Raw genomic sequence first — 57,671 nt, 5'->3', positions numbered from 1 at the left:
ATTTGATTAATTTAGCAGCTGTATTTTTTATCATTAAATCTTGGAACTACTTTGCAACAAACAAGGTAAATATCAAAGAGGAGATAAAGAAAGGGCGATTTGGATTAGCACTGGTATTGCTAATTATCCCCATCCTTTTATCAGGATTTTATTGTTATTGGTTGGCAAATGATCTGATCCTCTTTATTGGTGTTGCAGCTTTATTCTATATCTCGATACTTGGACGTCGGTTAAGCACAACTAATGAACGTAATAAAATTTATTCATTTGTATTTTTAACCGGAAGCTCAATTGTATTTTGGATGCTTTATTTTGTAGGCCCTATGGGTGTTACTCAGTTTTTGAAGTATAACGTTCAGGTCTATCTCGGGTCTTATTACATTCCACCTCAATGGCTAATGAATTTAAATTCACTTTTTGTAATAACTGGCTCACCTTTAGCCGTTTTGTTATTTGAAAAACTAAGAAAGAATCAGATCCCTATTTCTATATCAAAACAATTTATGTGTGCTTTGCTGTTTATAGCTTTTTCATTTTTGGTCTTAGTTGCTGGTATAGTTAATAGTAATTCGTCGGGAGTAACTCATGTTGGGTGGGTTATCGTACACTATCTTTTCCAAGGAGCAGGAGAGCTTCTTATTGCTCCTGTTGGTTATGCAATGATAGGTAGTCTTGCGCCAGAGAAACTACAAGGAGTTATGATGGGGATATGGATGATGGCGTCAGGAATCGCAGTGACACTGTCCAATTATTTTTCTAATGTAATGACAGAATCGGAATCCATAAACCCCCTGATTAGTAACGAGCACTATATGAGTGCATTTACCCAGTTAGGTCTTTATGCTACTGTCGGCGCATTTGTCATCTGGTTTTTCTCTAAAACAATTGAGAATAGTTTACCAAAAGATGCAATCAAGTTAAGCGAAGCAGTAGCATAGATTATCTTTGCAATGATTCGGCTTGTAATCTGGATAACTTGGTTTCTTCTTGCCTTAATATGTTCAAGAAACTCTCTAGTACATGAGGGCTTTTTATGGTTTTAATGTCTCTTTTAATCCCGTTTATTAGGCTCTGTTGAACTTGAAGTGAGTTTTGTAACTCAATGTTGACACGGGATGGTTTAGGTAACTCATAGGCATATTGTAGTCGTATATTTGACGCGGCTTCATTTAACCCAGAATAAGCACACTCCTCTTTTTTTAGTTCCAGTCGAGCGGCTCTTGCCTCCTCCATCCTTTCTTTGTGGCGCTTTCCTTCTGTAGAGTATTTATTAAATCCTTTTGGAGTTCTCCATTTGTTAGTGCGAAGAAGTTGGGAGATGACATTAATTTTGTGCTGAAAAGAGCTGATATTTTGGAATTGCTCTGGATTACTTAATGAAAATACAATCTCGTCTAATACGGCTTGAGGTGATGAAAGTTTTACTCCGTGTTGTTTTTGGACATTCAAAAGCATCCCTTTAGCAATATTGAATTCGGCAAGCTGTAATTTTTTTTCTGTTTCAGAAGAAGAAATAATATTATTAATTACTCTATTTTTTTCTTTATTAATAGTTTCTGTTGAAACGGGAGAATCCATTCTCTCGTTTATATCAAGCTTATTGCAAGGAGCATTTTCTTTTATTTCTATACTATCAATAGGTAGCTTGGTGACTAACTGAAGTTGAGCTTCAAGCGACTCTGTTAGTGCGATAAATGATCGCGGAACACCATAATATTTAAACCTTTTGCGGATAATGAGGCCTTGTTCTTCTAAATTCTTTAGATAAATGTATATTCTGCTTTCACTAAACCCGAGTTCTGCAGCTAGTTCAGGGATCTTTTTTGTAAACCACAGCTTGTTCTCACGTCTTAAAAGGGTGCCTTGATGATGGAAAATTATTTTATCTAAAAGAAGGGCCTCTTTCGGACATTTCGTTAAAGAGAGCAGCTTGTTGAATCCATAATAATAAATCGAATTATTCATCATACATCCATGTGTAAAAATTACTTAATTAAACCTGATGTCGTTAACATGTAGACCAGCTGAGGGGTAGTTTTGCAATTGAAGCTGGTCTTTAGATCGCTGAGTCGGTAGAGAATATAGCGTTTTGACTTTTTTGTATCTTCTGCAATCTCATTAACATGATTGCCATTGATTATCATTTTAATAATTTGGTTATCTACGTTATCAAATGTCATTTCCATTATCCCTAAATATTTGCATTTCCAGGGACTAAATTTATCTGCAGAAAAGCATTTTTGCAATATATATTTTCATTTGCAAGATAAAAAAAATTTTTTAACTGCTATGGCTAATTGAATATCTGAGCGATTTTAATTAGAATTTAGTGCAATAATAATAACTAAGAAGCAAAATGAGTGAGTTGTCCTGGGAGAGGGTGCAGACTGATATAGCACGGGTTAATAAACCACTGTTTGAATTACTTAAACAGGTAGAAGGCATTGAAAATATGTATTTCAATGTTTTTGAGTATCCTTACGGGAAAATAATTGCTGATGAGCATTATTTTTATCTCCCAGAGGATGGAGGGCAAACCCCTATGGTTCCCTTCTCTATGGTTTTGGAAAAAAACCTTGAGATGTTTATTGAGTTTAAGGGAAAATCAAGCACTTATAAGGTTTATGGTGAAGGTGAGTTATTAGGCGTAAGTGTTTCATCAAGTCATCTGACTCAACATCAACCTGCAGATATTTTGCAAATATCATCAGGAGCACGAAACGCTTTTTTACTTTGTCCTATAGCGGATGCAAGGCCTCACCACAGTATTGAAAAATATTTCAACAGGCAGATTCCTAAACCAGAGGATCTTGGTGAGCATTATAATACTTTTAAAGAACTGTGTAATGCTTCTGGCTGTAAATGGAGATCCAAGTTATTGGTTTTTCCTATGGAGCTTGCGAGACAAATCAAAGAAAACAAGCTGCCCAAAATATCCAATTTGATAAAAGAATATGATTCGAAGCAAATAGAGTATTATGCTAATACGCCATTTTACAATTATTTGATGACCTATATAAAAGCCAATAATGATCAGATTTCTCAGAATATTTTTGTGAACGACGTACTAAAGCAACTAATCGATATTGGAGTAGGTCAGCTTCCTGGTTATGGCCTAGCGGTTGATAATAACCTCATTCCTGTGGATTTTATTTCAGAGGTCTACCGAGATATCTATAAATCAAAATACACTCCTTTGATTATGGTGCCCACTCATTTCGATAAAGGGAGAAATAACCCAATATTTTATTCAATTCTTAAGGAAGAAATGGCTTTTAGACCAAGCTCGTTTTCTAATAAACCCCAGAGATGTGAGTTAATTTATAATACTTATCATCAGTATGCAGAGGAAATTAAAAAACTTGGAATTTCTAAAAATACGCACTTCTATGAAGCAGCAACAAATTTAGATTTAACTTTGTTTAATGAGAAAAAGGTGCAAGTTCCTCCCAATCTATTCAAAATACCTAAAGACTGTATTTTTGATTATGACCCCAGATTCTTAGCTATATCTGAAAGGTTGGGTTATGCGAGGAGTTTGTTTCCATCTAAAACCACATTTTTAATCGGATGTTTTGGGATAAAAATCAATGAACACTAAATTACTGTGTATCGATTCTTTGGAAGATTACGATCTAATAGATTGTGATTTATTAAGAGTGAATGGCGTAGAAGTGATCTTTACTTCTAAGAAAGAACCCGCAGATAATCAGCGGAGCTACGTTCAAGTCAGCTCTTTTGATTATGACTCATTGTATGACTTGTGCAAAAAAACAAAGCCTGATTATATTGCCTGTTTCTCAGAGGATCTTTTTGTTGATGTTGCATCAATTAGAAGTGCGCTCAATATAAAAGGGATGAGTGTTGAGGTAGCTAAATTATTAAGCTATAAAAATTTAATGTACGAAAAAATAGATGGGAAATTTTCATATCCCAAAACGACAAAGATTGATGAGCAAAGTGATTTTTGTCATCTACAAAAAACTTTAAATTCGAAAGAAGTATTTATTAAGCCCATCAATATGGGTGGCTCATATGAGACTTATCATGTCAAGGATGAGGCGGGATTTAACTACTTTTTAGAGAATAGAAAGGAAGATTTAAATACCTATATCGCTCAGACTTACATCAATGCCGATCTTTATCATTCAGAGTTGGTTATTTCTAATGGAGAGGTTGTTTTTTGTACAGCAAGAAAATATTCTTTCCCTAACCATTTAATGGTAAGTAAAAATATACCTATATTTAGTTTAAATATAGGTGATCAGAGTCGGTATAAAAAAATTGTTGATGCTTCGATTCAGATCGTACGTTTGTTCGGTATTAATAACGGCATTTTCCATACAGAATTCTTTTTGGATAAAGAAGGGTCGATAAATTTTATAGAAACTAATGCTCGAGCACCTGGTATTGGTTTGAATAGGTTGTATTGGAATAAATTATCATTGAGCCTCGAAACATTGCTGTGTTTTATAGTGTGTGGAAAGAAAACACCAAAGTTTAATGAGCTTGATAATGTATATGTTTGTGGGTATTACCCATTAAAGCCAGGGACTGTTAAGACGGTTGTAAAACCTGAGTTGAATGTGGAGAGTCAATGGACAATTTATGTTAAGCCCAATGAGACAACTCCAGCAGCAAAACACATGAGCAAAGCAGCCATGTTTATTTGCTGGGATAAGTCATCGGAGAAGATAGACGAAGCAACGCGTCTACTGTCTAATCATAATGTGATTGAGGTTTATTAGTTACATTCTCATACGAAAATTTGATGAGGTTTTAACAAGATCATTAAAAAGCTTGTCGTTCATTATTTGAACTCCGATTTTGTATGAATTATGTTTAAATGTTACATTTAATTCTCTAAAAATGGAAGAGAGGTCTTTGGGATATGTACAGCTATCAATTTACGGAATTCACTTCCTCCAAGAAATCTGAACAAATTAAAACAAATAAAACAAATCTGTATGAAGTGCTAGCACACATATATGGAAGTAAAATGAGCAATATGTTTGATAATAATGGCTGGTCTAAGGGGTATTTTTCAGTATTTGTTAATTCGGAGCAAATATCATCAATTAAAGACATTGTCCTCAACCATAATGATGAGGTGTGTATTGTAACCTCGATCACTGGAGGGTAGGTGTGTGAGTTGTGATAGGTACAAGCGCCAGACTGCGGTGATTGGTAGTGAGGGTCAAAAAAAAATCAACGATGCTGCTATTCTGATTGTTGGGCTTGGAGGGATTGGTAGTCCGGTGGCTCAGTACCTTGCAGCATCAGGTGTGGGGAGATTGGTCTTAGTTGATGATGATAAGGTTGAGCTTACTAATTTACATCGACAAATTTTATTTAATGAGTCTGATATAGGGTGTTATAAGACTGAGACAGCACTCAATGTATTAAGTAAAATTAATAACAAGATGGGTATAGAGATACACACTAAAAAATTTGATAGAGATTTTGACTTTTCTTTAATTAGTGATGTTGATTTAGTAATTGATGGAACAGACAACTTTGAAACAAGGTATTTGATTAACGACGTCTGTGTGTTAAGAAACAAGGTGTTTATCAGTTGTAGTATTTTAGTACACATCATTCAGCTCATTTTATTTAATCCAAATGAGTGTTGTTATCGTTGTTTATATCCTAATCCACCTCCAGTCGGTGTTGTTCCTAATTGTTCTGAAGCAGGTGTATTAGGCACAGTTACAGGCATGGCTGGGACGATGGCTGCTAATCTTGCTATAAACTTTATACTCAAGACAGAGGATACACATTCATCGCAGGTGCGAATAATCGATGCAAAAAACCTAAGTCTTTCTACCTTCTCTATCAAGAAAAATAAAGAATGTGTTTCCTGCCAACAGCGAAAAATCAATCTAGAAGAATTAAAAGGCCAAGCTAAAGACTATGGGCTTTCGTTCAAACAGCTGGATAGGAATAAGCATTTTTTGGTTGATATAAGGCAAAAGGAAGAGCGAGAACTTGTGAAGTTGGATGATGATTTATTTTTTCCTATTAAAGACAATCTTGATTATGATTTTTTCTTATCCTATAAACAGAAGCAATTAGTCTTTTATTGTGCCTCAGGATATCGAAGCAAGCTCTTTGCATCAGAACTTAGAGATTTGGGTGTGGATGCGTACTATCTTAATGAAAGGCTTTCTAAATGATTTATGAGTGTTTTGATACATCATTAAGGGTTCGCGATTATCATGAAACATTAAGAGTGTTAACCCGATTTAAGAGTCTGGCGGGTATTACACGATTAGCTGATCTAACCCATTTGGATAATACAGGCCTACCTGTCTATACGGCAATAAGACCTAGGGCAAGCTCATTGTCTACGAGTCAAGGCAAAGGATTAACCAAAGAAGCTGCGCAATGCTCAGCATTGATGGAGTCCATAGAGGTGTATTTTGCTGAACAATTAACTCCCAAAATAACCAATAAATCAGAACTTGATTTAATTCAAAACGGTACTCTTTTTATACCAATAAACTATCTTTCGAAGTCAGTACGGTTTAAAGATCGAGCACAGGCTATGAGTTGGGTGCAGGCTGAATTAGTATTTGCAAAACAAACGATTATGGTTCCCTTTGCTGAATACTCGTTAAATTCCTATTTGCCCGAAGTATTGACGTATTCCCCAGATACCACGGGGCTTGCTGGAGGAAATACCTATAAAGAAGCTTTGCTGCATGGACTTTTAGAGGTCATTGAGCGATGTGAGCCACAACAAATATCGGAGGTCATCTCTTATAAGAGCGGACTGGTTGAACAAATTTCAAAAACATTAGACTGTTTTATTACTCACCACCAGAATGTTTATGGAGTTCCTTCGTTTGATGTCTTGATTCGAGCAAAAAACCCTTTTGAAAACCAAATCCTCTTCAAAGGCTGTGGTTGTCATCTTGATAAGAAAATAGCCTTAAATCGTGCTCTGACTGAAGCAGTTCAATCACGAGTAACGACTATAGCGGGTTCTCGTGACGATCTGACTCATACCAAATACGATTTTGAACATCAAGAGTTTCCCCGTGTTGTGAATAAAATCAATTTTGATACGGTGCAAGATTATCCAAGCAAAACGATAGATGAGGCTCTTTCAATTCTTTTTGACCGAATTAGAGAAAATAATCAGGACATATTAGTGCATCGATATTATGAAGATGAACTGTGTATTTTGAAGGTAAAGCTCGTTTCTATGGATGTAATCAACCATGCATAAAACCATAGTTTTTTTAGAAACATCGTTAACTCATGATTCGGCATTGCAACTACTCCAGGATGCCACTTATGTACGCTCAATCAAAATGGGTGATGTGCTCAAAGCAATACAAGAGGGCTATAGACGCGTGGTTATTATTGATGGAAATTTTTCTTGGGTTCCATCAGTCTGGCATAAGGAAATACTCATTGCCTTGGATTATGGATTGGAGGTATGGGGTGCTGCATCAATGGGAGCTTTGAGAGCAGCAGAGTTAGATGCGTTTGGGATGAAAGGGTATGGACGAATTTATGAGCGGTACAAAAATGAGGAAATCGATGGCGATGATGAGGTCGCTCTTGTCTATTCTAAATATAACCAAGAACAAACAATTCCCTTGGTTAACATTCGTTTTACGTTAGAACAAATTGATATTCCTAATAAAGGTCTGGTTTTAGAAGCCATACGAGCTATTTATTTTGCGGAGAGAACGTGGGGAAAGATTGCTCAAACAGTGTCCTATGAAATTTGCGATCAGATTAAGACTCATTATATAGATGCTAAAAAAGAGGATGCAGCGTCGTTACTGCTTTACTTAAACCAACAACATCTGAGTAATGAAATTTTTGATCTGGCTAAGAAAAGCCGAAAGTTTACCTTTTTTGAAAAGAAATTAATCGAATCCACCTTAACACCTATTGAGTCAATCTTTACTGAGCGCGATTCGGGAGAGGGTATAGTGCATCAAGTGCGAGCGATGAATATAATTAAATTGCTCACTATTTCTGAAACCAAGAAGAATAAGCAGCATTATCAATCCATACTGATGGAGCTCGATCAAGAGGCTTACGACATCACTGAATACGAACTTATGTATCAAGTAGAACAATTTAGAGAGGAACGTCATTTACTAAAGGGTGACGATTTTTTTCATTGGTTACAGAGAAGAGACCTTCATGAATCAAACTTGGAGCAACTTTTTACCGATTATGTGAAACTCGCTAAATATAAACTTCTTACCTACGATTACAATCAATATTTTAGCTAAAAACGGCCCGAATAAAATTTTTTTCACTTTTTTTCCATCCTTGCACTTAGGTGAATGCACCTGTTCCTAAATGATGATTCAATACCTATATCGTTCATTTAAACAATTTTCATTATGAATGCAGAACAAGAGGTATTTGAGGTTTTAGAGGGTTGTATTTCATGTTTGCAGAAAGCAGCTATTGCAATAGATGGTTTTGATTTCGACAAGCATGCTCAAGCAACTATGTTTGCTTATGCATTATTAAGACGGCAGCAGCTATTTTTGATTTACTCCTCTGAAAACGAAACTGTTCATTAGACAAAGTAATCATTAATAGATGTGTAATAAGACAAGGAGGAGTATGTGTTAATTCTTACACGAAGGATAGGGGAGACAGTAATTATAGGGAACGAAATTTTTTGTACTCTGCTAGGACAGCAACGCAATGGCCAAATGATTCTAGCGTTCGATGCTCCTAAGCCCGTTCCGATTCATCGATTGGAGGTGCAAAGAAGAATTCTGCAAAAAATTAATGATGGATCTTTCGAGCGAGAAATAAATTGGAACGAGACTGTTATTGAGCAATTGACGCGGCAAGCCATAAGAACGATCCAATAACTTGTAAATTATCCAGGAGAAAAAATGAAAGGAATTAACAACCAAATCACTCAAATACTTTTAGTCGGTGCTGTTACGGTACTCACAGGCTGTGCTGCCACCCAAACAGCGATTGAGCACGGCTCACTAGAGGTGAGCACCAAACAAAGCGAAACCGTCTTTTTAGATCCCGTTTCACAAGACAAAAAAACCGTATTTGTTTCAGTAAAGAACACTTCTGATGAAGAGTTGAATATTGTGCCTCAGTTAAAAACAGCTTTAAATTCCCACGGATACAAGGTAGTTAATAATCCAAGCTCAGCACACTATATGCTGCAAGCTAATATACTGAAGGTCGGTAAAATGAGCCTTGCTGCAAGCCAAACGGCCTTAGGCGGAGGCTATGGTTCAGCCATTGCAGGCGCTGTTGCAGGAACAGCTGCTGGAAGCTTCACCAATTCAAGTACGGGAATGATTGCAGGAGGTCTTGCAGGTGGTGTTATTGGCTTGGCCGCAGACTCATTAGTCAAGGATGTAAATTACACCATGATTACCGATATCCAAATCTCGGAGCGGGCAGGGAAGGGCGTTAAAGTCAATGAACAATTCCAATCCAATCTAAAAAACGGAAGCCACTCCGTGACTTCCCAAATTTCATCGCGCGATAGCCAATATCAACGCTATAGAACTCGTGTGGTGTCCAATGCAGATAAAGTAAATTTAAAGTTTCCAGACGCACGTCCAGCGTTAGAACAGGGATTAGTTAAAGTCATTTCGGGGATATTCTAATGATATATCTCACTTAAACAGACGATTAAACTCGTTAAATAAAAACACACAGACCTTGTGATTAAAAATTAAGCGATTTAAAGCTTAAGGGATTTGTACAACCTAAAAACGGAGAAAACCATGAAAATAGGAAAAAAGACGGTCAGTTTAATACAACAAGGAGTCTCAGTACTCTTATTCACATTGCTCTCCAGTAGTGTGTTGGCAAGTGATTTATTAGCAAAAGCATTAGAAGGGGATGTTAAGGATTCATTAGGAGGCGGCTCCATGTTTTGGAAAGTATTTATTCTCGTGGACATCATTCTAGCAACCGCCATGGCTGTAAAAAGCAAAAACCCTATGGTGTTTGTTGGCGTGACTGCTGTGGCTTTTATTCCAGCGTTCTTACTGAAAACTTTTGTTTTTTGAAGGAGGGTAGGCGATGAGCGCTATGAATTATCAATTCCTAAATCATATTGATGCCCCAAAAAGGATTTTAACGTTAACCATGGATGAGTTAGTGGTGGCAGGACTTGGTTTTATGTTGCTCGTCCTCTCCAACCAAAAAATTTTGGTATCCCTGTTGGGATTAGGTTTGTTAAGTGGGTTGCGGTATTTGAAGAAAGGGGAGGGTCCAAAAGCACTTTTAGTGCTGGCGTATTGGTATTTGCCCAGTTTCATCACCCAATTTTTTCTGCCCAAATTACCTTGTTCACACCATCGTGTGTACGTGGCTTAAGGAGAGAACATGGATTTTAAAAGTTATCAAGGTCGCCTAAGCCAATTGTCCGCACGGTTTAATCTGATGGTGGTTTTAGTGTTTGGCCTTTTGGTGTCAAACGTTACGTTGTCTTGCTTTTTGTTTAAAGCATGGAATCACCATACGATTGAAGTGACTCCTTTTAGTGGGGCGCCATCCTATTTGAAATCGGCATCCAGTGTTGATGGACACTATTTAAGCCTCATGGCAGAAAACTTTGTTAATGAGCGTTTAAATGTGACACCTGAAACAGTGGATGCCAATCATCATCGCTTGTTGTCTTATGTTGATCATAAAAACTACACAGAGATGCTTCGGCTATTAACTAATGAGGCCAAAGTGATTAAAGCTAAAAAAATGTCCTCTGTTTTTTATGTTGACAAGAATAAACCCAATCCACATGAACTGTCTGTCGTTGTTTCAGGTGTTCTGAGGCGCTTTGTAGGACTTCAAGCATTAAATGACGAGCGTAAGACTTATGTCTTGCAGTTCCAATACAAAGACAGCCGTCTGTCTATAGTCCAGTTTTCGCTTTTAAAGGAGAAACAAGATGCGTAAACCATTAAGTATTGCGCTGGCGTTATTATCCACGGTTGCAGTAGGTGCTAACAGCATTACTGTGAAAGACAATAGCGATATTGCGCTCACTCTAAGTCAGGGGAATTACAATCGCCTGGTGGTCAAAAACGACAAAATCATGGAAGCGGTATTTCCTCCAAATGCTATGGCCATTAAGCGCGATGAGCAGGATGGTTCGGTTTATGTGATGCTCTCAGCCGCTAATCCCTTTACCTTGTTTCTGACTACAGAAAATGGTCGTCATTTTTCAGTAACCTTAAATGGTGAAGAATCATTAGGAAAGACCATTGAGCTGGTTCCATCATCCCCTGTAGTCACAGCAAATAAGACGAACCCCATCAAGACAAATCCTAAAACCATCACACAAGAAGCAGTTCCTGAAGCCATTCTTGCCATGCTAACACACATGGAGCAACAAAAACCTTTTGCTGATGTGAGCGTCAAACGCCAATTTGGTAAAGTGGAACGCTGGTCAAAAGGATTAACCCTTTTACCCAAAGAATCCTGGGACGGCAAGTTGTTAAAGGGCGAAACCATCGAACTGTACAATGGGGGTAAGGAGTCTTTGGATTTGGCGCAAGAGTGGTTTGCAAAAGAAGGAACGCTGGCCATTAAATTTTCTCAACCCTCCATAAAACCTGGAGAAAAAGCCATGCTCTACCGTGTGGAAGCGAGTCGTCATGGCTAACTGGCAATGGAATAAAAAGGTTAAAGGGCGTCAAATGCGCACCTTAATGATTGCAGGATGTGGTCTGTTTGTGCTCGTTGCATTGATGATTGTGTTGCTTGCTGATGGCGCTCCTAAAAAGAGTCGTCCAGCTCAAAAATCAGTGGATTTAACGGGCATTGTTGAAGAATCATTTACTGATGCGGTGGCTGATAATGCGCTTACAGCACAGCAAACCGAGCTGGAATCATTAAAAAAGCAAATCAGTGAATTGACCCTTAACATCAAATCAATGGGTGAGGCGCATCAAAAAGAATTACAAGCGCAAAAGGAAGAATTAACATCTCAAGTACAGGAGTTGGTTTTGGCTCATCAAGAAAAGCAAATAAGTCAAGAGCCTCAAAATAATCCTCAAGAATTAAACCAGGTACAAAATCCACAATTGTGGCATAACCCCAACACCTATGCCATGAATAACGTAATGAATGGCGGTACGGTGTTATCCGATGCCAGTCCTCGTATTCACACAGTATCGTTTCGTCCTAAACGGCGCATCACCAAAACGCACCCAAATTTTTATCTAAATCCTGCTCATTACGTACCGTCTAATACCTCAGTACGAGCCGTTATTTTGGGTGGAGCTGATGCGGATGCCTCCGTGAATGGTCAATCAAAAAACAATGGGGTGATGCTGTTTAAATTCTTAGAAGACGGGACATTGCCTAACGGGCAGCGCTCACGCTTAAGAGGCTGTCGCGTCAGTGCTAATTCCTATGGGGATATTTCCAGTGAACGTGCTTACGGAACGCTGTATCGCCTATCATGCGCCCATCCAGGTCAACCAATTATTGATAAAGAAGTAACTGGATGGGTGTTTTTCAATGGTAAGGTGGGTATTAAAGGTAAGCCCTTGATGCGTGATAACAAAGTGATGACTTGGGCGGGAGTCAGTGGCGCGTTATCGGGTATTGCCAATGCAGCACAATACGCGCAAAGCGTGCAAGCAATTGGCCCATATGGCGCGACTTCTGTGGTTCCAAGCAGTCAAATCGCACCCTTTGCTGCCTATGGCGGCGCTTCCAAAGCGGCTGACACCTTATCTCAGTACTACGTCAAACGAGCAGAACAATACCATCCCGTGATTCAAGTGGGTTCTGGTAATGTGGTGACCATTGTCTTTAAAGACGGCTTTTATTTAGAGCCGGACGAAGACAAAAGCCAACATGCCATGAATCAGGTAAAAGCAGAGCTTGAAGAACAAGAATTAATTGCAGCTCATGAGGATAACCAAAACCCTGAGATGAATTTTACCGTACCTCCAGAAGTTTTAGGGAAAATTGACCAGGTAAATACCTTAAGTCGTAATGAAACAGGAGGTTTACGATGAACCATGCACGTGTTGTTTTAATGTCCATTATCTCCGTGCTTGTGACGGGTTGTGGCACGATGAATTCCAATTTTAGTTGTAATGCCACCGCTGGTGACAGTTGTTTGACCATCGAGCAGGTCGATGCAATGACCCGTTTTGCGGATGATGTGAAGCCGGCGACCCCAAGCCGCGGAATGATGAAAGCAGAAAACAATCTCCAGGATTTCGAGGGAACGATCCTCAAGCAAAACAACGGTCAGTCTGTATGGGTTGCAAAAAAAGTGGAGGGGCGATCATGGGTTTAAATGCAAGCGTTTGGCGTGATAAAGCAAGAAAAGTGTTGCATCGGTTGAGTCATCAGTTGGGAGAAACATTAAGTCAGGAGCCACAGTCACTCGCAGACCATCAAAAGGGTAAAGAATCGTTGCACGTAGATTTACCCTCGTTTCGTAGTTTACTGCCTTATGAAGCGATGGATGATGACCTTTTATTTGTTAATCAGAACTCCGTTGGCTTTGGTTTTTCTGTGTTACCCAGTTGTGGTGCGGATGAATCATTGATGCATTCGTTGGCTGAGCTGTTTAAAAACAAATTGCCCGCAGGGGTTGATTGTACGGTGATGTTGTATAAGCACCGTTATTTATCTCATCGGCTTTCAGAGAGTTTTTCTCCTATTTTAGAGCGGGGAGGAATTTATGCAGAACTGGCTCGAATGAGCGTTGACTTTCATCTTAAGGCCATCAAACAGGGGTATAAAAATGGGCGTAATATTCCGGCACAACTTGCGGAACATTCGGCCTATCTCTTTATCTCAACCCGCAGGAATTTGGATGGCCGTTCACGCTTAATTCGTTTACGTGAAGATTGGGAGTCTGAATTAAAAGCGGCAGGTTTTGGCTTTTACCGAATGGAGGATCTTGAGTTTAAATCCTTAATGCGCACACTGGTGTCACCGTCCTTAGACGATATTGCCTGGCCATTGATTGAAAAAAGCGCAAAGGGATTGGTTCGAGATTCCATTCCCAATCTGACGAGTGTGTATGAAGTTCATGATAAAAGCATCGATATCTCAAGTCATAATTCCGAACATGAAGAACACAAGGTTCGGGTCGTTAATTGCCAAATCAGTAAATGGCCAGATCCCAAGGACAATCAATCGCAATTTGGTTTATGGCAAACACCGGATTTGTTTGCCAATCTGCTACGTCCTGAGCATGGCATTCAATGCCCCTTTTTAATCAGTTTTACTATTCGTGGTGTGAATCGCGAAAAAACAAAAAAAATGGCCAAGAGTCGCGCCAAAGATACGAATAGTAATAACAATAACGTACAAAACTTCTTAGCACCAGGTACAGCAGAACAAGCGCAACAATGGAGTCTCGTTCATCAAGAAGTATCACGAGATAACATGGATTTATTGCCTACGTTTTATAACCTGATGCTGTTTACAGACAGCTCCCACGAGCGTGAACACGTTGCCAAGGTGGTGAGTAGTTATCGTCAGCACGGTTTTACGCTCACGCAAAGCCACGGAACTCAATGGCTGCGCTTTTTAGGTTCGTTGCCTTTTGTATTAACGGAAGGGCTGTTTTCACGCCTGGAACTCATGGGGCTGACGAAGCGATTGAGCAATTATAACGTGGCGAATCTTCTGCCGGTAGTGTCTGATTTTAAAGGATGTAAAGAAGGGTTGTTAATGCCAACCTACAGGCATCAATTATTCTTTTACGATCCCTTTGATGATCGCAATTTATCCATTTCCAATTACAACCGATTGACAGTTGCAGCTCCAGGGGCGGGAAAATCCTACTTACAACAAGCGCTTCTTTTAGATGGACTCTCTCGCGGTCATCAAATTTTTGTTATTGATTTAGGGGAGTCGTACAAACATTTATGCCAGATGGTGGGCGGCACTTATGTGGATGCAACCACGATTAGCTTAAATCCGTTTACTTTGTTTGATTTTGAAGGCACTACGGAAATTGAGGGCAAACAGGTCAACAATTACATTCAGATTAGGGATTTGTTGGCCATTATGGCAAGCCCTGAACAAGGATTAGATGAAGTTCAAAAAGATTGGTTGCTTGATGCCTTGCTTACGTCTTGGAAAAACAAGAAAAATCAGCTCTGTATCGATGATGTACTGGATGCGTTAAGGGATATTTTGCAAACACCCGTGGGCAGAAATGACCGCCGACTCAAAGATTTATTGGTGCTGTTAGGCAAATACGGAAAAGATGGGTTGTACGGAACACTCTGTAATGGCCAAACACCAAAATTCAACCAATCCATGTTCACCGTGTTCGAGTTGGGAGGGTTTGAATCCAATCCCCAATTACTGATTATTGTCATGTTTGTGATGATCGTGATTATCCAAGGCCAGTTTTATCATTCGGACAGACGAGTGAAAAAACAATGTAATTTTGATGAAATCTGGCGTGCTTTGATGAAAAGTTCCAACCCGCTTATGGCGAACTTTATTGAACAAGGGTGGCGAACGGCGAGGAAATATCTGGCAGGTTTTTCAGGGGTGACACAACAATTATCCGATACGGAAAACACGGCTCAAGGACGTGCGATTGCCGCGTGCTCTGACACCAAATTTATTATGAAGCAAGGGTCGTTCAAAGAATATGTTGCCGAGCATCCCACGTTGTTTACCCCATTACAACAACGAGTTATTGAGTCTTTTGGTGAGGCGAAATTACAGGGTTTTTCTGATCTCATGCTCCAATGCGGTGGTGTGACTACCTTTCATCGCTATTTTTCCGATCCGTTCTCCAGGATTTTGTTTTCAACGAGTGGGGATGAGTTTGGGGAAATTGAAGCTTTAATACAGTCTGGTGTTTCCTTGCCAGATGCCATAAAGCAGGTTGCACATAAATATTATGGAGCGTGTTGATGAAATCGATTCCTCTATTAAAGAGCTTAAGTGCGGCATTGTTGGTTGTTGCAGGACTATTTTATTGGATGACGCCAAAAACACAGATTGCTTTTTTTGATAAAGAGGCAGTGCAGGGACAATTCATTCGTCAACTGGCTGAAATAAAAGCGACCGAATCCCAAGTAGAACAATCGACCAGACGGTTTAATGAAGTGCTTAATAAGGTACTTGTTGCTACAGCGAAGCAAAAAAAGGCAGTCATTTTAAATAAAAAAGATGTTTTAGTCGGTGGGATTGATATCACTGATGAGATTCGATTGAACTTGAGTCAAGCCATGAGGAATAAATCGTGAGCGCTTTTTGGCCCTTAATTCTTCTCATGAGCTTAATAGGTCATGCTCATGCCAAATCCTTTGGTGTGGTGGGTGAGGTGTTTCCTGTTGCTGAAAAGAGTTTTTTACAATTAATTGAAGAACGACTGGCTTTTTTAAAAGAACAAGGTGCACTCGATACGATGAACCAGCGTTGGGTCAAAACGGTAGCCAATCATGTCAATAGGCCAACAGCATTAAATTTATCGCGAACAGAACGAGCACTGAATCATACCTACCTCCCTGAACTCACTCTAAGTCAGGATATCACTAATGAAAAAGGGCAAGTTCTGTACTCAAAAGGAACGCATGTGAATGCGTTGCAACACATGCCTTCTTATACACCGTGTTGGTTATTCTTTAATGCCGATGATGAAGCGCAATTGAATTGGGCTGCACAGCAAAAAACGAAATGCCCCAACCCTAAATTGATTCTGACCGGTGGGGCAATCAATGCCGCCGAAAAAAAACTAAATGCGGTGATTTATTTCGATCAGGCAGGGAACATTACCCGTAAACTTCATATTGCGCACGTTCCTGCAAAAGTCACACGTTTCCAAAACAGCTTGCTCATTCAAGAACATGCAATTAAGGAGAATGGCGATGCGCTTTAGAATACTGTGTTTCACGCTTCTGATTCTTGGTTTTACGCCCCTTAACGCCAAACAATGTACGGGGCATTTTGTAAATCCCATTACCGATGTGTGTTGGCGCTGTTTGTTTCCCTTATCCATTGGCAATGCAAAGGTGGTGAGTTCTTCACTTCCTGATACCGAAAACGCATCAAGCCCTGTAGGTGTGTGTCCTGCAAGTACTGGTGTACGAATCGGTTTGAATATCGGGTTTTGGGAGCCGATGGCGCTTACTGATGTGACGGATAATCCGTATTGCCTGGTCAATCTTGGTGGCACTAAATTGAATTTAGGCTTAAAGCAAGGCAGGGGTGGCCGTCATGTGGTGGGCAACGGCCAACAACGCGCCTTTTTCCATGTGCACTGGTACAAATACCCATTAATTAACTGGTTGAATCTCATTACCTCGGTGGGGTGTCTGCAAAAAGGAGATTTTGACATTGCTTATCTGACAGAACTTGATCCGACCTGGCAGGATTCCGAGATGAGTTTTGTATTAAGTCCTGAGTCGGTATTGTTTGGAAACCCTGTGGCGGCATCCGCGTGTGCTGCTGATGCATTGTCTTCTACGTTGACTAATAAACCATTAGACAGTCTTTTTTGGTGTGCGGGCAGCCAGGGAACACATTACCCGATGACAGGGCACGTCAATGCTTCTGTTTCTCCGGTACAAACCGCACTGTTGTTAACCGAGCGTATGAATTACAAAATGCATCGTGAGTTTTTAGTATCTGACTCTAGCCCTAAATCGGGTGCCATTTGTAAAGAGCATTACTTTACCGCGACCCCTAAGTCACGATATCGCTATGAGATGGTGAATCAAGTAGCCGATGGGAAGCATTGTTATCCAGCAGGTCACAGCACGTTGACCTGGGAAGCTGGAAAAATCAAACCTCATACCCCTGACCAATATGGATTTTTGGTGTGGCGAAAAAGAAATTGCACCTTTTTATAACATGGAGATAAATATGAACATTAAATTGACGTACAAGGTATTAAGGAACTCCGTATTAACCGTGTTATTTGGATGTTATTTCACATTAATAGGCATACAGGCATGCAGTATTAGCTCATTGATTACATCAAGTGACATGACGTTTTATGCGAATAATAAAGCCGTTCTACTTTTTCTATGTATGTGCTGGTTTTCAGGGCTTTTGTTGCTTTTTTCTTCACTTATTCGAACTTTGTATGCGTTTAGGTATTACTGGGAATGGCGATGTTATCGTGATTTATTGGGTGTGGTTCGTTATTTCATTGTGAACTGTTTTTTGTTTCTTTTTCCATTCTTGATTTTAAGTTACGGAAAATATGTCAATGGTGTGTTATTGGATAGTCGATTTTATTTAGGCATTGCGTTCATTAGTGTTCTGTTGGCTTGGAATCGATGCCTAGGACTTGATTATGAGGAACACACACTATGCGCCTAATCTTTTGTTTATTGATGCAGTTGCTTTTGTCTATCACGAGTTTTGCGCACACAGTTTCAGTGTATGTGAGCTTCTCAATGCCCAAGCAATTATTAATTGAAACATTAAAAGAAAGCGCTCAATTACAAATTCCTGCGTATATCAATGGGCTTTATCGTGATTCAATGAATGAGACGGCACTTAAAGTAATGGAATTAAGCAAGCGTATTCCTAATTTAAATTTAAACATTGATCCAACCAAGTTTGAGCGTTTTGGTATCCATCAAGTCCCAGCACTTGTAGTCGATGATGGAAAAGCCTTTGATGTGACTTATGGTCACTTGACGATTCAAGAAGGTTTAGCTCGTATGGCAGGTCGTGGTGAAGTCGATTTTACCCATAAAGAGATTAGGAGAATGGAATCGTGAGTAAATTTGGACTCATCCTATTAGTTTTCCTATGTACGGTTTGTGCTAGAGCGCAAAATCAGACTGATGCACTGCACGCACGTGATGAAGCTTTAAGGGCATTAAAAGGATTTAACCCTTCAACCGTATTAAAAGGGTATACGGCAAATCCCCAAGAATCAGCGCTTCAACCCTCCGAAGGGAGTAATGCGTTAGGTGCTGCGGGGTTGAATGCGTTAAAAAATAATGGAGCGGCTAGCGATGTTTATAGCCAGGCAGGTAGTCGTATCCGAGTGAAATCGAACCCTAAAAGCGCCGAAATGCAGTATGCGGAACGACTTCTTGATAATCCTGATGGTGTTTTAGACGGCGCATGCTATAAGGAACCTGGCGTTTGTAGTAATCAATCCGTCATTAAAACATGTGATGAGTCCGTTAACTACAGCATAACTTCCTGCAAAGACACATTAAATGTAAAGATTCAATCCATCACACAAAGTTTTTCCAGAACGGTGACCCCCGATTGGTTTCAATCAACGGCCACCTTTGATGTGACAGCATGTCCAGCACGCGATTGGCGTTGCACGCTTGCCAACACTGTTCTTTTAGCGCCTCATTGTGAACAGATTGTAGTGAGTGTAGCGCGTGCGAATCAGCCGATGCGAGTCACCAAACAACCTACGTGTGCCGATCCTACTGTGACGGTTCAATTTTCAGGCTGGGGATATTTTGCACCGTTGCAAGTCACTGTAACCGAACATGTAAGCGAAGAACAATGGAACATCAGTGAATGCGAGCGTATTAAAACGGGACACTCTAACAGTCAGTGCATTTTGGACGCCAATCAAACCTGCCTGGAACCTAATAAAGCTAAGATGATTGGTGGAATTTCGATAAAAAGGCCGTGCTGGGGAAGGGGATATAACTATCAATGCGCAACCGTTAATTCAAGTACCTGCACTCCTTTAATCAACCAAGGATGCTCGCAAACGGGTTCTAGCTGTATAGAGGCTAAGGCCAATCGGTGCGCACGTTATTCTCAAACCTTTTCCTGTAATAATCAGTTTTGTATGCCAGAAAAAACCGTGTGCCCAGGAAAAATAGGGTGTGCAGATGGGCAATGCGACGCTTCAAAAAACGAATCCAGTGATGATATGGCAGAAGGATTATCACGTCTTGGCGCGTTAGCCGGTGTTGCGGCAGATGTGTCGGCTAATCAGGTTCGCAGTGGAAGCCCCTCAATTTTTACAGGAAAAAACTCCACATGCCGCAAAGTCATTGCTAATGCACGTAATTGTTGTCGTGGTAGTCATCAGATGACCCATTGCAGCCAAGATGAGAAACGTCTTGCACAGGCAAAAGAAGAGGGGCGAGCGGCATATGTTGGAACTTATTGTGCCAGGAAAATTTTGAAATGTGTTGAAGAAAAAGAGTCATGGTGTGTCTTTCCAACCAAGTTATCTTCAATCATTCAGATTCAAGGGCGCTTGCGCCAATTAGGAATTAATTTTGGATGGGCAGGGGGTAAGGAAAATGTACCCAATTGTCGCGGCATTACCCCAGAAGAATTAGAGCGCATCAACTTTTCAGCGCTTGATTTATCTCCGATTCAACAAGAGTTGATTGCGCGTATGGCTTTACCCAATAACGGTTCGATTAATCGCAATAACCAATCTCATATTGAACGATTAAAGCAAAAGGAGCGTGCTCATGATTAGAATTATTTTGATGGCACTTTTGTTTCTTAATGGGGTTGTGTTTGCCGATAAGCCCGTTGGATTTCTTTGGTATACCAAAGAAAAAGAAACAAAAAAAGTTGAAAAAAAGGCACCGTCTGGGACTTCTTTTAAGAGCTTAAGCTATACCGAGCGCGATGCGGTTTTGCGCTTTTACACTATGGAAGCGCTTCATAAAGCACGGCACACCAAAAAAGTAGAGGATATGCGCGTATTTTTAAGCCTCCAGGATTACTGGCTTCAAGAATCATCAAAGTTTAAATCGTTATTTCAACAAACGATGTTGGCGCATCCTGAATATGACTATACAGTAACTCATCCAACCTCTAATCTGGGTGCCAAAATCACTGATGAGGTACGTGAATCACAAGCCGTAGAGGTTATAAACCGCTTATCACAATCTCATGGTCTGTTGTTTTTCTATCGAGGAAAGAGTCCTTATGATTTAAAACAAATTCCTATTATTGTTGATTTTTGCAAGCGATTTCACATTCAACTGATGCCCGTTAGTGTGGATGGTGCAACTGTGCCCGAGTTGCTTAATTCTCGAATGGATCAAGGGCAAGCTAATCGATTGGGGGTTCGTTATTTTCCTGCGCTGCTTTTGGCGAATCCCGCGAATCAGCGTGTTCTACCTGTGGCTTATGGCTTAACCACCCAGGATGTCTTGATGGAACGTATGAAACAAGTATACAGCCAATTTAAAGGAGAGGCATGATGAGGGTGCGTTTATTTTTGAGTGTATTGTTCGCTTTTATTGTCTTGGAAGCTAAGGCCTCCGGGTCGCAATGGCTAACTCATATGATTGCGAAGCAGGAGGGAGTAGTAACACATCAACGTGAAAAGCCACTCAATACAAATACACAACGTAAAGGATTTTTTAGTACCCATGGATTGATTCTGTTTTATGGCAGTCAATGCCCACACTGCAAGCAGTTTGCGCCGATTTTAAAGCAATGGGTGACTCGAACCAATGCAGAACTACTGCCTCTATCGTTGGATAATCAACCCTTACCTGAATTTCCCAAATTTCTACCGGCAACTACAGAATGGATTAATGCTGCATTTGGAGGGAATGCCATTAATTATCCGGCACTTTATGTGGTTAACCCTAAAACAAAAGCCTTATATCCAGTTGGTTTTGGCTCCATGACAGAAGCAGAGCTAAATGATCGTATGAATGCACTCATACCGAAAATTAATGCGTATGAACTCAAGGGGACGCTGTCATGAAAAAAATCGCGCTTACTCTTTGTTTACTGGGGTTTTTACCTACAGCTCACGCTAATGTGAGTCAAGATCTCGATAGTTTCTTTAATGGGATGGGCTATGCGTCCAATGTGACCTCACCTGCTGCCTTTGAATCCCAGGCCGCAGGATTTTTTGGTGGTGGTTCACTCTATGCCCGAAATCAGGTACGCCAATATCAGTTGGTGCAATTGGATTTGCCTAGTTATCGTGCCGGATGTGGTGGAATCGATTTATTCATGGGGAGTATGAGTTTTTTGAGCGAGCAAAAGCTCGTTGATTTAGGAAAATCAGTGATGACCAATGCCGGTGCTTATGCAGTGGATGTGATGCTCGCCTCTACGGTTCCTGAACTCAAACAGGTTAGGGATTATTTACAGCAACTAGAACAAATGGCCAATCAAGCAAGCATTAACTCCTGTCAGCTCTCACAAAACATGGTTGGTGGCATTTGGCCAAAAACCGCAGAAAGCCAGCAAAAAATTTGTAAAGACCAGGCTGCCATGGGTAAAGATGGATTGGTCAGTGATTACGTCAAAGCGCGCATGGCTTGTTCTGGTACTGGATTTGATAATGTGATGAACAAGGCATCTCAAGATCCTGAACGTAAAAAGCAGGTGGTTTTAAATAAAAATCTTGTATGGTCATTGTTGCAAGCCAAATCGTTTTTAAATAGTGACAGAGAGTTGGCTGAGATGGTAATGAGTCTTACCGGAACGCTAATTATTGATAAAGAGGGCAAAGTGACTAACGTACCCTCGCTTGCAGGAAATGCCGATTTAGTGAATGCGCTCATTGGTACTGGAAGTGGTTCGAGAACTGCAAAAATATGGCGCTGTAAAGACGCAGGAAGCAACAGCCAGTGCATGCAGGTAAGTTTGCAGGATATTACCATTCCAGAAGGATCAACGCTCACCTACAAGGTTCGTGAGATCATTCGCACCATTAATACCAAGTTAATTAATGACGAAAAACCAGCTGATCGCGAGCTTAATTTTTTAAGCATGACCTCACTTCCTGTTATGAAGTTTTTATCCGTATTAAACAGCATGCACTACGGCAGTAGTGCGGTAGATATTGAAGAGTATTCGATGCTTATCGCCCAGGACTTGCTAACCAATTACCTCACTGAATTATTGACCGAGGTGAATGTGGCTACGGCGGGATCTGAATTAAATACTGATCTCGTCAAAGAAATTCAAAAGCGAATTAATGAGGCAACTACGCGCGTGGCATCTATTGATCCCAAGGTAGGTCGAAAACTGCAAGAAAAGCTTACTTTGATTGAGCGCATGGCGCAAATTGAAAAGCAAGTGGCTTCTCAAATGAACAGCACTGCGGGTTAAGGAGAACAAGTGATGATAACGATTCATGTCTTGGCTGGTGGCGAATTATTCCAACATGTATTAAATGCAATTAGTGCCTTTATGAAACAGGATAGTTTTTTAGGGCTTTTGCGAATTACCGCGTTAATCGGAGTCGTCATGGCGACCATTGGTTTTATTAAAACCCGTGATCCGATGGCTTTTGCTCGATGGTTTATAGGTTATGTGCTGTTTGTGAATGTGGTGTTATTACCTAAAACTTCCGTATTAATTGACGACATTTCTTCGCAAACGCCGAAACTTGTGGATAACGTACCGGTGGTATTTGCCTTAAGTAGCAGCCTTGTGACTACGATTGGTTATGGTTTAGCACAATCCTATGATGCACTACTTACCATGCCTGATGATTTGCAATACACCAAAACAGGAGCTCTATTTGGGTCACGTTTGGTTTCTGCATCCACCTCATTTCGCATTAAAGATCCGGTGCTTAAGGAAGAAATGAATGAGTACTTCCGTGTCTGTGTTGTAGGCGATATTCGGTTAAACCGAAAATACAGTGTCGGTGATTTAGCGCACTCTACTGATATTTGGAACCTCATTTCTGGACGTGCATCGCCGCTTCGTATGACTTCTGTGAATGGCAAATTGGTTACTTGTCAGGAGGCATCAAAACCCGATGGCCAATACAGTTTGCGTAAAAAGCTGGATGCTGAAATTAAAAAAGCCTATACCTTTTTTGGAGTGAATTTGTTTGGAAAGCCTAAGCATACTACTTATGAAGCGCTATTTAGTACTCATCTTAAATCAGCCTTTGATTATTATCAGGGGCTTACCGACTCTTCCAGCAATATTTTTTTACAAAGCATGATGATTAATGCCATGGGCGATGGTGTGGCGCATTACCAGGCGTTTACCGATGCAACCGCAGGAATTGTGAACCAACAATTCACCAAATCCCAAGTGCAACACCGTTGGAGCTGGGAAGTATTAGGGCAAAAAGCCTTATGGATATTACCGATTACCCATACCTGCTTAACCCTTTTATTGTTTGGTGTATTTCCTTTGATTATTGCCCTAACCACGTTACCTGGTGGAGTGAAGATTCTTTACGGCTATATGCAGTTTTTTATGTCATTGCAATTTTGGCCGGTGCTTTTTGCAATACTCAATGCTGGAATGACCATTTATGGGGCTTCATCATCAGCGGAATACGGCCAATTTACGATGGTTAATCTGGATAAAATTGATGAATTGCACGCGGATATTTCAGGGGCTTGTGGTTATTTGATGATGCTTATTCCCTTTCTGTCGCACGGTTTGGTTTCTAATTTAGGTGGTGCATTCAGTAATCTTGCAACCAGCATGATGAGTCATATGCAAGGTTCCAGTATGTCTGTAGCGGGAGAGGCTGCCAGTGGCTCCTTTGGTCTTGGTCAAACCAGTTTTTACAATACGACCGCCAATAATTTTTCAGCCAATAAACACGATTCCAATTGGACTCACATGCATGGCATGCATACCGAGCAATTAGGCAGCGGTGTTTTAAAAACATTGACTGGTGGTGGGGATACCATCTTTGATGTGAGTCCTGGTATGACAAGAGGTGCCATATCAATTAATGCGCAGGAAGGACTCAGTGCATCACTGAATCAAGCGTATGAACATTCGACACAGGCCGCAAAAAACGAATCAGCACATTATCAAAAATCACTATCTAATTTTGCCCATCGTGCTTTGCAATTATCGCAATTGGCAGGACATGACATGCGTTTGGGTGATGGCGTATCAGAAAGTGAGACAGGGCAATACTCTAAAGCCCTATCTACGATTAGCCATATTGCCGAGGATGTATCGAATAGAACGGGTATGAGCAAAGAGGATGCGCTGGCGCATCTAACCAGTGGCGGGTTGGGTGCTCAGGCAGGATTTAAGAGCGATAAGAGTTTTGCTGGTAAGATTATCGGATGGGGAACAGGTCTTCATGCTGGTGGCGATGTGCATGCTAAATTTGAGCGTTCATCAACCAGCAGTGATCGATTTAATACAGGGGCAGATAGCTCGATTTCAGCGCGAGAGTCAAAAGATTTTAACGATGCGCTGAATTACGTGAACCATTTTGCGCAAAACCATCATTTTGATGACAGTCATTCGAAAGCGGCCAGTTTAAGTAATCAATTAGGTGCGGATTTACGTGAAGCTGCAACGGCAAGCCATAATGTGGATGCCAGCCTAAACCGTGCAGAGCGGATTAGCAATGCGAAAAGCTATGTGGAATCTCATTCGGCACAAATTTCCAAAAATCTGGATCAGGCATTCCCCGCTTTCGTTGAAAGCGCTATCGGAAAACAAGCTCGTGATGAGTTGTACAGTCATCCAGGCGATACTCAATCACTCAATAAATTACAAGCATTAGGTCAGGATTTTATTGCTCATAAACGCGATGAGCTTATCTCTGAATTTGGAAACCAGGGAAAATCAGCCCAGGTTGAATCGTTTTATCAAAAAGAAAACAAACATATAGAGAACAAAGAACACCAATTGGCCTCTGCCTTCCATCAAACGAGTAGTCAATTGAGTGAGGCAGGCAAGAAATTGGATGTCGGTTTTGATAGTCATCAGGCCACCCAATTTCAACAGAAGGTTAAAGGGGCAATTCATAAAACTGATATACAAAGTGAACAAGGGAAGGATTCACTTCACTATCAAAAAGAAGCAATAGCAACCCATACGAATCGTCTTATAGCCGAAGGAGCCGTTGATGCGAAGAAAAATTTAGCGTTACCTGAGAGTTTGACGAAAGCAAGCTTGCTACCCTCACGTGAACAACAAAAGGAGAACTAATCATGGATTCCCACGCATTACAACAAGCGATTAATGAAGATATAAAGCAATTAAAGCATCTTAAAATTGAAATAATACCTGCAAAAATCTATTACAGAGGACTGTTGCGTTTGAGCTTCTGTGCCTTTTGGAAAATCGGATTCGTTTTTTTATTAGCCACGGCATACGTCTACCTAACGTATACCAATCCCCATGCGGTAATGAATTCAATGTATTCGGGAGCTGTTCGTGGCGCAACTTTTTATGGAGCACAGATTAAAGATGTTCTTTTGATAACAAGCGGGATAATGGGTGTGGTCACGCTCGTTTTAACGCCTTCACTCAATTCGTATTTTCTCATTCAATATCATCTGAAAAATCAGCTGCAAACAGGTGATTATCTGGTCAAAAAATTACAAGGCGCAGGTTGGTTGTTTTGGGCATCGTTTAGTATTTTATCAATTCTTTTTGCCATCGGTTCAGAGCCTGGGGTGATTGTTATCTGCGAAGTGCTTTCGCTTGTCCTAAGTGCACTAGTGACCTTTTTTGTGATGAGTTTGGAGTTCAATCGTTTAGGTTTAAGTGTCTTGTATCAAGTCATAGGAACGTGGTTGAACAAGGATACCATGCATTCTTAATTTAATTACTTAAAAACCATACAGATCTATTTTTTGCCATCGAACAGGCATGGCTAGCTGCTGCTTTGCCTAAATAAAGTTGAAGGAGAATCCGTACATGCGCAATGAGCCTAATTTCAAACACTATACCCGTGGGGGACAAATCAGTTTCCATAATCTTCGGATGTGGGATCAAATCACCAAAACCTTAACCTTTATCTGTTTGTTTCTTTGGCTTGTCTTCACAGGAGTCATCGCCTTTTGGGTGACTTCCTATGAGCAGCTACACCAGGCAATTGCCTATTATTATGCCTTGTTTTTAAATCTGGTGGGGCAAAAGCATACCTTTACTGTACCTTTTCATGGAAAAGAGTACCGGCAAAGCGTGGAGTCGATACTTCATTATTCTTATTTTAAAAGTAATGCCGATCATACGGTCACGCTTCTTGGGCGTTCCGCTTTAGCTGGTTTTTTTATCGCTTTCTTCTTGGGCATTGCTCTAGCCATCTATTTTATTAAACGAGGAAAAGCGCAACGCGCTAACCAGTTTATACGTGGTAGCCGTCTTGAAGACTTAGACAAAGTGAAAGATCAAATCATCGAGGAACAGGCTCACTCGGATATTAGGATTGACGGATTTCCACTCCTTACAGGCAGTGAAGTGCAGCACCTTTTAGTGCATGGAACGGTAGGTACAGGTAAAAGCCAATTGATTATGAAAATCCTGGATAGCCTACGTCAAAGAGGGGATCGGGTTATTATTTATGATAAGGGCGCTGCATTCATTCCGCATTACTTTGATTCCAATAAAGATGTCCTTTTAAATCCTTTTGATGCGCGATGCCCCAATTGGGATATGTGGGCAGAGGCACCACGTGATTCTGATTTTGAAAACATGGCAGAAAGCCTTATTCCTATGCATGGGGAAAACGATCCCTTTTGGGTTAATGCCGCTCGTACCGTTTTTGCGAGCTGTGCCAGTCAAATGCGTCATGATCCGAATCGCTCGATTGAGCAATTACTCAAATTATTATTAACCGGTGAATTTTCACATTTAGAGCAATACCTCAAGGGGACCGCCGCGGCCACACTCGTTTCAGGAAAAATAGAAAAGACGGCCATATCTATACGCTCGGTGATTACCAGCTACTTAAAATCGCTTGCGACCTTATCGGGACTCGATTCAGAGGGAGTACCTTCTTTTTCCATTCGTGAATTCATTTTAAATGAAGACCATGACGGATGGCTTTTTATCTCATCCAATGGGGAACAACATACGTCATTAAAGCCCCTGATTTCCATGTGGTTAGCACAAGCCTCTTTAACCCTGCTCAGTCTAACGCCCAATCCAGAGCGCCGTGTCTGGTTTATTTGTGATGAATTACCCAGCCTGCACAAACTACCTCTTTTAGGTGAAACCATTGCGGAGGTTAGAAAGTTTGGCGGTTGTTTTTTATTAGGGATGCAAAGTTTCGCGCAGCTTACTAAAGTATATGGCCAAGCAGGAGGGGCTAAGGAACTCTTTGATTTACTCAATACCCGCTTTTTCTTTAGAAGTCCGAGTAGTGATATGGCACGCCTTGTGGCCAGTGAGCTTGGAGAAGAAGAAATTGAAGAATCACGTGAGAACTATTCCTATGGTGCCAACTCCATTCGTGATGGGATTTCATTAGGTTCTCAGCGTGTAACTCGCCCCATTGTTTCGTATCCGCAAATACTGGAATTAAAAGACTTAACTTGTTTTGTTCGCCTTCCAGGACAGTATCCCGTCACAAAGCTTGAACTGATTCATCAAAAACGTCCTGTGCATTTACAAGGGTTTGTTGCGCGAGACATGCCTGTTATTGAACACAGTATTCACAGTGATGAGGTAGATGACTTGCCAGAAGACGAATCAAGCGTAGGTAGTGAGGTTACGCCTGCATCCACCAAAGACAAAAAACCTGATCCAAAGCCCAATCAACGTAAACGTAAGAAACCAGCCGAAGCATTAATGCATGAGGAAGCACAGTTTTTATAAATCATCAGGAGGATTGCCATGCTCAGTATTCAACCCCTTAAAAGTGCGTCAGGTTCTGCCAATTATTACCTGAATGTGGTGAACTACTATTCTAATGATTCTAAAAGCATTCGTTGGCTTGGAGAGGGTACCAAGGCGCTATCACTTCATAATCAACCCGTTGAAAAAGAGCAGATGCTGGCACTGCTCGAAGGCAGGCTTCCTGATGGCACTCAATTAGGACGAATCGATAAAGAAGGCATACATCATCGACCTGGATTTGATATGACGGTATCTGCACCCAAATCGTTTTCAATCCTTTTAGAAAGTGGTGCCGATCCAAGACTCGCTGAGGCTTTGGATAAAGCCGTGGAATGGTTTGTGGCTGAAATGGAGCAGGAGTTTGCTCAAGCCAGGCTCATGGTCAATGGTGAAATTGAGTACGTGGACACGAAAAACTTTGTAGTAGCCGCCTTTCGACAGCCTAATTCAAGAGCCAATGAGCCTCAATCCCACGTTCATTTGGTAGCCATGAACATGACCCAATGTAAAGACGGAAAATGGCGATCACTTGCTTCAGATATGAGCGCTGAACGGGGCGTTGTCGAACAAATCATGAAAAACCATATTTATGGCGGCTTAAAATTCAGGAATAAGCTGGGCAATTTAACCAAGGAGCTGGGTTATACCCTGGAAACAACGGGTGATGGTCTTTGGGAGATTAAGGGCGTACCCCAAGAAGTACGTGCATTTTTTTCCACCAGAAGGGAAGACATAGAGCAGTACATGGAAGAGCATGGACTTCAAGGCGCACGAGCTGCAAGCAAGGCTGCACAGCGAACAAAAATGGACAAAGAAATTGTTGATTTTGATTCATGGAAAGCCGATATTTTACGCTCCTGTAAATCATTGGGGTTTGATGCGAATCAGTTTGTGTCTCAGGTTAAGGAGCCTAAAAGCATTTTTGCACGTATCAAAGAGACCGTTGTACACCAGTTTTTTGATAAAGAAAAATTTCAAACAATTAAGGGCAATGAAGCTGTGACGGTTGCTATTGAGTCCGTCAGTCAGCACCATGCGGTGTTTTCGCCTCAGAAGATTAAAGAATATGCGTTAAAACACCTCATTGCCTCGGATTGGGTCGTTGATGAGCGTTATATCAATCAAGCGATTGAGCACCAAATTCGCAGCCAAAAACTCTATTGTGCAGAGCATCCTGTGACACAAAAACCCATGTTAACCACGCCCTGGCAATTGCAGCTCGAAAGCGACACCCTTACGCGGATGGAGCAAGGAAAAAATGCCATTCACCCCATCGCTTCTGAATTTCAAGTGACTTCTTTTATCAAAAAGAAAGAAGCCGAGCTGAATTTTTCGTTATCACCGTCACAAAAGAAGGCCGTGCATGGTTTTTTAACCTCTCATGATCGGTTCATGGCCATCCAGGGTTATGCTGGTACTGGAAAAACCACCATGTTGAAATTGACCCGTGAATTGGCAGAATCGAAAGGGTATCAATTAAGAGGGATTACCGCAGGAAGCTCTGCTGCTAGCGAGCTGCAATTAAAAGGAGGTCTTAATGCGGCAACCTTTGCGCGTGAACTGATTCGTTTAAAAAAGAACAAAGAAGATTTAACACGCATCATTTTTGTAGTGGATGAAGCCTCAATGTTGTCTAATCCCCAAGGCCATAAAATCATGCAATTGATTGATGAAGCAAACAGCCAGTTAAAAATCATTGGGGACAGGGCGCAGTTGCCCAGTCCATCTTCTGGCCGCTGGTTTAGTCTAATTCAGGATTATGGCATCTCAACCGTTGAGATGACGGATAATCTTCGCCAGGAAGAAGGATTACTAAAAGAATCGGCCATTCATGCTTCTCGTGGTGAAATTTATGACGCCGTTGAAAAACTAACGGTGGTCAAAGAACATGAGTCCTATCAGCAACGCATTGAAGAAGTAGCGAATACCTGGCTAAACCTCTCATCCATTGAGCGAAAGGAAACCCTGTGCTTTGCACCAACGCATAAAAATAGAAAAGACATTACGGAAATTATTCGAAACCGCTTAAAAGAGGAAGGCGTGTTAACTGGTGTTACCCATCATCAAAAGATTTTAATCGCACGCCCCATAACCAGTATAGAGCTTAGGAACAGCATTTATTACGCATCGGGCGAGGTAGTACGTTTTAATATCACGCTACCAAGATACAACATCAAGTCTGGTGATTACTTAACCGTTCAAGACATTACATCCAAAAATAAAAAAGCAAACACCTTAAGTCTATTACGTGATAATGGCAGAAGCATCACGGTTCCTTTAAGTGCATTGCCACAATTCAATCCATCTGAAAAGGATTTAGAGCGCCCAATCGAAGTGTATCGTGAGGGAAGGATTGAGATTCAGACCGGAGATATCATTCAATGGAAACGTAATGACGAATCAAAAAAAATCCACAACTCAGATACTGCAACTATTAAAGCCATTTCTAAAGATGAAGTACTGATTATTAATAAAAACAATCAAGAAGTTGTCTTAAAGCACACAGACTCCGTTTTAAAACATGTAGATCATGGTTATGTCCTAACAACCTATGGGGCGCAGGGCAAAGACAGCAAACGAGGCATTGGCTTAATCGAGAGTTTAAATCGATTTGCCGCAACCATTGAACACTTTTATGTGGAAGTTACTCGCGCCGTGAAAGAAATGATCGTGGTGACCGATGATAAACATCACTTGGTCAAAGCCATTACTACCCGTGATTCAGAAAAAGGTTCATCCATTGAAGCAATTGACAGTGCAACGCTTAAGAGCCACATGGGCAAAGAGAATACTAATGAACGCTCTTTACAACAGGTTATTGCGAAAAAACAAATTCGTGAAGAACACTGGATGCAACTGGAACAAACTATTGTCGCCTACAATGAAGCGAAACAAAGCGCCAACTCAAAAGCATCATCACTTCTTGCGTATAAAATCGTAACGGATAAAGACTGCTACCGATTAGCACAAGCACGGTTGTCTCATGGATACAAAAGCTATCGCCGTGATGCACTAACGCTTCAAACAGCGCGTCTTTCTGCCCATTTAACCGAAGCTTCGCGAACCCATTTTAATACGGTCAAACAGTATGTGCTCTTATCTGAGCGAGTTGCTAAAGAGACGCAACGTTTAAGTCAACTTACTGAGGTTAAAAATGACAAAAGTGCGAATCAAAACCTGTTGCAAAAGAAGTACCAGACACTCAATAAGTTAGCACATACGATTGCAACCGATCTTAACAGCCACAAAGAATGGCTTACTCATTTTTCCATAGGTGTTGCGAACCGTTTAGGTCTTCCCCAGCATCATATTGAAGCAGAAAACCAGAAAGCCTATGCTCGTCTTGAACGTTTATCCAGGCAAGCAAGCCATCATCAAATGCACCAAAAGGTTCAGGACTACATTCATAGTGACGCAGAGCTTAAACCCTTGCTTGCCCAGCAAATAAAAAGAGAATCCAAATTAGCTCATCGATTCATTATGGACTTGGCAAAAACGCACAGGCAATCACCCGATACATTATGGAAAGCCATTCATACCGATGCAAGAGCACAAAGCGACAGGCTTTTTCGTCAGGGTTTAAATGGCGAAGGGAAAAGAGCTTTTGATTTGGTGAAAGAGCTTAAAATCCTGCAAGTGGAACTAAGAACATCCTGGAAGAGTTCTTTAAACGATGCAGAAAAAAAAGACCATCCCAAAATCGATCTGCAAACTCAGCAGTTGCTCGCACTTAAAAACAAAATATCCGCAGAGCTTATTACAACACCAGCCCTAAAGGAGGTTGCTTCTTATTTTAAACTCGATCTCGATGCGTTAAAAAAGCACAGTACGCAACACCATTATCGTGAAACAGTACAGCAATTTATGGCATCAACCAGTCATTTTAAAGAGCGTTTACAGTGCGCGCACCTCATTAAAGAGAACATCCAGGGACATTACCCTTATCTGGTTGAGGCGAATATGGATAATCGACTCTTAGCCAAGTATTTGCGCGTAGTGGAGCGTTCAGAGCGTATTAGCGAGCTGGAAGGCTTGGAGCAAGAAGCGTATAAAAAAATACTTCATTATAAAAAGGCCAATTATGAAGCGAACACCCATTGGAAAGCACATTACGCACTCACACCCGCTGCACGCAAAACCAATATCCAGTTCGCGCAACGTGCTAGCCTTCAAACAGGATTGAGAGATGCTCTGGCATATTCGTTACGGGATTCACCCTGGCTTGACATTCATTTACATTTAGAACGTATTGATAGGGAAAAAATAAACCAGCAGGCACAAGTCCATGAAACAAAGCGCCATCAAATTCAGGAAATCAACGGACTGGCTTCAAAACTCATGAAGCAATACACAACGCTTGAGCATCAAAACAATGCACTTAGCATTAAAGCATGGAAGACGAATTGGGCGCAGCTCACCCAGGAGCTAAACCGTATTCAAAATAATGCTTCATTTCAAGAAGCACTCAAAGGACATGACGTATTACTAAACCAGGTGAGTCAATTCGATGCCCATTATAAAGAGCACTATCAGATAGAAACTAAACCTAGGTCAACAGTACAACAACCTAATAATCCAACCCTTAAAACAATAAAGAACCAGACACCGTTTCTTGATGCACACACCATTAATGAAGCGTTAATGGTTAACCCAATAGAAACTTACACCACCATTTTCGGAGAGCCTAAATCATTAAGCTCAAAAGAAATGCGCTATAGCGGAGGATTACTTGTAGCACTTAAAGGAAGCAAGCAAGGTCTTTGGTATGATTTTGGCCATGGGCAAGGAGGAACACCCATTGATGCAATTATGTCTTCAAGAGGGCTGAACTTTAAAGACGCTCTTCGTGTCGCCGCAGATTTAGCAGGGATAACCCCAAACAAAGAAGCCGTGACGTTTATAACGCCAAGAATAAATGAGCGTATACAAACAGATGAGCGACAACTGATTGAAAACAAGAAGGCTTCTGCCAAAAGTATTTGGGAGGGTAGCGTACCCATTCAAGGGACGTTGGCAGAAACCTATCTTAAAAAGCATCGAGGCATTGAACAATGCAACGAACTCAATGTGCGCTTTTGGCCACCTGGCGCCAAATGGATTAATTGCGATGACGAGGGAAAGTTGGTTTCTAAAACCAATCAAATTCCTGCACTTATCGTTCCTGCCCATAATGCAAATCATCAACTGACAGGGGTGCAAAGGATTTATCTTGATGCAACGACTTGCGGTAAAAATCAGTTCATGGACAACCCGAAACTCTCTAAAGGAATCATTGAAGGAAGTGCTGCCGTGCTACAAAAAGGCATGAAGGGTGCGAGTGTGTACCTGTGTGAAGGCCCAGAGACAGCCGCCTCTTTGGCTTACGCCTTTCCTACGGCCACAGTTATTGCAGCGCTTGGGATCAGTAATATAAAAAATATGGCTCCATTGCTTCAACAAATACACGGCAAAGAAGTGATTATTGCAGCCGATTATGATGGGAAGCAATCACGAACATCTTTAATTATTAAGGAAGCTATTGATGCCTTAAAACGACAAAGTATTGATGTAAAAATTGTATCGCCTGAACCCATTAAAACCTTAACTAAAACGGATTGGAATGATGTACTAATCCATCAGGGGAAAGAATCAATCCAAATACAATGTACTGGAATTAAAACGGTAAATAAATCCGTTTTATTCGATATAAACAGCACCATAAACGCGGATAAAACAGTTGCTCATGGAAAACATAATAAGTCGGAATCACTTACTGAAAATGATCGGATGATTAAGAAAACAAATGATAGTTCTTTGCCACGATTAAAAGAAATGGAGATGGAATTATAGACAATAACCATCAATTAAAGATGAGTTCAAACTAATTATATTGCACCTAAAAAACAATAATTTATTCATTAAAAGGAAGTATCATGCGCTACACATTACCGATATTATTAGCATTTATTCTGGCATTATTAGGAACTTTTTTTATGCTCAACATGCCAATTTATGACATTGAACTATTTTTTATAATAAATAGGATGCCTATCTTCATTTTGTTACTAATAATTGGTTTATTGACATATAAAGGATGGATAAATGGTTTTAAAAAAATAAACAGGTACTCATGGGGAATTATTGTATTCTATCTATCAGGAACCTTAATTATGGAGTACCAGACACATCAATACAGCGTTCCATTTGAGGGAATTTTTATTACCACACCATTAATACTGGCTTTTATTTTTTGGTCACAAAAATCCAGTGATTATTTGCTATCAATAGACAATGCGTATTCCTCGAGTGATGGATTTAAAGTGGATTTATTTTTAATAACAACTGCATTTTTAGTAACCGGTTGTATCTCATTAATTACAGAAATTAACAATGTTGACCTAAGAGGGTTTTGGCCTTTTTATTTGTTTTTTATCAGTGTATATGGGTTCATTTTTTCGCTAACCTATTCGGAAATAAGCCTACAATTTAAAGTAAAACACAAAAATTACACCTTGTGTTTTTCTGCAATAATCGTGTTGTTATATAGTTTGCTTTTTTTATTTCCAAAACATAATTTTTTGTTTGATTTAGTTGGCATCGAGCCATTTTACGGGTTATTACTTATTATGATTGGCATTCATTTTTTAATCTGTTTCATGTCCAATATGAAAAGAAAAACAGCTGAAAATTAAAATCGTGTTTACTATAAAATGTCGAGAAATTTCGCCTTAAATTTCTCCATTAAAATCAATTTTTCCTAATTATTTTGCAATCAATTCATTATATTTATCCAAAGTTTCCTGAGTTATTTTTGCGATTTTATCAGGGCTTAATTTAAAATTTTCTGTAGCAATCTCTTTAATAATTCCATTCATTTGAATAATTAATTTATTACAGTGTTCTTCAATTTTTGATGGCTGCTCGTCCTTATTTTCATTTTTATTATTGGCGACAAGCAAGCCTAACTCCACTAATTTTGAAACGGTATAAGAAACACTGGATTGCTCTTTTTTGGAAAATTTGAGTACTTGTGTATGCAAGGAGTCCGGCATAGTAATCGTAATTCGAGCCATATTTTATCCTGTAACGGGTGAAATTATTCGATATGCATTAGTGCATACTTTTAATTATATAATATTATGCCACATAATAGAATATACTAAAAATAATCCTTTAATTTTAATGGTTAAAATAAAAAGGTATGCGTATTTGCATACTATAATTAATCTGTTATATAATACAAATATGCAAATGTGCATACATGAAATTACCTACATATAGAGCATTTTTATATGGTTTTTGTGAAATGGTTGGTTTAATCAAAAAAATATTATAAATTTCAATGAGTTATGCAAATCAACACGTTGCGAAAGGTGTGCTTGTTTTTAGAAGTTACTATTCTATGTTTTTATTTACCATGATTTTCTTATGGTTTTTATTTGATTTTTTGTTAAGCGCAAGTCAATTGCGCGTGTGTGATTGACTCGATTGGTGATGTTCTCTACCATCTGACTTAATACTTTAAAAAGGAGTTTTAAATGATCATGCTTCCAATCTTAATAGTTGTTTTGTTTTTAGCTATCATTATTACCAATGCAAAAAACGCAAAAAACAATAAACAAAATTTCGAAATTGAATCAAATCAAACACAATATAATCCTGCAACGGGGCTGCCAATGATTGGTGCTTTAGATAGCATGGGAAATTCTATTGGAACAAGTGCATCTGATAGAGACAATTATTGGAATAATGATTATCATCGTAATTCAACATACAATAGCAGCAGTTATGATCCATTCAATAATCGCTATTAACACTATTTTATAAATTTTAATTGAGGACTTACTATGGCTTTAATCAGTGCAAAAATAACACCTGAAAAAGAAAAAATTAAAATCGAAATAACCAAAGATATCTACTCGGAAATAAAGGCGTACTGCTCATGGGCTGGGATCGATGATATTAGTCATTTCTTTGAAGAATCATCTGTTATGATTTTCGCAAAAGACAAAGAGTGGAAACAACACAGAAGAGAGAAAAAACTTACTACTGAGTCAGCGTAGAATTTATCTTTAGGATTTACATATGAAAAAAATTATTATCGCGTTATTATTTTCAATTCCTTTTGTTTCATTCGCCCATAATGGTACTTCCAATGAAAGCATTCAGCAATTAAAAAAGATGTGCGATCAAAAGGAATCAGATGAATTAAGAAAGCAATGTTATTCGCATTATGAAAGCCGACAAAATAAAGCGGATAGAATGGCTGAATTGATTAGGGAAAAAGCCCATTCATAAGTGGGCTTTTTTATTCGCTATAAATTTCTTACATTTGGCTTAATTCCCAATCCCCAAAATACCCCTCATTGGTTTTAATTAAATCCTCATAAACGCGCATTTCTAAAGCGTCCGCAACCTCATCCCATCCCGTTAAATCCTTGGCTGTCTTTAAAGCGGTATCATTAACAAAAAAGGCTCTTGGTACTCCATAAGTCCATATAATTCCATCAACTCCGTTAAGTATTGCGCCTTCAAAACCCCAATCATTCATTTCTTGTTCTGGATTATTACGTCCGTGGTATAATCTTAATTTCATCATTTTCCTTTTATCAAATATTAATCTTGATTTTTTCCCACTATTAGAGGCCGCAATTTAAGTTTACGACCTCTATTTCATGTGATTAATCAATCGCTGAGTAAATGTCTACTGCTTCCTTGTGGTGTTCGATGTAATCTCGCAGTAAATAGTACTGATGGATTGTTTTATCCGATTTAGTCATCCAACAAAATTGATTAAGGACACATAGGGTTGTAATAATTCCAGCAGCATCTGAGCTCACTTGCCCATCATAGCCATTACCTTCCACATAAATGGGAAGTTGCTCATCTATGTCAGGAGCCAAGTAGAAGCCACGATTACTCAATTCGTAAAAATGCCAGTAGCCTCCGTCATAAGAGGAGCACATCGTTCTTAATGTGTTATAGATGGCTTGTTCGGCTCTTATCATCAGTGAGCCAAAATGCTTAGGCAAGAAGGAAAGGCGTTGATTGTCGCTAACTAATTGTGCAGTAATTATTGTAGTCATGTTAGATCCTTATTTTGATTTCTGATGTTCTTAATGAACATGATTATTATTACAAAAATCCGATATTAAGTCAATATAAAACAACTATTTAAAAGTTGTTTTATATTGACTTTTATTGGGATGCTATTCCATAATCAGACAATCAATCACTTGGAAATTAATCTGATGAAAAAAGTACTCCGCTTTGAAATGAAGCAAAACTTACGAAGACCAACACGGATTTATGTGAAATCACCCGATCTGAAAACCAGCTATGGCTATTTTCATGCGGACAATCCTTCTTCATTTGATGGATGGAGCCTGCTCACCGAAGAGCAGACCACTGAACTGGCTTTGTTTATTCAAAACATTGAAGCAATAAATGCCCTGTTAGGGAGTGAGGCCAGTAATAAATTGATGGATTTTAGATTTCGCTTACCCATCGATTTTGTAACAACCTTGCATGAACTTACCTCCATTTTTAATCACCAAAACATTAAATATAATTTTTTTGAGGCAGCCCTTACTGGCATCATTCAACAAATGAAGATGGCCACAGTGCAACTGGATGATGAAAAAAAACAAGAGGCATTAACCTTATTGGATAAAATCGGACTGGCCACCTATAAAAAACTCGATCTTACCTCACCTGTTCAGGCTGTATTTTCTGAGCTTTTGGCCGTTCATAATAAATCTGAAAAACTACACAAGAAAGCCCTAGCCCTATTTGATAAAGATAAAAGTTACTCACCCAAAGCCATCGAAGGAATGGCCAGTGGTGAATCACAACCTGCAAAGTGGTTGGTGGCGTGTGCTATTGATATATTAATTGAGGAACGCTTACCGATTTTAGAAAGGTGTTTAAACGATAATGAGTTATTTTTATTGTGGGCAAAACCGCTTTTAGACAACGAGTTCAATCGAGAGCTATTGCTTAACAGAATACGCGCCCTTAGCTGGCATAACATGGAACAAATCTTAGTCTCTTATCACCCCAAAGCGCATTCATCATGATTGTTACTCAGCTTTTGGTTTTATATCATGGCATAACCTAGTAGCCTCAGTGACGTTAATTTGCTTCATTCTTGTTTTAAATTCAGCCTCGCTGAGCCTTTCGCATTGATCTAAATCAAATCGGCTTACAGAAGCAATTGGACGGGGATTGCTCTCTTTTTCCCACGTTACTCTCAAAAGATATTTGTCCTGTATCTTTGTATAGATAATATGCGCATACAGATTATCGTCATGAAAAATTTTTTTATAATCCATCCAATCTTGAGAATTTTTATCAATAGACCAGCAGAGTGATTTTATCTGACACTCATTATAACGACTTTTCCCCTTGAACAAGTCATTTAAAAAGTTTTTAAGCCCCTGATTACCAAAATAAGTATGCCCCTCGTCACCATAATGTTTAAAAAGCAGTTCTGACAAGCGTTCTGTTGGGCTTTTTTCGGTCACAAAAAAATAAGGCCACAAAATGGGCTTGAGAATCAAATAGCGTTTAACATCAGGTCTTTTGAGCAGTAAATCACGGTTATAATAGGCTTTTAAGCGTTGAAAATTGAGAAGACTCTTGATGGAGTAACTTAAGGTAATTAATCCACCAACCACATACAACACCAGCAAAAATTCTTCTACACTTACATCCATTGCTTATCACCCTGATTCCCAATTAAAAAATAATCCTTACATGAGGATTTAAAACGATAGGCTATTATAACATTCTTGTGGTGCAATTGGCGTACACTGCGGTTCAGTTACGCGGTGTATTCTGTTAAAATTACATTAATGACGAACACAAACAATTCTTCGTATTGGATTTTGAGCACAGTCGGGTTATAATATAATTAACCATACCCGCCACGCCTCTTCACAATGCGGACCAGGGCGGGTTATTTATTTTATGCATTCAAAAATGGTTTTTAATAAACCACCTCTTTCCATACCAGAACAAATTCATCATTTACGACAGAAAGGGCTATCGCTGGATAATGAACAAGAAGCCAGCCATTATCTGACAATGATTGGTTATTACCGCTTGATGATTTATTTTAAACCTTTCCTCATAAACTCTGAGGCAGGGATCCGCCAATTTAAACCCAACACGCGGTTTTCCGATCTTTTAAATTTATATGTCTTTGACAGAGAGTTGCGCTTATTGGTTACCGATGCATTAGAGCGAATAGAAGTCTCTTTTCGTACCGCCATATCCAATGCAATGAGCCTGAAATACGGCGCGCACTGGTATCTATGCGCTGATTTATTTTCAGCCATCGAGCAGCACCACATGTTTCTTGAAGAAGTCAAATCACATCTGAGACGCTCACACGAAGACTTTATTAAAACCTACTATGCCAAATACCATCAGCCCGAACACCCACCGAGCTGGATGGTCATGGAATGCATTTCTTTTGGTACGGTATCCAAGCTCTATGCCAATATTAAAGACCGTACTGTCAGAAAAGAAATTGGGGATACCCTTGGGCAATATAGCGAAATCATCAAATCATGGATGCGCTCACTGACCTACACCAGAAATTTATGCGCGCACCATTCTCGCTTATGGAATCGATTTTTCGTCAATAAACCCAAAGTTCCAGAGATCAAAGTACCGTTTGATCACAACGAGAGTCCTTTCTATCTGCAAGCCTATATTATTCACTCACTATTAAAAAACAGCGCACCTGATAATCACTGGCGAGAGAAATTACTTCATCTTTTTAAAAACAACCCATCTATCCCCTTTATAAATATGGGATTTTCAGAAGATTGGGAACAAGATGGCTTATGGGTGTTGGAATAAATAATATGAACCTAAATGAATCAAGTATCCTAACACAAGAAAATGACATCCGATGGGAACATCCAAGACCCCTTTTGCCCTCATTGGATCCAGAAACGCATTATCCCGCAGAAGCGCTTCCTTCTATCCTTAGAAAGGCCGTAACCGCTTACCAATGCTACGGCCAGCAACCCATAACATTGGTTGCATGCAGTGCTTTGGCCAATCTTTCACTGGCTTGCCAAGCGCTTGCCAATGTCGCTCGCGACAGATATTTAATAAGCCCTGTTTCTCTTTACTTTTTAGTAGTTGCCCAATCAGGCGAACGCAAAAGCGCTGCTGATAACGTATTTTCAAAACCATCAAGGTCATGGGAAGCTGGGATCAGAAAAAATCGCGAACCAGATGTGCAGGCAGCATTAACACTGCATCAAGCCTGGCAAATGGAACGCGATGGCTTGTTGAGTCAAATCAAACGCGCCATGATGACGGGTGAAGACACTACGTTTTATAAAGACTTTTTGGCACGACTCATTCGCATTGAGCCAGATATTCCATTGCTACCTACCTTGTATTTCGAAGACGCAACCCAAGAAGCACTGGCCATCCATTTAGCGCGTGGTTGGCCAAGTGCCTCATTGTGGTCTGATGAGGCGGGAATTGTATTGGGCAGTCACAGCATGCAATCCAACCCTGCTCGCTTTGTTGCCCTACTCAATCGTTTATGGGATGGAAAATCGTTTACGGCACACCGCAAAACCACAGACAGCTTTACCCTGCAACATCGAAGGCTCACTTTAAATCTCATGATGCAGCCTTTTTTGTTGCAAACAATGACCAATCAGCATCAAAATATTAGCCGACAAAGCGGGTTTTTACCTCGTTGTCTGCTGGCCTACCCTAAAAGCGCCATGGGTGTTCGATTCTATCAAGAGCCACCTGACTCAAAATCCTACCTCGATGGTTATGAAGCACGAATTACTGACTGTCTGAATCAATCGCTAAATTTAAACAGAAAAGGATGTGACAAGCTACCCACCCTTTTTATGAGTATTGAAGCAAAACGAGCTTGGGTACAGTTTTTTAATGCGGTTGAGTCTGGGTTAAATTATCAGGGACAGTGGGCAGGGCTTCAGGACTTTGCCAGTAAAGCCGCTGAAAACGCAGCACGGCTTGCCGCTCTTTTTCATTTGTTTGAAGGAAAAATGGGTGATATTGGTTCGGAATCGATGGAGCAAGCCATTGAGATCATTCATTGGCACATGAAAGAAACAAGGCGATTATTTGATGCAGGAAATCAAACCAATGAACTGGCCGATGCGCAAACACTGTTTCAGTGGCTTAAGGATAAAGGGTTGAATCAAATCACCGCACGCGATATTCAACGTTTAAGTCCATTACGTGATATTGAGCGTCGTGATAACGCAATAACGGTTTTAATGGAGCACCAGATGGTACGATTAACCAAAGAGGGAAGCAAAATGACCCTGGAGTTAAATCCCCTTTGTTTTCATAATTGAAATCCGATTACAATTAAATCTGCGACACCGCGACACTTGCGACACAAGAAGGTATAATGGGTGATTTTTATTAAGGGCTCATAACATAATGACTGATGATTTATTTGTTTCGGCATGGAAGAAAGGAATTCAAATAGTAGGTGTTGAATTTTTTAATATAAAGGCATCATCTCTTGATGCTGCACAGAAAAAATGGCAATTAGAACCTAATTACAGCTTTATTCAAAGCGCTATGGGTGGCTACAGTCATGGAAAACAAGTGCTGTTGGCGATGATGTATTCTTTTTTTAATCCAGAAGATGGTCAAAAACTTCTTGAGAAAACCCAAGCACCCAATTTTGTGCAAGCGCTATCTGTTCTAAATCATGACGCTCGACAAATTATTTCTGAATTATGGTTACATCACACTGGGTGGTAACGATTTGCTTATAAATAAACTTTATCTTTGCGACAGGTAGCGACACAACTAAAACTCATCCAAACAAATCGCTGTGAGAGCCTGTTCGCGATAATCGTAACAATTGTATGCGATCATCTTTAATGATCTTATAAATTAATAACCAATCGGGGGTAAGGTGGCATTCACGATAACCACCCCAATTTCCGGTAAGACTATGATCCTTATGTTTCAGATCCAAAGGCTCTTCCTTTTGCAATTGCTCAACAATGGAGTCCAGAAGCTTCCTGCTTTTCCCTTGTTTTGTAATCTTTTTTAAATCACGCTTAAATTGTGTCGCCAATTCTAATTCAAGCATTATCTACAGAATCCCATACATCCTTCATTGTTTTAAATCGCTCGCCTTTACCTGATTCCAGTTCTGCCATGGCATCCCGTGTCTCTTTGTTCGGTATTTTTACCTCAAACGGCAGGCCATTTTGAAGACAGACCTGGCTATAGAACAGTCGAATTGCCTCGGCTGTAGATAAACCTACCTTATGCAAAATCGCCTCGGCCTGCATTTTAAGAGCAGGCTCAATACGAGCATTAATTGTTGCCGCCTTACTCATCTTAGTTACTCCAAAAGTGCCTATACTTTAATTGTATAACAAATGCATTACATTTTCAATTTTTCCAATTTAGCTGACTATCACAAGGGTGTACCCTTGTGATAAATTTTGCCTTACCTTTAAATCGCTTGTTTTCCCTATCAATAGAATCCGGTTTTTATTTATGATAATGTACTATCACCACTTTTAGATATTATTGATAGGTAAATTCATGGCGCTTGTTGGTTATGCCCGCGTATCCACCATTGACCAAAATTTGGATATTCAACTGGAGGCTTTGAAAGGCGCTGGATGCAAAAAAATCTTTTCTGAGAAAAAAAGTGGTGCTTCAAAAAAAGACCGAACCGCTCTGGATGAATGTATGGAGTACATTCGTGAAGGCGATACGCTGGTTGTGACCCGAATTGACCGACTAACCCGAAGCATTCTAGATTTGCAAACCTTACTGCATTATTTAAAAGAGAAGGCGATCCACCTAAAAGCATTGGAGCAACCAGTGGATACCTCTAATGCCTCAGGTAAATTCTTTTTGGATATGCTGGGTGTATTTGCTGAGTTTGAAACCAATCTTCGCCGTGAACGACAATTCGAAGGCATTGAACGCGCCAAGCGCGAAGGCAAATACAAAGGGAGAAAACCTACAGCACGCTCCAAAACTGATGACGTGATGGAGTTAATCAATCAGGGCTTCACACGTACTGCCATTGCTAAAAAACTGAATATGGGTATTGCCAGTGTTTATCGTATTCTTAAAACCCATCGCCAGGATAATCCTAAAGAAACAATACCTGGAAGCCAGGGAACTCAAAAAATTGCCGTGGTTGAAGTCTGGTTGCGCGTGGAAAATAATAACAAATTTGTGCGTGGAAAAAATGAATCCAGACGGCAAATCGAGCAATACTGCTTTTCAGCCTTTGATATGGTTAAAAAAGACAACGATAGCTGGGAATACATTCTGAAAATTCCTTATACTCATGATAAAGATCTGGATGAAACCCTTTATGATTTGATGCATGAGGCTGAATCGATTGCCGATTGCCGCAATGGTTTTACAGAAATGAGCATCACGGAACCTGCAACCGGAAAATCCTGGTGATGATTCCCTGGTTCACCACCCTACCCTGGGTTCGTTACCTTAATTTTAAAATAAAAGCGTGTTTTCATACCGCCCGTTTTGAAAAGGCAACACGCTATTACGTCATTCGCCTGGAGCAGGATTTATTAGGTGACTGGACGCTTTGTGTATCCAATGGACGTATCAAATCAAGACTAGGGCAAAGCCGTATTATTGCTTTTGAACACTTTTATGATGCCTTTGAGCACTTTTGCCTCATGGCAAAAGAACGACATCAACGCGGTTATCATCCAGTATCCTATGACACCGAGGATTTTCTATATCAAACCATGGTGCTCTTGGCATGTAGTACAGAAAAGCCCGTGACTGCACAAAAAAGAAAGGCTGCAACACATAAAAAACAGGTTAAATCACCATCAAGGCCAACTCCAGCGGTTCAGTATCCACTCCATAGCATTCAACAAATGTCATTGATTTTTTAACGTTATATTTTTACTGATCTAATTGGGCTAGCGCTCCTCTATTTCAATCACCTTTTCAAAACCCTACCCTATCTTGTGAGTTCATTAAATCAGGTCTATAACTATAAGAATATAAAGGGAGCTTCTGATGCCGGAAAAGAAACTTAAAAACAAAGCAAACCATGCCTTGAAGCCCCATTCTTTTTCATCTGCGCGCACTTCTGACACGGTTCTATCGAGCATTATTAAATCATTGCCAGGCAGTATCTACTGGAAAGATAAGGACGGTTACTATCTTGGTGGCAATGATACCATGTTAGAAATGACGGGTATGTCCTCCATTATAGGTAAAACGGATTTTGATATGCCATGGGCTGATACAGCCCAAACCTTACGTGACAACGACCTGAAGGTAATGGCACTAAATACAGCATTGGAAGTTGAAGAAACTGCAACTTTAGCATCTGGGCAACAAGTCATCGTGTTAACACGAAAAGCCCCTTTGCATGATGAACAAGGTAATATCATTGGAATTATTGGAACGTCATTAAACATCACCGATCGTAAAGAGCAAGAATCCATTCTTCGCACAACGCAAGAGCAAACGCAGTCCACCCTGGAAAATATCGTAGCCAATATGCCAGGACACGTGTATTGGAAAGATAGAAATGGTGTTTATTTGGGCTGTAATAACCGGCAGGCCAGAAGCTTAGGCTTTCAATACGGCCATGAAATTGTAGGAAAAACAGATTTTGATTTACCCTGGGGTGAAAACAAGGCCGAACTGTTCCAGAGAAACGACAAACACATCATGGAAGCGGGCGAAACGGAGATTATTGAAGAAAAAGCGCAAGTCGATGGCAAAGATGCGATTGTGCTTAGTCACAAATCCCCCATGCGCAACAAACAGGGCGAAATCACGGGGCTATTAGGTATTTCAATTGATATCAGCGACAGGAAAAAAATAGAAACCGAATTACATCGAGCCAAAGAGCTAGCCGAAGCGGCCAGTCAAGCCAAAACCGAATTTCTTGAAAACATGCGCCATGACATTCGCACCCCACTCACAGGAATCGTCGGATTTTCAGACATTATTAAAGCAGAAGCAGATAACCCAAACATTAAAGAGTATGCCGATAATCTCATTGCATCAAGCCATGCCTTACTTGATTTAATGGACGAGGTGCTGGAAGCCATTCGAGTTAGCTCTGGTGAAATACCAAAATTGAAGAAAAAATTCATTTTGAATCACATTGTGCAGCATGCAATGGATTTAAATAAAGCCAAAGCCGCGTCCAAACGCTTGGATTTTTCCATGGAATTTGATAAAGATATTCCTCAATATCTCATTGGCGATAGTGTTCGCATTCACCGCATTGTTATTGAGTTACTCGCCAACGCGCTTAACTTTACCGATTCTGGTTCTGTTAAACTCACCGTAACACTCGCAAGCCGTCAGAATAGGGAAATCATTATTAAATTAATGGTTCAAGACAGTGGTATGGGAATTCCTAAGGACAAGCAGCAGGAAATTTTTCTGCATTTCAAACGATTAACACCCTCTTATAAAGGAATTTATAAAGGTGCAGGACTTGGGCTTTCTGTCATTAAACAATTTATTGACGACCTGGATGGGGAAATTTACGTAGACAGTGCATTGCAGCAAGGAAGTACATTTACTTGCGTTATTCCTTTGAAAGTATCACTTATTGAAGATGACACTGGGCTTGTTGAGGATTTTGAAGACAACCTTGTCCTGCCCTCTTCCCAAATCATGACGCCCAGCATAAAAGCCACCACGAAAGCACCTGACACGAAAAACCTAACGCATCAAATATTGGTTGTTGAGGACAACACCATCGCGCAAACGGTTGCCAAATCCATACTGACTCAATCAGGCTGTCATGTGGATGTAGCCGCTAATGGGCAAGAGGCATTGAACCTTTGGAAGCAAAATGAGTACGATCTGATCTTTATGGATATTGGACTTCCCGACATGGATGGTTATCAAGTGACTCACCACATTCGAGTGCAGGAAGTTGCTAAAAATCGTCATACGCCAATTATTGCCCTCACCGCTCATGTGGGCGAGGAGAACAAACAACGATGCATTGAATCAGGCATGAATGCTGTCTTAAGCAAACCTTTATCAAAAAAGAGTTGCGATGAAATATTAAGCTCCTTTATTTCTCAAAAGCCACGGGTCGAATCTTCTTCAAATCCCCGTTCTTCTGATTTACCGGAAACAGAAGCCGAATTATTTGATTTATTATTCTTTCCAATACTGGATGTGGAAGAAGGCATTAAGACAACCGGATCTGAAAACATGCTTGGGGAGATGTTGCAATTCATGCTCGACTCCTTACCTGATGATATGACGCAACTTAAAAAGACCCATGATGCACTGGACTGGGAAAAAACACAGCAACTCGCCCATAAAATCAAAGGTGGTGTAGTCTATGTCGGTGCTGTTCGGATGAAGATGGCCTGTCAATACCTGGAGCGGTATTGGAAAACAGGACAACGCACGTTACTTGAGTCGCTTTATCAGCAACTGCTGCAAGTAACGCATGAAAGCGTTGTTGAAATTGAGCAATGGATTAAAAACAGAATGTCCTCGTAATGTCTTTTATGGGGCTATGCTATTGCCTACAACAACAATATGTAGTTTCTTGATTGCTTCAAACAAACTATATTTAGTGGTTGATGGTGTCAATTGCATAGCCCTGATCTTTTATTGCGTTTCAGCAAACTGACTATTCGCCATAACATGAGAAAGTAGTTCCTGGTCTACTTGTGCAGGATATTTTTTAAATCGCAACGCCACAGGTCTTAGAAAATGCGGGTAATGCGGTTGGATTAAATAATGCCAGGTTGCCGCCATCGCCTTATTTCGACCACTGGGATACACCTCAAAATCATAGGCTTTTTCTGTCCATAAACACATCACAGCACATTCCTCAATCAAATAATCCAGACATAGCCTGAACGCTCGTTCATGATCGATGTCTTCTTGATTAAACCGACTTAGAAAACGCGTTAAAAAATCATCAATATTGGCATGAATGGCTTGTTGGAACAATTTATTGGAATCATATTCCTTTTGTACACGCACATGGCTGTTGATGTAATTAGGACTGTTGTACCACTCATCCCAGCGCATAATATCAAAGGGGATGGTTAATTGGCTGTATGCCATCTCGTTTCGTTTTAACCAGGCATCCCCTTCTCTAACCGCCACTTGATACAATTCATCGGGAGTCGCATGATTCATAATGCCGAGGGTATGGCGCTGCACACTATCATCCACAAGAATAGTGCATTGCTTAAAAGAGTGGTTGATGAGTTTAATGACCGCCTCAAATTTTGCCCCTTCGTGAATGGTTTGCCCGACACTGATGGGCATTAAGCAAGTCGATTGAGGAAAGAGCTTCCTTTCTTCGGGTGGGTTTTCTCTAAATGATGCCTTTACAATCCGGTTATCCACTAAATCAATCACCAGAACCTCCTTAAGATGTTTAAACGGCTTATTGCATCACTCATCGATGCAGAACAAAAAGAGGTCATATTTTAATCTATTTTCACCTTATTTGTCTATTTGTTACTCAAAAACACAGGCTTATCCCCAGAAAATGTGGATAACTTAAAGTATTTATTGATGTATAAAGTTCATCCAATGTCTTATTCCATGCATTTCAAGCACAGAGCTTTGTATGATTTAAAATATCCTGTTGCTCACATTCTTGTTCAATAAGAAACTGCTGATGCCATAAGTGCTCTAGTTCTCGTCTTACCTCTTGAATGCGCTCTCGAATCGTAACAATCATTTCTTCACTTGATTTCTGATAGATGCTTTGCGTAAGCGTATCCAGTAACGTGCTTTTTTCAAGCATTTGAACCTCTAGCTGAGTGAGTCGTTCGTCTTTTTGCTCTTCAATTATCCCCTGCTTAGGATTCATTTCGTTATTTTTTTGTTTTTGCCATCGTTCTTCACGCAATTCTTGTTGGTCTTTAAAATCTTGTCCCAAATAGAAGTGTTTGTAGAATCCTTTAGGGGTACGCCAACGATTTTCCCGAATCATTTTTGAAAGGATGTTATTCCGATGTTTAAAACACGTCACATCTGGCAAATAAAACTCGCTGTTAAGCAGTGCAAACAAATATTCGGCTGCCAGTTGTTTTGGAGATGAAAGTTGTTTTTTGTGTTCAAAAGTTAGATTGAATAAAGTGCCTAATACCAGTTTTTTGACTTCATCAGGGATTTCTTCCTTTATTTCTGAATAGAGTAAACTCTGAATGGATTCGAATTGCTGGCTTAATCGTTGGAGTGTTGTTTTATCCACAGAGCGGGTTAATTTTTTAAAAATAATATTATTAATAAAAAAAGAAGGATAAAGATCACTTATATATAATCCCCTCATTTTGAGGGGATCGATCCCCTCATTTATATCAATGTCTTTGCATTCTGGTTCGATATTGTCCTGTTCTTGATTGTCTTGCTGATAAGAATCGTTGGGGTTGTTGTGGATATCTGTCGTGTCTTCTTGAGGTGTCTCTGAAGCGGGTTGGGATGGCTTAATCAGTGCGAGCAGTTTATCGGTAATATGAATGTAGTTGCCTTTTTTTACTTCAAAGCCACCTTGCTCTTTCGTTCTACTATAAAGCGCCTGGCGTCGTTCAATAAAACCATCTTCAACTAATTCTTTGATGTACCGTTCTAAAGTGCTTTTGGGAATACCGGTGTCTTCAACGATTTGTGCATAGGGCTTCATGAACCATTTATTACTAGAGTTTTTTAAGGTGTAGGTGCTGGTTTGCCAACCTAGCAGTATATAATCCACAAGTTGCGCTTTTCGAGCAGATGGAATTACTTTCATGAGATGCTTAAATCTCACGTGAAAAATTGAACAAAGGTTCCCCATAGATAATATCCTTATCTTTATTGTTTTTTTTAGGGAACGAGGCTAAAATTTTCTTGCGTATCCAAATATATCAATAGAATAAATAATTCATGATAATTTTGGGCATTAGCTTCGTTCTAAGCTAGATTCTTGGGGTTATTAAGAGCGCCAACTCTTAATAACCCCGCTGTAATTTAATGTTTTTATCCTTTTTCTTATCGCTGTTTGATGGAGCACAGATAAGTGCTTTTGAATATTCTTATTTTTTTATGTAGAACAGTCAAATTCTATAACTTATTGAAATTAATGAATATTCCTGATAGTTCGCCATAATATTCCTGATAGTTCGCCATAATATTCCTGATAGTTCGCCATAATATTCCTGATAGTTCGCCATAATATTCCTGATAGTTCGCCATAATATTCCTGTAGTTATTTATTAATACTCAGAAAATAGATTGTCATTGATCATTAAATGGATTATTTGGCCTATATTGTCTCTTATTAAGGCTCAATGGTAAAAAATCAGAATCGAATTTCCATCTAAAATAAATTAATGGTTCGCCATTCCAAGCTTCCAAGTTTCGGGGCTTGGGGAGTAATGGAACGGCCAACCGACTTAAGGATTATTAGGATCTCTTAGTGATCTTAATTTTCCATCTTTTACTTCATCAGGCATCGAGAATGAATATCGACCAAGCATATTAAAATGTGCTTTTGCAAATGGTGATAGCCTCACTTCATCTTCTTCATTAACGGGAAAGTCCTCGTTCTTTAGCTGATCTAGCGCTGCATCCATATAAATAGTGTTCCAATGAACCAAAATATTAAGCACTAGGCCGAGGGCCCCTAATTGATCCTCTTGGCCTTCACGATAGCGTTGGTGTAGTTCTCCTCTTTTTCCGTGAAAAACAGAACGTGCCAAACTATGTCTTCCCTCTGTCAAATTCAGTTGCAATAAAGTACTACGACGGCACGATTCATCATGAATATAGTTAAGCATATGAATAGTCTTATCTATGCGTCCAATTTCAGCAATCGCCTGTGCTAATCTTGTAGGTTTATCACCCACCTGTAGAGTTCTCATAATCCCTGTTGCGGGTACTCGGCCAAGTTTTAAAGACCCAACCAAACGCAGCACATCATCCCAATGAGGAATAATACGCTCAAGATTTGCACGATGTTTAGCAAGAATATTGAGTTTGCCATAATCGGCTACTGGATCAACCCGCCAAAAACGAGCATCCCCCAAATCAGCTAAACGTGGACTAAAACGATACCCTAAGAGGCGAAATAAGCCGAATACAATATCACTATAAGCACCTGTATCTGTCATTATTCGAGTAGGTTTTAACTCTGTTTGTTGTTCTAGCACTACTCCTAATAGAATCAAACTGTCTCGCAATGTTCCAGGCACCGTAACATCATTCAATCCCGTCCTTTGATTTGACAGTAAATTATACCAGGTAACTCCACGCCCTTGATTAAAGTACTTTGGGTTTGGAGCTGAATGCAAAGAGCGAACAGGTACAACAAAACGCATCCCATCAGCAGAGGCTATGTCTCCACCACCCCATTTTTTTGCTAATTTACTCTGGTTTTGTGCCGCAACTAAAATAGCGTTGGATGCTGTTATTGTCTCATCGCGAATATAATTTTGATCAACCCATATCAGGCGATCTCTTTTTAATGCTGGAATATCTTCCCTAACAAAAGGTTCAAGACCAGTATTGCAAGCTTGAGCAAGTAAAACAGCACAAATACTGATTTCTAAATCAACAGCCCGAGCATTGCCTTCATTAATATGAGTAAATGCTGAAATAAAGTTAGTTCGTTTAGCAATTTCCAGCAATACTTCGGGTAAATCTACACGAGGAAGTCTGGATTTAACCTCGCTGCGCAACAGTTTTAGCGATTCAGGCTCATCTAACTTATCTAATTGGGTTAGAATAAGCTCTTCATTGCCTTTAATAAGATCAAATCTTATAAAAGGGTTATTATCAAAATTTTTAGCCACTAATTTATATGTATCATCCAATTCATTAACAAACTCCTGTAAATAACCATGAGGTTCATTTGTTAAGTTCAAGGAACGACAAATCACAGGACGTATGGCTTCCCACTCTTTTCCTCCATGAAGATTGGCTCTAGGATCAGAATAACGCCAACTTGGGCTAACAAAGAGATCGCGGCGTTTCAATGCTCCTTGCAATTTATCAAGAACACAAAAAATATACGCGGTTTTGTTGAATTGATTTTCTTTATCCAGAACATATCGTTTCCATGTTTTACTGACTAAAGCCATTGGCGCTTCTTTTTTTGATTTACTTTTTAACCAATCAAGAGCCTGGATAATAGGTTTTCCTGCTTCATTGCCGTCAAAGTGAATAACACGAAGAAGAGCAGGCAAAAAATTTTTAATTGTTTGCTCCTTATCTTCAAGTTCTCGATAAAAAACATCATCCGGTGGCTGAATTAGTGCATTTGCTTCAGTAACAGCGATTATTAATTCCTCATATCCAACAGTATTGAAGATTTTACTACGAACCTCTTGATCAGTAAGATTGTTATCTAAGACAACTTTGCAAGCATTGATCAATGTAGCTGCAGCGGAGTCTAAATCCTTAATTGTACGTAACCTCTTTTTATGATTTTTACGCTTTGCTTTTGAAAATAGTTCACTTAATACAATAGCTAATATATCAAGTGCGTCATCCTGTGTAGTCGCCTCAAAATGATGTGCAAAAGCGACTAAGGTTGCCATCTTTCTTTCATAAGAAAGGCGGCTTATAGCTGTTGTCTTTGCAGTATTAGCAAAGCGAGAAAGAACAGATATTCGACCTTCCGGCACCCGCTTAGGTAATTCGATGCTTAGTTCCCGCGCTGTTTCAATACGCTTTAGCGCTTTAACCAACGTTTTACTACTTGCTCTCACAGGGCCTTTGCGAAGAATATCAAGCAATGATTGTCGTTGCTTATCTGCTACCAATAGTAAATTATTAAGTTTCTCTGTCTGATCACCAGTTAAGTTTTTAATCAACGATCGCCATAAGCGAGTATCCATTCTACTACGAATTTCAGCAATAAAACGTTCTACTGTTGTTATTCCTGGCAATAAAACTTTATTGTTTATAAGCCATAACACTGTTTGCTCAAATAATAGTCCTGGTCTATCTGTTCCTGTCCAAAATAAAGCATAAAGCCAACGACCTAGCTTAAAACGAATGCCTCTCTCATTAAATTCTTTAAACCCATAGCGAACTCTTATTTCGGTGGTATGTCTCCATCGTTGTTCACTTTTCTGATAACGATCAAGGCAATTTTGAATATCATCCACATTAACTTGAATGGCAATCCGCTCAATTATTTTATGAGGTATTTCGGTTAAATCACTGTAAAAAGTGCCAATATATCTAACCGTAGTTAATTGAAGCGCATAACCCAATCGACTAAATTGTCCTCGTTTACTTTTTATCCATTCTCTATCCTGATCATCAAGAAAAAAATAATTGGAGATAAACTCTGGCGTTAAGTCATGAGGGTACTTGCCATAATTTTCACGTTGATGAGGAGAAAGAAAATCGACCGGCATAACATCTCAATATAAAGCTTGTTGCAAAACTTCTAAGATTTGCAACAAATAGCACCGGACTAAATTTGCTGGCATAAATTAGTTGCAAAAATCAGATGCAAAAGTCTATTGTTTTGCGATATGATTTGCAAATAAATTTTATGGACTTGCTATGAAAATTGGATATGCTCGGGTTTCAACCACCGATCAAAATTTAGAGTTGCAATTAGCTGCTCTAAAAGAAGCTGGATGTAGCCGTATTTTTCAAGAAAAAATTTCGGGAGCAAAAAAAGACCGTCCTGAATTAGAACGTTTACTGGATCAACTTCGTCCTTATGATATTGTAGTTGTTTGGAAATTAGATAGATTAGCTCGTTCTACCCAGCACTTATTGGAGTTTGTAGAACGAATAAGAATGGCCGATGCTTCATTTTGCTCGCTTTCTGAACCATGGGCCGATACAACTTCTCATGCAGGCAAAATGATCATGACTGTATTTGCTGGTATTGCTGAATTTGAGCGTGATTTAATTCGTGAGCGCACTTCTGCAGGGCGTGAGGCAGCCAAACAACGTGGAATTAGATTTGGCCGCCCTAAAAAAATGAATGAAGAGCAAAAATTATTAGCCAGGCGATTATTGGAAGAAAATAAATCAGTAAGTGAAATTGCTAAAACTTTTAATGTTCATAAGGCAACAATTTACCGATTGCAGGATTAAGAATAATATGACTCAACAATGTTCCTTTGAATTTCCAAAATTGGTTGGATTAATTTTAACGTTTTTCTTGATCACTGAATTAAATCTAGTTAATGCCACTAACTTAAATTCAACCCAACATTCTCGTGCTTGTCTCAATGCAGACAATATAAACAGAATTAACGCAAATGGCGAATGTCTGGCAGCTCAGTCATTTTTTTACAAAAATAAATTACCAAAAAAAAACTCCAGGTTACTTATATTCATACATGGAGATGGTGCAAAAGGTGGTGGACCTAGTGATTATTTAAAATACCAAGCAACATTTTTTCTAGATCCTAGCACTATATCTACTGTATTAATTCGACCTGGGTATTATGATAGTTATGGAAATTATTCGACTGGCGAAAGTTATGCCTTTGACTGTGAAGGATTCCCTTGTGATGGTTATAGAGAAAAAACAATTACAACACTTGCGAGTGCTATAAAAAAACTGAAAAATTTTTATCAACCCAGATGTACTATTTTAGTCGGACATTCGGGTGGTGCTATGATGTCTGGAGTTATTTTGGGGAAATATCCTCATTTAGTTAGTGGGGCTGTTTTGGCTTCTACTACCAATAATGTCCACGAGTGGTCTAATCATCATGGATGGGGAAAATGGCCTAATAGCTTATCACCTCACGATTGGGTAGCTAAAATTCCCAGTGATACTTTCGTTTACATTGTATCTGGAATCAGAGATAAGAATACGTATCCGAATATGGCAAGAACATATTATGAATCATTAAAAAAATCAAAGATACCTGCCTATTTTATATCTAGTGAAGAAGGATCACACAACACAATTGTTTTAAATAAAGCAAAAGAGTTTAAACTCGCGATTCAAAAGGCTCTAAAGGATTGTCCAGCACCTTAAGTCGGTTGGCCGTTCCATTACTCCCCAAGCCCCGTAATAAAGAGCAGGGATTTATTGATTATTGAAAAGAACTATTCAAGATCCCATTTCGTACCCAATAATACGATTACGTAATTAGGAAATACCATTTTATGTTTTCTCCAAGACAGAGCCCTTAAGTCTTGACACAAGGGCGTTGAGGTCATTGGTTGTAGTGTTGATGCTCTTCAGTGGAGCTTCGATTTATAACTGATATTTATTTTTCTGGTTTTTTTATTTATTTGAAGTATTTGAATGGTGTAGCTTTTTAGGCTATGATTGAAGCTTAGTTGGCTTCAACATAAAAATCATGTTTGATACTTCAATATTGTTTTCTGAATATCGGCGGCGTGTGCTGGCACTTTTATTGCTTCATCCTGATGAGCGTTATCATGTCCGAGAGATTGCGCGGTTAACGAATACCACAGCGGGTACACTTCATCGAGAACTATCCAAACTTGCTAAATCCAAAGTACTTCTGCGCGAGCAGAGTGGTAATCAAGTTTATTACCAAGCAAATCGAAATTTTCCTATTTATACGGAGCTTACAAGTATTTTAAAGAAAACGTCTGGTTTGGTGGATGTGTTGTTTGATTTTTTAACTCCATTAACTGAAAAAATTGAAGTAGCTTTTGTTTTTGGTTCGGTGGCCAAAGGAGCTGAAAACCTTGGAAGTGATATTGATGTACTTATTATTGGTGAGGTTGATTTTACAGAAGCAGTTGAGGCTCTTTATGCTGCTCAAGCTAGTTTAGGAAGAGAAATTAATCCCAAAATATATTCCAGGGAACAATGGAAGGCATCTTTACAAAAACAAGATCTTTTCATTCAGGAGGTTTTAAATAATCCCAAGCTATTTATTATGGGAGCTGAACATGACCTTGGATAATTTAATTGGCATAAGCCTGGAAAAAATACCGCCTCACCCAGATACCATAAATCGGCTTTTGAATGCTGCTGAACGTAATATTGTGGATTCAAAAATTGACTTGGTTAGCGCGGAGAATCGCTTTGATGCTGCCTATAAAGCAATTATGCAAATTGCAAATGCAGCACTTCAATCTCATGGATATCGAACCTTGACTTCTAAACCAGGACATCATCAAACGATGATTCAGTTATTGCCTCAGACTTTAGGTATTGATAAAAAAACAGTGATTATATTGGATGCTATGCGTAAACAACGCAATATTGCAGATTATTCTGGCGATATTATTCCTGAGAGTGCAGTAATAACTTGTATTGCTCAAGCAGAAGCATTGTTAAAGGATTTTAAAAAATGGCTGAGTGTTAAAGATGGAAAACAACAGTGATGTAAAGCAACAACTCAATGAATGTCTTGAGGTACTAACAAAGATTTTAGGCGCAGATCTTTTGGGTGTTTATCTTTATGGTTCTTATCTTGTAGGTGGTTTGCAAAAATACAGTGACATTGATTTATTTGTTGTAACAAATCGTAGCACAACATCAAAAGAAAAGATGGAGTTGACTACCCATCTTCTCCAAATATCAGGCATTTACATGAAAAGTACGAAGCCACCTATAGAAATGACCCTTGTGGAAAGGGAGGCTATCAATCCTTGGTATTATCCACCCCTTTTTGATTTTCAATATGGCGAATGGCTTCGCTCATCATTTGAAGGGGGAAATTTTGAACCATGGCCTGATCGTGAAATGCCAGATCTTGCGCTGATTATCACGCAGGTCTTATTGATGAGTCATACATTGATGGGAGAAAGCCCTAAGCAACTATTAGACCCGGTCCCATATAGCGACTTTATAAAAGCGATGCTTCATGATCTTGATAGACTTTCAGCAGAACTTGAACAGGACACTCGAAATGTATTACTAACCTATGCACGGATTTGGAGTACATTAGAAACTAATGAGATTTGATCGAAACCTATAGCCGCCAATTGGGTGATTGATCGTCTACCTAAAATGTATCAGCCCGTGATGAACAGAGCGAAACACATATGCATTGGTTTGGAAGATGAATATTGGGATGATATTAATGTGCTTGTAAAACCCTGTGCTGATTTTATATTAAGTAGAATTATCGATCAAAAGTTATCAATAAATCTAAAAGATCCTTGCGCCTTAATAAAGTTAGCCTAGATAGCAGGGCAGGTGTAGACTATATTTGCCATTAGTATTATTTCAGTAAGGTTCATTCAGTCATTTCCAGGTATTCTGCTACATTGCTACACGATCATCAAATCATTCAAACCATCTAGATGAAATTATCTATGAAATCATAGAGTAATGAATTTCTTCTGTTACAAATCCGATCAATTATTTGTAGCAAAAAAGTTGCTACTGTATTGCTACTACATGCTACATTTCAAATGCTGCAAAACACATCCTGAAATATAAAAAAGAGGACATCATCAATGCCAGAAAGGGTTTAAAAGGTTTGGCATTTTTAGACTTTGCAAATACATCCTTATTTATATAAAATAATAATAAATCAGGGTGTTAATGGGTTTTTGATGGCACGTGAGGGAAAAGCAAAGGTTTTGAGTGAAGCGGAATTTAAATTACTGCTGTTAGTCGCAAAAGAGAGCAACTTTAGTGCTCGTAATCTTGCCATCATCTATTGCTCTTTTGGGCTGGGGCTACGCGCCAAAGAAATTGCCTCGCTCACCATTGCTGATGTGGCCAATTCTCATTATCAATTACTGGATGAGCTCAGTTTAAAACGCTCCATGACCAAGGGCGAAAAACAGCGCCACGTTTACCTGACGCATAAAAAGATACGCGAAGTCTTGCAAACTCATTTAAATGAATTAAAAGGTATGCCACGAGATAAAGCCTTGTTTCAAACTGCGTATTCTGACGAAAATGAACACCTATTCTGGTGGAACGTGAACACCTATTATTTTAACGCATTGTCCGATAAACCTTTTACACCAAGTGTTCACTTTCAGTCAATTTCCCAAGTATTTTTCGCATGGATTCCCCTTTTAAATTTAATCGATGAGCATTATGAACCAGCCTATCCAAAATAGCGTCAGCCAGTGTGTTATCACCAATACAGGCATACCATTGATCGACAGGAAGCTGACTAATGATGGCTTTGTCGCAAAAAAATAGTCCCTGGGTTAGACTCTGTATTTTTGCAAGGGAACGACCAGAGATGCTGAGTTTTAAGTGGCGCCATTTTAAGCAGGACATTATATTAATGCTGGTTAGA

The 57,671-nt window shown here is 39.7% G+C and carries 56 protein-coding genes and 3 pseudogenes (1 of these 59 running past the window's edge); 47 read left to right on the top strand and 12 right to left on the bottom strand.

The window, feature by feature from the left end; genetic code table 11:
* A protein-coding gene (locus ELY15_RS00820) for a peptide MFS transporter (RefSeq protein WP_127097753.1) crosses the window boundary here: on the top strand, positions 1-938 show its 3' portion. Its footprint begins 520 nt before the window's first position; 938 of the gene's 1,458 nt are visible here — the last part of the coding sequence; its start codon lies off the left edge, out of view; the stop codon is at positions 936-938.
* Between the two features lies 1 nt (position 939).
* On the opposite strand, the gene ELY15_RS00815 is transcribed toward ELY15_RS00820, so the two are convergent.
* Positions 940-1,965 carry a hypothetical protein gene (locus ELY15_RS00815; RefSeq protein WP_127097752.1) on the bottom strand — a complete coding sequence of 342 codons (1,026 nt, stop codon included), beginning with the start codon at positions 1,963-1,965 and terminating at the stop codon, positions 940-942.
* 20 nt (positions 1,966-1,985) lie between these two features.
* A complete protein-coding gene (locus tag ELY15_RS00810; protein WP_127097751.1) occupies positions 1,986-2,180 on the bottom strand; it encodes a hypothetical protein in 195 nt (64 codons plus the stop codon).
* A gap of 377 nt (positions 2,181-2,557) precedes the next feature.
* On the opposite strand from ELY15_RS00810, the gene ELY15_RS00805 reads away from it, so the two are divergent.
* From ELY15_RS00805 to ELY15_RS00660, 30 genes are all read left to right on the top strand, one after another.
* Positions 2,558-3,601 (top strand): hypothetical protein, encoded by a 1,044-nt coding sequence (locus ELY15_RS00805; protein WP_233586474.1) that lies wholly within the window; start codon positions 2,558-2,560, stop codon positions 3,599-3,601.
* Positions 3,591-4,748: an acetyl-CoA carboxylase biotin carboxylase subunit family protein gene (locus tag ELY15_RS00800; protein ID WP_127097749.1), complete on the top strand. Its 1,158-nt coding sequence runs from the start codon at positions 3,591-3,593 to the stop codon at positions 4,746-4,748. The genes ELY15_RS00805 and ELY15_RS00800 overlap by 11 nt, the downstream gene beginning before the upstream one ends.
* A gap of 143 nt (positions 4,749-4,891) precedes the next feature.
* The gene (locus tag ELY15_RS16705; protein WP_127097748.1) at positions 4,892-5,143 is read left to right on the top strand and encodes a MoaD/ThiS family protein; all 252 of its coding nucleotides are present in this window, start codon (positions 4,892-4,894) and stop codon (positions 5,141-5,143) included.
* 4 nt (positions 5,144-5,147) lie between these two features.
* On the top strand, positions 5,148-6,176 hold the full coding sequence (locus ELY15_RS00790) for a HesA/MoeB/ThiF family protein (protein WP_127097747.1): 1,029 nt from the start codon (positions 5,148-5,150) through the stop codon (positions 6,174-6,176).
* Entirely contained in the window at positions 6,173-7,234 is a 1,062-nt protein-coding gene (locus ELY15_RS00785; protein ID WP_127097746.1) for a YcaO-like family protein, read from the top strand. The genes ELY15_RS00790 and ELY15_RS00785 overlap by 4 nt, the downstream gene beginning before the upstream one ends.
* Positions 7,227-8,261 carry a TfuA-like protein gene (locus ELY15_RS00780; protein WP_127097745.1) on the top strand — a complete coding sequence of 345 codons (1,035 nt, stop codon included), beginning with the start codon at positions 7,227-7,229 and terminating at the stop codon, positions 8,259-8,261. The genes ELY15_RS00785 and ELY15_RS00780 overlap by 8 nt, the downstream gene beginning before the upstream one ends.
* A 114-nt stretch (positions 8,262-8,375) precedes the next feature.
* Positions 8,376-8,561, top strand: a complete 186-nt coding sequence (locus tag ELY15_RS00775; RefSeq protein ID WP_127097744.1) for a hypothetical protein — start codon at positions 8,376-8,378, stop codon at positions 8,559-8,561.
* Between the two features lie 45 nt (positions 8,562-8,606).
* The gene (locus tag ELY15_RS00770) at positions 8,607-8,861 is read left to right on the top strand and encodes a carbon storage regulator (protein WP_127097743.1); all 255 of its coding nucleotides are present in this window, start codon (positions 8,607-8,609) and stop codon (positions 8,859-8,861) included.
* Between the two features lie 24 nt (positions 8,862-8,885).
* Positions 8,886-9,629 (top strand): complement resistance protein TraT, encoded by a 744-nt coding sequence (locus tag ELY15_RS00765; protein WP_127097742.1) that lies wholly within the window; start codon positions 8,886-8,888, stop codon positions 9,627-9,629.
* A 120-nt stretch (positions 9,630-9,749) separates the two neighbouring features.
* Entirely contained in the window at positions 9,750-10,037 is a 288-nt protein-coding gene (locus ELY15_RS00760) for a hypothetical protein (protein ID WP_127097741.1), read from the top strand.
* Positions 10,038-10,050: 13 nt separating this feature from the next.
* Positions 10,051-10,347 (top strand): type IV conjugative transfer system protein TraL, encoded by a 297-nt coding sequence (gene traL, locus ELY15_RS00755; protein WP_127097740.1) that lies wholly within the window; start codon positions 10,051-10,053, stop codon positions 10,345-10,347.
* A gap of 9 nt (positions 10,348-10,356) precedes the next feature.
* The gene (gene traE, locus ELY15_RS00750) at positions 10,357-10,926 is read left to right on the top strand and encodes a type IV conjugative transfer system protein TraE (RefSeq protein WP_127097739.1); all 570 of its coding nucleotides are present in this window, start codon (positions 10,357-10,359) and stop codon (positions 10,924-10,926) included.
* Positions 10,919-11,635 (top strand): type-F conjugative transfer system secretin TraK, encoded by a 717-nt coding sequence (traK, locus tag ELY15_RS00745; protein ID WP_127097738.1) that lies wholly within the window; start codon positions 10,919-10,921, stop codon positions 11,633-11,635. The genes traE and traK overlap by 8 nt, the downstream gene beginning before the upstream one ends.
* Positions 11,628-13,001 (top strand): TrbI/VirB10 family protein, encoded by a 1,374-nt coding sequence (locus ELY15_RS00740; protein WP_127097737.1) that lies wholly within the window; start codon positions 11,628-11,630, stop codon positions 12,999-13,001. Before traK ends, ELY15_RS00740 begins: the two co-directional genes overlap by 8 nt.
* The gene (locus ELY15_RS00735) at positions 12,998-13,288 is read left to right on the top strand and encodes a TraV family lipoprotein (protein WP_127097736.1); all 291 of its coding nucleotides are present in this window, start codon (positions 12,998-13,000) and stop codon (positions 13,286-13,288) included. Before ELY15_RS00740 ends, ELY15_RS00735 begins: the two co-directional genes overlap by 4 nt.
* Positions 13,279-15,885, top strand: a complete 2,607-nt coding sequence (gene traC / locus ELY15_RS00730) for a type IV secretion system protein TraC (RefSeq protein WP_127097735.1) — start codon at positions 13,279-13,281, stop codon at positions 15,883-15,885. The genes ELY15_RS00735 and traC overlap by 10 nt, the downstream gene beginning before the upstream one ends.
* Complete coding sequence (locus ELY15_RS00725; protein ID WP_127097734.1) at positions 15,885-16,220, top strand: TrbI F-type domain-containing protein; 336 nt, start codon at positions 15,885-15,887, stop codon at positions 16,218-16,220. The genes traC and ELY15_RS00725 overlap by 1 nt, the downstream gene beginning before the upstream one ends.
* Positions 16,217-16,852 carry a type-F conjugative transfer system protein TraW gene (gene traW / locus ELY15_RS00720; protein ID WP_199744133.1) on the top strand — a complete coding sequence of 212 codons (636 nt, stop codon included), beginning with the start codon at positions 16,217-16,219 and terminating at the stop codon, positions 16,850-16,852. Before ELY15_RS00725 ends, traW begins: the two co-directional genes overlap by 4 nt.
* Entirely contained in the window at positions 16,842-17,825 is a 984-nt protein-coding gene (traU, locus tag ELY15_RS00715) for a conjugal transfer pilus assembly protein TraU (protein WP_127097733.1), read from the top strand. Before traW ends, traU begins: the two co-directional genes overlap by 11 nt.
* 13 nt (positions 17,826-17,838) lie before the next feature.
* A complete protein-coding gene (locus tag ELY15_RS00710; protein WP_127097732.1) occupies positions 17,839-18,300 on the top strand; it encodes a hypothetical protein in 462 nt (153 codons plus the stop codon).
* A complete protein-coding gene (trbC, locus tag ELY15_RS00705; RefSeq protein WP_127097731.1) occupies positions 18,291-18,707 on the top strand; it encodes a type-F conjugative transfer system pilin assembly protein TrbC in 417 nt (138 codons plus the stop codon). The genes ELY15_RS00710 and trbC overlap by 10 nt, the downstream gene beginning before the upstream one ends.
* Positions 18,704-20,404 (top strand): type-F conjugative transfer system mating-pair stabilization protein TraN, encoded by a 1,701-nt coding sequence (gene traN, locus ELY15_RS00700; RefSeq protein ID WP_127097730.1) that lies wholly within the window; start codon positions 18,704-18,706, stop codon positions 20,402-20,404. The genes trbC and traN overlap by 4 nt, the downstream gene beginning before the upstream one ends.
* The gene (gene traF / locus ELY15_RS00695; protein WP_127097729.1) at positions 20,397-21,140 is read left to right on the top strand and encodes a type-F conjugative transfer system pilin assembly protein TraF; all 744 of its coding nucleotides are present in this window, start codon (positions 20,397-20,399) and stop codon (positions 21,138-21,140) included. The genes traN and traF overlap by 8 nt, the downstream gene beginning before the upstream one ends.
* On the top strand, positions 21,137-21,655 hold the full coding sequence (gene trbB / locus ELY15_RS00690; RefSeq protein WP_233586467.1) for a type-F conjugative transfer system pilin assembly thiol-disulfide isomerase TrbB: 519 nt from the start codon (positions 21,137-21,139) through the stop codon (positions 21,653-21,655). Before traF ends, trbB begins: the two co-directional genes overlap by 4 nt.
* Positions 21,652-23,016: a conjugal transfer protein TraH gene (locus ELY15_RS00685; RefSeq protein WP_127097728.1), complete on the top strand. Its 1,365-nt coding sequence runs from the start codon at positions 21,652-21,654 to the stop codon at positions 23,014-23,016. Before trbB ends, ELY15_RS00685 begins: the two co-directional genes overlap by 4 nt.
* Positions 23,017-23,028: 12 nt before the next feature.
* The gene (gene traG, locus ELY15_RS00680) at positions 23,029-25,839 is read left to right on the top strand and encodes a conjugal transfer mating-pair stabilization protein TraG (protein WP_127097761.1); all 2,811 of its coding nucleotides are present in this window, start codon (positions 23,029-23,031) and stop codon (positions 25,837-25,839) included.
* A gap of 2 nt (positions 25,840-25,841) precedes the next feature.
* Positions 25,842-26,456, top strand: coding sequence for a hypothetical protein (locus ELY15_RS00675; RefSeq protein WP_127097727.1), 615 nt, complete (start codon positions 25,842-25,844; stop codon positions 26,454-26,456).
* Between the two features lie 97 nt (positions 26,457-26,553).
* Positions 26,554-28,455 (top strand): type IV conjugative transfer system coupling protein TraD, encoded by a 1,902-nt coding sequence (traD, locus tag ELY15_RS00670; RefSeq protein WP_233586466.1) that lies wholly within the window; start codon positions 26,554-26,556, stop codon positions 28,453-28,455.
* Positions 28,456-28,473: 18 nt separating this feature from the next.
* Positions 28,474-34,305, top strand: a complete 5,832-nt coding sequence (gene traI, locus ELY15_RS00665; RefSeq protein WP_127097726.1) for a conjugative transfer relaxase/helicase TraI — start codon at positions 28,474-28,476, stop codon at positions 34,303-34,305.
* An 83-nt stretch (positions 34,306-34,388) separates the two neighbouring features.
* Entirely contained in the window at positions 34,389-35,147 is a 759-nt protein-coding gene (locus ELY15_RS00660; RefSeq protein WP_127097725.1) for a hypothetical protein, read from the top strand.
* Between the two features lie 69 nt (positions 35,148-35,216).
* Here the strand turns inward: ELY15_RS00660 and ELY15_RS00655 are convergent, their stop codons facing one another.
* Positions 35,217-35,528 carry a hypothetical protein gene (locus ELY15_RS00655; protein ID WP_127097724.1) on the bottom strand — a complete coding sequence of 104 codons (312 nt, stop codon included), beginning with the start codon at positions 35,526-35,528 and terminating at the stop codon, positions 35,217-35,219.
* Positions 35,529-35,993: 465 nt separating this feature from the next.
* Here ELY15_RS00655 and ELY15_RS00650 point away from each other — a divergent pair, with 465 nt between their 5' ends.
* Genes ELY15_RS00650 through ELY15_RS00640 form a run of 3 tightly spaced genes read left to right on the top strand, consistent with a single transcriptional unit; the run spans position 35,994 to position 36,753 of the window.
* Complete coding sequence (locus tag ELY15_RS00650) at positions 35,994-36,269, top strand: hypothetical protein (RefSeq protein ID WP_230309924.1); 276 nt, start codon at positions 35,994-35,996, stop codon at positions 36,267-36,269.
* A 33-nt stretch (positions 36,270-36,302) separates the two neighbouring features.
* Complete coding sequence (locus tag ELY15_RS00645) at positions 36,303-36,518, top strand: hypothetical protein (RefSeq protein WP_062760249.1); 216 nt, start codon at positions 36,303-36,305, stop codon at positions 36,516-36,518.
* A gap of 22 nt (positions 36,519-36,540) precedes the next feature.
* Entirely contained in the window at positions 36,541-36,753 is a 213-nt protein-coding gene (locus tag ELY15_RS00640) for a hypothetical protein (RefSeq protein WP_127097723.1), read from the top strand.
* Between the two features lie 28 nt (positions 36,754-36,781).
* Here ELY15_RS00640 and ELY15_RS00635 read toward each other — a convergent pair whose 3' ends face one another.
* Complete coding sequence (locus tag ELY15_RS00635; RefSeq protein ID WP_233586459.1) at positions 36,782-37,054, bottom strand: hypothetical protein; 273 nt, start codon at positions 37,052-37,054, stop codon at positions 36,782-36,784.
* 82 nt (positions 37,055-37,136) lie between these two features.
* Positions 37,137-37,541 carry an antirestriction protein gene (locus ELY15_RS00630; protein WP_127097721.1) on the bottom strand — a complete coding sequence of 135 codons (405 nt, stop codon included), beginning with the start codon at positions 37,539-37,541 and terminating at the stop codon, positions 37,137-37,139.
* A 165-nt stretch (positions 37,542-37,706) separates the two neighbouring features.
* Between ELY15_RS00630 and ELY15_RS00625 the strand changes: the two genes are divergently transcribed.
* On the top strand, positions 37,707-38,534 hold the full coding sequence (locus ELY15_RS00625) for a hypothetical protein (RefSeq protein WP_233586457.1): 828 nt from the start codon (positions 37,707-37,709) through the stop codon (positions 38,532-38,534).
* 3 nt (positions 38,535-38,537) lie between these two features.
* Here the strand turns inward: ELY15_RS00625 and ELY15_RS00620 are convergent, their stop codons facing one another.
* Positions 38,538-39,173 (bottom strand): hypothetical protein, encoded by a 636-nt coding sequence (locus ELY15_RS00620; RefSeq protein ID WP_127097720.1) that lies wholly within the window; start codon positions 39,171-39,173, stop codon positions 38,538-38,540.
* 265 nt (positions 39,174-39,438) lie between these two features.
* Between ELY15_RS00620 and ELY15_RS00615 the strand changes: the two genes are divergently transcribed.
* The 3 genes from ELY15_RS00615 (at position 39,439) to ELY15_RS00605 (ending at position 42,243) form a co-directional block, all read left to right on the top strand.
* Positions 39,439-40,326 (top strand): Abi family protein, encoded by an 888-nt coding sequence (locus ELY15_RS00615; RefSeq protein WP_233586455.1) that lies wholly within the window; start codon positions 39,439-39,441, stop codon positions 40,324-40,326.
* A gap of 5 nt (positions 40,327-40,331) precedes the next feature.
* Entirely contained in the window at positions 40,332-41,825 is a 1,494-nt protein-coding gene (locus ELY15_RS00610) for a YfjI family protein (protein WP_127097718.1), read from the top strand.
* A gap of 88 nt (positions 41,826-41,913) precedes the next feature.
* Positions 41,914-42,243, top strand: a complete 330-nt coding sequence (locus ELY15_RS00605; protein WP_127097717.1) for a hypothetical protein — start codon at positions 41,914-41,916, stop codon at positions 42,241-42,243.
* A 55-nt stretch (positions 42,244-42,298) separates the two neighbouring features.
* Here ELY15_RS00605 and ELY15_RS00600 read toward each other — a convergent pair whose 3' ends face one another.
* A complete protein-coding gene (locus tag ELY15_RS00600; RefSeq protein ID WP_127097716.1) occupies positions 42,299-42,580 on the bottom strand; it encodes a type II toxin-antitoxin system YafQ family toxin in 282 nt (93 codons plus the stop codon).
* Positions 42,573-42,833: a type II toxin-antitoxin system RelB/DinJ family antitoxin gene (locus ELY15_RS00595; protein ID WP_062723413.1), complete on the bottom strand. Its 261-nt coding sequence runs from the start codon at positions 42,831-42,833 to the stop codon at positions 42,573-42,575. The genes ELY15_RS00600 and ELY15_RS00595 overlap by 8 nt, the downstream gene beginning before the upstream one ends.
* A 211-nt stretch (positions 42,834-43,044) precedes the next feature.
* On the opposite strand from ELY15_RS00595, the gene ELY15_RS00590 reads away from it, so the two are divergent.
* From ELY15_RS00590 to ELY15_RS00580, 3 genes are all read left to right on the top strand, one after another.
* Positions 43,045-43,929 (top strand): recombinase family protein, encoded by an 885-nt coding sequence (locus ELY15_RS00590; protein ID WP_127097715.1) that lies wholly within the window; start codon positions 43,045-43,047, stop codon positions 43,927-43,929.
* Positions 43,929-44,390, top strand: a complete 462-nt coding sequence (locus ELY15_RS00585; protein WP_127097758.1) for a WGR domain-containing protein — start codon at positions 43,929-43,931, stop codon at positions 44,388-44,390. Before ELY15_RS00590 ends, ELY15_RS00585 begins: the two co-directional genes overlap by 1 nt.
* A gap of 127 nt (positions 44,391-44,517) precedes the next feature.
* A complete protein-coding gene (locus tag ELY15_RS00580; protein ID WP_127097714.1) occupies positions 44,518-46,992 on the top strand; it encodes a PAS domain-containing sensor histidine kinase in 2,475 nt (824 codons plus the stop codon).
* A gap of 111 nt (positions 46,993-47,103) precedes the next feature.
* Here ELY15_RS00580 and ELY15_RS00575 read toward each other — a convergent pair whose 3' ends face one another.
* From ELY15_RS00575 to ELY15_RS00565, 3 genes are all read right to left on the bottom strand, one after another.
* Positions 47,104-47,868, bottom strand: coding sequence for a tRNA-dependent cyclodipeptide synthase (locus ELY15_RS00575; RefSeq protein WP_233586453.1), 765 nt, complete (start codon positions 47,866-47,868; stop codon positions 47,104-47,106).
* A gap of 196 nt (positions 47,869-48,064) precedes the next feature.
* On the bottom strand, positions 48,065-49,246 hold the full coding sequence (locus tag ELY15_RS00570) for a helix-turn-helix domain-containing protein (RefSeq protein ID WP_233586451.1): 1,182 nt from the start codon (positions 49,244-49,246) through the stop codon (positions 48,065-48,067).
* A gap of 643 nt (positions 49,247-49,889) precedes the next feature.
* Positions 49,890-52,862 (bottom strand): Tn3 family transposase, encoded by a 2,973-nt coding sequence (locus tag ELY15_RS00565; RefSeq protein WP_127097712.1) that lies wholly within the window; start codon positions 52,860-52,862, stop codon positions 49,890-49,892.
* A gap of 151 nt (positions 52,863-53,013) precedes the next feature.
* Between ELY15_RS00565 and ELY15_RS00560 the strand changes: the two genes are divergently transcribed.
* The 6 genes and pseudogenes from ELY15_RS00560 to ELY15_RS00535 all read left to right on the top strand — a co-directional run.
* Positions 53,014-53,559: a recombinase family protein gene (locus ELY15_RS00560; RefSeq protein ID WP_127097711.1), complete on the top strand. Its 546-nt coding sequence runs from the start codon at positions 53,014-53,016 to the stop codon at positions 53,557-53,559.
* 7 nt (positions 53,560-53,566) lie between these two features.
* On the top strand, positions 53,567-54,457 hold the full coding sequence (locus ELY15_RS00555; RefSeq protein WP_127097710.1) for a S9 family peptidase: 891 nt from the start codon (positions 53,567-53,569) through the stop codon (positions 54,455-54,457).
* A 370-nt stretch (positions 54,458-54,827) separates the two neighbouring features.
* Entirely contained in the window at positions 54,828-55,364 is a 537-nt protein-coding gene (locus tag ELY15_RS00550) for a nucleotidyltransferase domain-containing protein (RefSeq protein ID WP_233586449.1), read from the top strand.
* A complete protein-coding gene (locus ELY15_RS00545) occupies positions 55,351-55,788 on the top strand; it encodes a hypothetical protein (RefSeq protein ID WP_058452972.1) in 438 nt (145 codons plus the stop codon). The genes ELY15_RS00550 and ELY15_RS00545 overlap by 14 nt, the downstream gene beginning before the upstream one ends.
* A pseudogene (locus tag ELY15_RS00540) lies at positions 55,772-56,593 on the top strand (aminoglycoside adenylyltransferase family protein). The gene ELY15_RS00545 and the pseudogene ELY15_RS00540 overlap by 17 nt, the downstream one beginning before the upstream one ends.
* Positions 56,594-56,967: 374 nt before the next feature.
* Positions 56,968-57,294 (top strand): annotated as a pseudogene (locus ELY15_RS00535) (tyrosine-type recombinase/integrase); the annotation flags it as partial.
* Between the two features lie 88 nt (positions 57,295-57,382).
* Here ELY15_RS00535 and ELY15_RS00530 read toward each other — a convergent pair.
* Positions 57,383-57,550, bottom strand: a pseudogene (locus ELY15_RS00530) (ATP-binding protein); the annotation flags it as partial.
* Positions 57,551-57,671: the final 121 nt, after the last annotated feature.

It is taken from the genome of Legionella sp. km772 (assembly GCF_003989735.1).
Taxonomy (GTDB): domain Bacteria; phylum Pseudomonadota; class Gammaproteobacteria; order Legionellales; family Legionellaceae; genus Legionella.
This window is presented reverse-complemented; position numbering and strand designations above follow the sequence as displayed.

What these genes read in the sequence shown, in the direction of transcription:
- ELY15_RS00815 (WP_127097752.1), bottom strand. Translation starts at nt 1,965, where the DNA reads ATGAATAATTCGATTTATTATTATGGATTCAACAAGCTGCTCTCTTTA.
- ELY15_RS00810 (WP_127097751.1), bottom strand. Translation starts at nt 2,180, where the DNA reads ATGACATTTGATAACGTAGATAACCAAATTATTAAAATGATAATCAAT.
- ELY15_RS00805 (WP_233586474.1), top strand. Translation starts at nt 2,558, where the DNA reads ATGGTTTTGGAAAAAAACCTTGAGATGTTTATTGAGTTTAAGGGAAAA.
- ELY15_RS00800 (WP_127097749.1), top strand. Translation starts at nt 3,591, where the DNA reads ATGAACACTAAATTACTGTGTATCGATTCTTTGGAAGATTACGATCTA.
- ELY15_RS16705 (WP_127097748.1), top strand. Translation starts at nt 4,892, where the DNA reads ATGTACAGCTATCAATTTACGGAATTCACTTCCTCCAAGAAATCTGAA.
- ELY15_RS00785 (WP_127097746.1), top strand. Translation starts at nt 6,173, where the DNA reads ATGATTTATGAGTGTTTTGATACATCATTAAGGGTTCGCGATTATCAT.
- ELY15_RS00780 (WP_127097745.1), top strand. Translation starts at nt 7,227, where the DNA reads ATGCATAAAACCATAGTTTTTTTAGAAACATCGTTAACTCATGATTCG.
- ELY15_RS00775 (WP_127097744.1), top strand. Translation starts at nt 8,376, where the DNA reads ATGAATGCAGAACAAGAGGTATTTGAGGTTTTAGAGGGTTGTATTTCA.
- ELY15_RS00765 (WP_127097742.1), top strand. Translation starts at nt 8,886, where the DNA reads ATGAAAGGAATTAACAACCAAATCACTCAAATACTTTTAGTCGGTGCT.
- ELY15_RS00760 (WP_127097741.1), top strand. Translation starts at nt 9,750, where the DNA reads ATGAAAATAGGAAAAAAGACGGTCAGTTTAATACAACAAGGAGTCTCA.
- traL (WP_127097740.1), top strand. Translation starts at nt 10,051, where the DNA reads ATGAGCGCTATGAATTATCAATTCCTAAATCATATTGATGCCCCAAAA.
- traE (WP_127097739.1), top strand. Translation starts at nt 10,357, where the DNA reads ATGGATTTTAAAAGTTATCAAGGTCGCCTAAGCCAATTGTCCGCACGG.
- traK (WP_127097738.1), top strand. Translation starts at nt 10,919, where the DNA reads ATGCGTAAACCATTAAGTATTGCGCTGGCGTTATTATCCACGGTTGCA.
- ELY15_RS00740 (WP_127097737.1), top strand. Translation starts at nt 11,628, where the DNA reads ATGGCTAACTGGCAATGGAATAAAAAGGTTAAAGGGCGTCAAATGCGC.
- ELY15_RS00735 (WP_127097736.1), top strand. Translation starts at nt 12,998, where the DNA reads ATGAACCATGCACGTGTTGTTTTAATGTCCATTATCTCCGTGCTTGTG.
- traC (WP_127097735.1), top strand. Translation starts at nt 13,279, where the DNA reads ATGGGTTTAAATGCAAGCGTTTGGCGTGATAAAGCAAGAAAAGTGTTG.
- ELY15_RS00725 (WP_127097734.1), top strand. Translation starts at nt 15,885, where the DNA reads ATGAAATCGATTCCTCTATTAAAGAGCTTAAGTGCGGCATTGTTGGTT.
- traU (WP_127097733.1), top strand. Translation starts at nt 16,842, where the DNA reads ATGCGCTTTAGAATACTGTGTTTCACGCTTCTGATTCTTGGTTTTACG.
- ELY15_RS00710 (WP_127097732.1), top strand. Translation starts at nt 17,839, where the DNA reads ATGAACATTAAATTGACGTACAAGGTATTAAGGAACTCCGTATTAACC.
- trbC (WP_127097731.1), top strand. Translation starts at nt 18,291, where the DNA reads ATGCGCCTAATCTTTTGTTTATTGATGCAGTTGCTTTTGTCTATCACG.
- traF (WP_127097729.1), top strand. Translation starts at nt 20,397, where the DNA reads ATGATTAGAATTATTTTGATGGCACTTTTGTTTCTTAATGGGGTTGTG.
- trbB (WP_233586467.1), top strand. Translation starts at nt 21,137, where the DNA reads ATGATGAGGGTGCGTTTATTTTTGAGTGTATTGTTCGCTTTTATTGTC.
- ELY15_RS00685 (WP_127097728.1), top strand. Translation starts at nt 21,652, where the DNA reads ATGAAAAAAATCGCGCTTACTCTTTGTTTACTGGGGTTTTTACCTACA.
- traG (WP_127097761.1), top strand. Translation starts at nt 23,029, where the DNA reads ATGATAACGATTCATGTCTTGGCTGGTGGCGAATTATTCCAACATGTA.
- ELY15_RS00675 (WP_127097727.1), top strand. Translation starts at nt 25,842, where the DNA reads ATGGATTCCCACGCATTACAACAAGCGATTAATGAAGATATAAAGCAA.
- traD (WP_233586466.1), top strand. Translation starts at nt 26,554, where the DNA reads ATGCGCAATGAGCCTAATTTCAAACACTATACCCGTGGGGGACAAATC.
- traI (WP_127097726.1), top strand. Translation starts at nt 28,474, where the DNA reads ATGCTCAGTATTCAACCCCTTAAAAGTGCGTCAGGTTCTGCCAATTAT.
- ELY15_RS00660 (WP_127097725.1), top strand. Translation starts at nt 34,389, where the DNA reads ATGCGCTACACATTACCGATATTATTAGCATTTATTCTGGCATTATTA.
- ELY15_RS00655 (WP_127097724.1), bottom strand. Translation starts at nt 35,528, where the DNA reads ATGGCTCGAATTACGATTACTATGCCGGACTCCTTGCATACACAAGTA.
- ELY15_RS00650 (WP_230309924.1), top strand. Translation starts at nt 35,994, where the DNA reads ATGATCATGCTTCCAATCTTAATAGTTGTTTTGTTTTTAGCTATCATT.
- ELY15_RS00645 (WP_062760249.1), top strand. Translation starts at nt 36,303, where the DNA reads ATGGCTTTAATCAGTGCAAAAATAACACCTGAAAAAGAAAAAATTAAA.
- ELY15_RS00640 (WP_127097723.1), top strand. Translation starts at nt 36,541, where the DNA reads ATGAAAAAAATTATTATCGCGTTATTATTTTCAATTCCTTTTGTTTCA.
- ELY15_RS00635 (WP_233586459.1), bottom strand. Translation starts at nt 37,054, where the DNA reads ATGATGAAATTAAGATTATACCACGGACGTAATAATCCAGAACAAGAA.
- ELY15_RS00630 (WP_127097721.1), bottom strand. Translation starts at nt 37,541, where the DNA reads ATGACTACAATAATTACTGCACAATTAGTTAGCGACAATCAACGCCTT.
- ELY15_RS00625 (WP_233586457.1), top strand. Translation starts at nt 37,707, where the DNA reads ATGAAAAAAGTACTCCGCTTTGAAATGAAGCAAAACTTACGAAGACCA.
- ELY15_RS00620 (WP_127097720.1), bottom strand. Translation starts at nt 39,173, where the DNA reads ATGGATGTAAGTGTAGAAGAATTTTTGCTGGTGTTGTATGTGGTTGGT.
- ELY15_RS00615 (WP_233586455.1), top strand. Translation starts at nt 39,439, where the DNA reads ATGGTTTTTAATAAACCACCTCTTTCCATACCAGAACAAATTCATCAT.
- ELY15_RS00610 (WP_127097718.1), top strand. Translation starts at nt 40,332, where the DNA reads ATGAACCTAAATGAATCAAGTATCCTAACACAAGAAAATGACATCCGA.
- ELY15_RS00605 (WP_127097717.1), top strand. Translation starts at nt 41,914, where the DNA reads ATGACTGATGATTTATTTGTTTCGGCATGGAAGAAAGGAATTCAAATA.
- ELY15_RS00600 (WP_127097716.1), bottom strand. Translation starts at nt 42,580, where the DNA reads ATGCTTGAATTAGAATTGGCGACACAATTTAAGCGTGATTTAAAAAAG.
- ELY15_RS00595 (WP_062723413.1), bottom strand. Translation starts at nt 42,833, where the DNA reads ATGAGTAAGGCGGCAACAATTAATGCTCGTATTGAGCCTGCTCTTAAA.
- ELY15_RS00590 (WP_127097715.1), top strand. Translation starts at nt 43,045, where the DNA reads ATGGCGCTTGTTGGTTATGCCCGCGTATCCACCATTGACCAAAATTTG.
- ELY15_RS00585 (WP_127097758.1), top strand. Translation starts at nt 43,929, where the DNA reads ATGATTCCCTGGTTCACCACCCTACCCTGGGTTCGTTACCTTAATTTT.
- ELY15_RS00580 (WP_127097714.1), top strand. Translation starts at nt 44,518, where the DNA reads ATGCCGGAAAAGAAACTTAAAAACAAAGCAAACCATGCCTTGAAGCCC.
- ELY15_RS00570 (WP_233586451.1), bottom strand. Translation starts at nt 49,246, where the DNA reads ATGAAAGTAATTCCATCTGCTCGAAAAGCGCAACTTGTGGATTATATA.
- ELY15_RS00565 (WP_127097712.1), bottom strand. Translation starts at nt 52,862, where the DNA reads ATGCCGGTCGATTTTCTTTCTCCTCATCAACGTGAAAATTATGGCAAG.
- ELY15_RS00560 (WP_127097711.1), top strand. Translation starts at nt 53,014, where the DNA reads ATGAAAATTGGATATGCTCGGGTTTCAACCACCGATCAAAATTTAGAG.
- ELY15_RS00555 (WP_127097710.1), top strand. Translation starts at nt 53,567, where the DNA reads ATGACTCAACAATGTTCCTTTGAATTTCCAAAATTGGTTGGATTAATT.
- ELY15_RS00545 (WP_058452972.1), top strand. Translation starts at nt 55,351, where the DNA reads ATGACCTTGGATAATTTAATTGGCATAAGCCTGGAAAAAATACCGCCT.